Source organism: Halopseudomonas sp. 4NH20-0008 (assembly GCF_057548395.1).
This window is the reverse complement of the sequence record NZ_BAAJMD010000007.1, coordinates 1-57,671: the sequence shown is the minus strand read 5'-3', so window position 1 is coordinate 57,671 and position 57,671 is coordinate 1. Positions and strand designations below refer to the sequence as shown.

Sequence of the window (57,671 nt, the reverse complement as noted above, 5' to 3'; positions counted from 1 at the left end):
GGCACTGGTTCTGGTTGCTCTGGTTCTGCGCTTCACTCCCTGGCGAAGGGGTTTTCCGGTCGATGTGCTGTCGGTTCTTGTGCGCTCGGTAGCCACCGCTACCCTGTCTCGTCCCATCTGGCTTGCAATTGCCTTGCTGGTAATGCCATTGCTGCTCTGCGGTCTGTTGTTGTGGCTCGCAGAAGGGCTGGCCTATGGTCTGGTAACCCTCTCGCTGCATGCGCTGGTATTGTTGCTTTGTGTTGGTCGATCTGATCCCTTGGGCAGCATGGCAAGCAATATCGAAGAAGCCTGGCAGCGTGGGGATCAGGAAGCAGCCGCGTTGCTCGCCGAGCGTGATTTACAGTTGGATGCCACCAGTCCTGAGTCACTGCTGCTGGGCTTGCGTGGTGAGCTGGCCTGGGAGAGCTTTCAGGGTTATTTTGCTCCGGCTTTCTGGTATCTGCTGTTGGGGCCGGTAGGCGCGCTGTTATACCGTTTGATTGCCAATTTCCAGCGCCAGGGTGAGCATCCGTTGCAACCTGTTATGTCTTCGGCGCGGCATGCGCTGGACTGGCTACCGGCACGACTTGTTGGATTGAGCCTGGCGCTGGTAGGGCATTTTGACCGAGTGCTGCTGACCCTGCGTGTCCAGTTATTGAGTTGGGATACGCAGTCCCGGGAGCTGATCGCGCGCTGTGTTGAATCAGCTCAGAGTGCTACGCTGGACGATCAGGGCGAGGCCGTTATGATCATGCGGCCGGTGCGTATTTTGCTGACAAGAAGCCTGATGGTGTGGGCAGTTTGTGTCGCCTTTATCAATCTAATCGGCTAAAGATCGAGCATCCAGAGCCGATAAGCAATTTAAGCTGTCTTATTCCGAGGCAGTTGCTGAAGAGCATAATAAGAATTGGAACACTGGCAGGATGCTGGTACCGCTTTTGCCTGAATGCCGGAGCTGCGCAAACCGGCATGACACCTCCCCCGACCAGGGGCCTGTATTTGAGGAGAGTTCTGAGTGAATAGTCTTATGGCCCCTGCCGTGGCGCTGATGAATCGCCTGAGTTATGGCATGAAGTTCTGCCTGATCAGCCTGTTGTTTTTTGTGCCGCTTGGTATCGTCAGCAGCATGCTGGTGCAGCAGGCCTACGAGCGCGTTCAGATTACCGAGCGGGCACTCGACAGCATGACGCTGTTACGCCAGAGCATGGCCATTCTGCGTGATGCAGAAGCCTTGCGCGATATTGATATGGTCAATGTGCAACTGGGCCAGGGCGAGTATGCAGCGGACCTCGAACAGCGCTCGCAGACGCTGCGTAAACGGGTAATTGATGGCCTTGCGGCACTTGAACTGGACTTGTCAGACCCCGACGCGGCTGATCTGGTTACCAAGCGCAATGAGATAATTCAAGCCTATGAACGCATGGCAGGCGAGTCGCCTCGTAATCGGGGTGCACTGTCATCCCTGGCCCTGGGCGAAGTGACCTCCTTGCTGAGCTTTACCGCCACCTATGCCGGGTTGCCTCAGGATTACGACCGCAATATTCGACAGCTCAGTGATGTGCTGATCAATGTCACGCCAAGCATCACCTCTGCCCTGGGTACGGGTCGTTCGGTCGGCGCTTATTCGATTGGTCTGGGTTATCTCAACTCGGATGCCAGCCGTGACATGGATGCATTATTTGAAAGCATGCAGTTGATGACTGGCAACTACGAACAGGTGTTGTCACTGGTGCTCGCCGATGCCAACCTTGCCGGGTTGCGCAGCAGCTCCGAGGCCAGTGTCGACAGCCTCAATGTAACCGCGCAGATCTTCGAAGACGATATCATTCTGGCCAATACGCTGTCGGGCCAGTGGTCTGATTACTTTATGCGGATTACCAGTGAAATCGACAAGACCTATGCCTTCAACCAGTCGGTACTGGATACGCTGGAGCAGGTTCTGGTGACGCGCATGGGCGAAAACGTCCGGGCCATGACGGTACTCATTGTTTCCCTGTCGCTGGTTGGCCTTTTGATCGTTTACCTGTACGCCGGCTTCTACATGGCTACCCGTCGCACGCTCAAGCGCCTGTCCTTATTGATGAGTCAGGTAGCCGGTGGTGACATGACGGTTCAGGTTGAGGTTGACAGCCGTGATGAACTGGGAGCGCTGGCCAGTGAACTGAATGACACCGTAGCGCGTATTCGCGAGCTGATTCGTCAGGTCAGCCAAACCGCTACTCATGTCCATCAGCAGTCACAGCAGGTCGAACAGATTTCCAGCGAAAGCAGCCATGCGGTGGCTTCGCAACGCTCGCAGATCGAGCAAGTGGCAACGGCCATGAACGAGATGTCCGCTACCTCCCAGGAAGTGGCGCGCAGCGCCTCCATGGCCGTGACCAGCGCCGAGCAGGTGAATACCGAAACCCTGAATGGCCGTCGACTGGTCGAGTCCTCGGTTGACGGTATTGAAAAGCTTTCTGGCGAAATCGAAAACTCGGTCAAGGTCATTAACAAACTCGCTGAAGACAGCAGTTCAATCAGTCGCGTACTGGAAGTGATCAAAGGCGTTGCAGAACAGACCAACCTGTTGGCGCTGAACGCCGCGATCGAGGCTGCGCGAGCGGGTGAGCAGGGGCGTGGCTTTGCCGTAGTGGCTGATGAGGTGAGAACCCTCGCACGGCGTACCCAGCAATCGACTGAAGAGATCGAGCAGATGATTGCCCGCTTGCAGGAAGGTGTCAGCGGTGCGGTCAAGGCTATGGGCGCCAGTCATGGCATGACCGGTGCCACGGTTGATGCCTCGCTCAAGGTACAGGACGCGCTGGGCAATATCCTTCAGGCGGTGACCCAGATTGTGGACCAGAGTCAGCAGATTGCTGCTGCGGCAGAAGAGCAGACCGCGGTCAGTCACGACATCGATCAGAATATCGTGCAGATCAATCAGGCCGGTGAACGCACCGCCGAGGGCGCACGGCAGGCTGAGCAGTCCAGCAATAGGATGGGGCAACTGGTCAAGGACCTGCAGCAGATTATCAGCGCTTTCCGGGTCTGACGCTCATCGACATCCCCCGGCCGAGGCGGAACTCGGCCAGTCCCAGGGGGTTACTGCACTGACTCCGAGTTTGGCTCCCGGGAAGGTTGAGTTCCATCTCGACCAGCGGCGCTGTTGTTGGGCACCTTGGCTGAGGTGAAACTCGGCTGCTCCCAGAGCATGATTGAACGACGGTCGATGTCTTTACTCTGCCGGTTTGGGTTTGGGCGCCCAGAGTACTTCGGGGGTTCCTTCGCGCTGGGCAATACCGCGTGCCATGACAAACAGCAGATCAGACAGGCGATTCAGGTATACCGGTGCTTGTTCGTTGACCGCTTCGTGGTTGGCCAGCGTCAGATAGCGTCGTTCAGCGCGCCGGCAGATGCTGCGGGCCAGGTGCGCTGCCGCCACGCAGCGTGAGCCGCCGGGCAGAATGAAGTTCTTCAGCGGTTCCAGACTGGCATTGAAATGGTCGATGAGGTTCTCCAGTTCGGTGACATCGCTGGCCTCAATGATCTCGTAGCCTGGCACTGCCAGCTCACCACCCAGATCAAACAGCCGATGCTGTACCGGTGCCAGAACCAGAGCCAATTCATCCAGCTGTTGAGCTTTCAGATCAGCAATGAGTACACCTAATTGACTGTTCAATTCATCAACGCTGCCCATGGCCTCGATGCGAGGATGATCCTTACCGATCCGCCGGCCATCGGCCAGGCCGGTTTCACCATCGTCGCCGGTGCGGGTATAGAGTTTGCTCAGACGGTAGCCCATGTTGCGCCTCGTTGGTAAATGACAATTTGCAGTGAGCGCAAGCCTAGCCTGAAAGCGTTCAGGGGCAAAGGCCGGGCTTACTGCTGATAAAGCCCAAGCGTTGCCAGATGTGTCTTCAGTCGAATATGCAAAGACCTGAGTGTCGCTAGGTGCAGGCCGGCCGCCATAGCGCTGTTGCAAGCAAAGCCGGTTATATAGTCGATCTCGGTAGGCCGTCCGGCATGCATGTCCTGGCGCATGGACGAGCTGTTATTGGCGGTCGCCTGGATAACAGCGTTAATGCGCTCGGACAACGCCTCCTGCTCGATCTCCAGGTTCTGCGCCCGCAGCAGTTGCCGCAGCTCGCCGATCAGAAGCGGTAGCTCTGCCTGGGCGTGCAGCGGAACATCGCCGTTGCAGCAATCATGCAAGACGGTATAGGGATTGATGGCACAGTTGATCGCCAGTTTGATCCATAGCACTTGCAGGATATCGGCCTGCCACTGCCAATCAATGCAGTCGCCGGGCAGGGCGTTGAGCCAATGGGGGCAAGGCAGGCCATGCGGGTCCCCGATCTGGGTTACCCCCTTGCCGGCCCAGACCACATGGCAGGGGGTACGGCGCCAGGCACCATCGGTCACGCTGGCATACAGCACCTGCTGGCTTAACAACGCGCTGATCTGCTGCTGGCTACCCAATCCGTTTTGCAGTAACAGGACGCTGGCGTCTGCGCGCAGTCGGAGTTTCAGGCGCTGGACGGCCGACAAGCTGGCATGCGACTTGGTCGCGACTATCAGGTGCTGTATAGGGCTGTCATGGCTGTCTGGGGTTTCGACGCGAACCGGGATATGGCGGTATTTACCCTGGTGCTCAAGGGTCATCTGATCGCCGGCCTGTTGCCAATGCTGTCGGGCGACCGCATCACGCACCAGCAGGGTAACCGGCAGTCCGGCCTGAATCAGCCGGGCTACCCACAGCAGTCCGAGACTGCCGGCACCGAGAATATGCAGCATGTCAGCGCGAGGGCGACCAGCGAACCTCGGTGATCAGGCTGGTGGCGTAGGCTTCAGCCAGGTGGCGTTCAACCTTGTCCAACAGCTCTCCCGCTTGCGGCAGGTTGTGCTTGTTGTCGACCGTGCACAGGGCCATACCGGCCCGCACCGACAGATAGCCTTCACTGGTCTTGAACGCCTTGAGATTCAGGCCGTCATGCAGCCGTTTGAAGCTGGCTGGGTTGCAGTCCTTGGGGTCGTCGGCCAGGGTCACAATGGCAAAGGTATTGTTGCCAACCCGGGCGATCACATCGGTCGGTCTGACCAACTGCTGCAAGCGCCGGGCAATACCCTTGAGCAATTCCTGCTGCACGCTTTCGCCAAGTTTCAAGGTCAGTTCTTCAAGGTTTTGCACGCCCAACACCAGAACGCAGCAGATACCACCGCGTGCCTCGACATTGCGCAACACTTCACCCAGACGTTGCAGGGTATAGCGGCGGTTGCCCAAGGCCGTCAGGCTGTCGACCAGGTTGTGTTCTTCCAGCTGTGCATTGTTGTCCGCCAGCATGCGGTTTTCGTCCAGCAGGCGGTTGATCAGTTGGGAGATGCGGTCGGCGGCGTAGATGCGGGGCAGCAGTTGCTCGTTCATCGAGGATTTGCTGATGAAGTCGTCAACACCACGATCGAATGCTTCGCTCAGTACATTGTCACCTTCGCGTGCGGTCAGCAGCACCACATAGGTGTAATGGCCGCTCTGTTCGTCTGCCTGACGTACACGCGTGGTCAACTCCAGTCCGTCCATTTCAGGCATCAGCCAGTCCGCGACCATCACGCTGGCGGGGCGAGCTTCATGCATGGCCAGTGCATCCATGGCGGTATTGGCAAAGCGGATATCGGCATAACCTGCCCTTGTCAGGTTATGGCCTATGACCGCACTGCTGAACTTGGTGTCATCCACCACCATGATGCTGAGTTGCGGATTGGGCATGGCAAGGCTCCGATCAATTAAACAATTCGCGTTATAATGCCACGAGCTTGAGTCTTTTTTTGCAATTTATGTCATATAAATGATGTTTAGTAGGGGTAATGCATGCCTTCATTTGATGTCGTGTCCGAACTGGACAAGCATGAAGTAACCAACGCCGTCGATAACGCCATGAAAGAGCTTGAACGTCGCTATGACTTGCGTGGCAAGGGTAACTTCGTTTTCAAGGACAAGGATCTGACGGTCAATATTACCGCCGATGCCGACTTTCAGCTGGAGCAGATGCTCGACATCCTCAAGCTCAGTCTGGCCAAGCGCAAGATCGATATTCAGTGCCTGGAGGTCAAACCGGCCTTTGCATCGGGCAAGCAGGTCAAGCAGGATGTGCTGCTGAAAGAAGGCATAGACAAGGAGCTGGCGAAGAAAATCGTCTCCCTGATCAAGGACGCAAAGCTCAAGGTTCAGGCAGCCATTCAAGGGGAGCAGGTACGCGTAACCGGCAAGAAACGCGATGATCTGCAGGAGGCCATGGCCGTATTACGCTCAGCCAGTCTCGACATGCCTCTGCAATTCAATAACTTCCGTGATTGACGCGCGGACAATACGAGGAAAACGGCATGGAAGAAATAACACAACAGCTCGGTGAACTTCAGGCCGAATGGATGCCGATGGTAATGCAGTACGGCAGCCAGGTATTATTGGCTATCGTCACCCTGTTGGTCGGTTGGTGGATTGTTGGCCGGATTACCCGTGGCATTTTGCTGTTGATGGAAAAACGTAACGTCGACAGAACGCTGCATGGCTTTATCGGCGCCATCATCGGCATGGGCCTCAAGGTTCTGCTGTTGGTCAGCGTGGCGGGCATGATCGGGGTGGAAACTACCTCCTTTATAGCCTTGATCGGTGCCGCAGGTCTGGCTGTAGGTCTGGCCCTGCAGGGCAGTCTGGCCAACTTTGCCGGCGGCATGCTGATCCTCATTCTGCGGCCGTTCAAGGCCGGTGAGTACATTGAAGCTCAGGGTGTAGCAGGCACGGTAGACAGCATTTCGATCTTTCATACCGTGTTGAAAACACCGGATAACAAGACGGTGATTGTGCCCAACGGCAGCCTGTCGAACGGCAATATCATCAATTATTCCCGTCAGCCGACCCGGCGCGTGGATGTCAATATCGGTATCGACTACGGTGACAGCGTCAAACAGGCACGTGAGATTCTTCTGGGGATTGCGCAGGCTGATGCCCGTGTACTGAAAGACCCGGAAGCTGTCGTCTGGCTTGCCGGCCTGGGCGAGAGCTCGGTTGACCTGTCCCTGCGCATGTGGGCCAAGACAGAAGACTACTGGGGTGTGTTCTGGGACGTACAGGAGTTGGCCAAGGAGCGCTTTGATGAGGCCGGCATCACGATTCCTTTCCCGCAGCGCACGCTGCACATGGTTGCCCCCGCGGCGACCGAGCAAGCCTGATCGATGTTATCGGGGCTGCATCGGCAGCCCCGACTTCCCCATGGCTCAATCAATACCTGGCCGCTGCTGGCGGTCTGGGTGTGCCAGTTTCAGCAGCATGAACGCCAGCACGATGGCCGGGATTCCGGTCAGTCCGGTGATCAGGAAGAAATTGATCCAGCCAACATGGGCGGCCAACAGGCCAGTAAAGCCGGCGGCAAACTGGCCGGGCAGGGTCATCAAGGAGCTGAACAGGGCATATTGTGTTGCGGTGTAGGCGGTATTGGTGAGGCTGGACAGGTAGGCAATGAAAACCGCAATGGCCAGACCGCCGGTCACGTTATCAGCAATGATGGCCATGATCAGGCCGTATGTCTCGGGTCCGATATAAGCCAGCCAGGCAAAGGTCAAATTGGTTGCTGGTGCCATGAAAACGGTAAACATCAGAACCGCTGCAATACCGAAGCGCGCCACCAGCAGGCCTCCAAGTGCAGCCCCCAGCAATGTCATACCCAGCCCGAAAGCAGCAGCAATATTGGCAATTTCCTGTTTGCTGAAGCCAATATCCAGATAAAAGGGGTTGGCCATGGTGCCCATGAAGATATCAGTCAGGCGGAAGCAGCCGATAAACATCAGGATCAGCAAGGCCACCTTGCCGTAGCGTCCGAAGAACTCGCTGATAGGGTCAACGAAAACCTCTGTCAGCCAGTCGCGGATGGCGGCCTGCCGGCCCGGGGCGAGATGCGATCGGTCGCGCGCTTGACGAAGTGCGACCTTGGGTTCGGCAATGCATAGCGTGGTGATGATGCCGATCAGCATCAGCAGCGCCATGCACAGATAAGCAAGAGTCCAGCCGTTGATAACGGTGATCAGTCCGGAGTCATAAAGCAGGCTGTAGAAGGAATCCAATGCCACCCGGAAAAAGGTGCCAATTCGCGAGCCGCTGCCTTGGGCAAGGCTGTCGCCGGACGGGGAAAAATCCGGAGCAAGGGCTGCCAGGTGCAGTGCGCCGGCACCTGCAGCCAGGATGGCTACGCGGTAGCCGGTGACATAGTTGGCGGCCATGGCGGCCTGGCGATGTTTGGCTTCAGCTTCAACCCGGTAGGCATCGATGGCAATATCCTGGGTTGCCGATGCAAAGGCAGTGACCACGGCGAAAATGACAATCAGCTGCAGGTTGTCACGCGGATCGGTCACGGCCATGCCGAACAGCGAGGCGGCAATACTCAACTGTGCCAGTAACATCCAGCTGCGCCGCCGTCCCAGCAGGCGGCCAAGCACAGGCAAGTCGACACGATCGACGATCGGCGCCCACAGTACCTTGATCGAATGCGCGATGCCGACCCAACTGAGAAAGCCGATTGCCGCCAGGTTGATACCCAGATCACGCAGCCAGGCACTGAAGGTGCCGCCGACCAGGAGAAGCGGCAAGCCGGCGGAGAATCCGAGAAACAACATGCCGATGACCCGAGGGTTTCGGTAGACGCGCAGTCCTTCATGTGCGGGCTGGATCAAGTCCTGTTGTGAACTGCTAGTCATGTGTTTCCTGTTGGTTTATGCGGTCGGGCCAGGCAAAACGTTTCATGTCAACGCGATGGCCCTCGATAATGACACCTTCGGCCTGCAAACGGCGATATTGTTCCCGGCCTGACGGGCTATCCTCGGGCAATGACAGGTAGCCGGTGCTTGCTAGCACACGGTGCCATGGCAGACTGGTATCGGGTGGCAGTTGTCCCAACCAGCGGCCTGCCAATCGCGCGCCGCGACCCATGCCCGCGAGCTTGGCCAATACCCCGTAGCTGGTAACCCGGCCCTCAGGAATGCTTGCCAGCACCTGCCAAAAGCGTTCTTTTGCTGGCGGGCTCGCCGCCGTCATATTGGCTTTGGCTGGTATTGGCTGATCAGTCATGGATAATGCCGTTTTTCACTGTCTCTCCCAATAGGTTTCCCGATGTCTGTATGCCGAGTATTGCTCTGCGTTTCTCTCATGCTGTTGTACTCAGTGTCCAGTCAGGCCGATACCCTCTGGCTGAAAAACGGTGATCGCCTGACCGGTCAGATTGAGCTGTTGGAAGGTGGCAAGCTGCATATCCTGACGGAGTTGGCCGGGCGTGTCACAGTCAGTGTGCAGAATATCAGCACCTTTGAAACCGACAATGCCCAGTTTATAAAGGTCGAAGGTCAAGCCGATCGTGCCCTTTCGGTTGAGGCTTCGGAGGTCGCAGGTGAAGTTTTGCTGCGCAATGGTGCGCCAGAGGCTGTGCCACTGAACATTTCCAGTATCGAGCAGATGCTCAGACCCAGACCCTTGGTCGAAGACTGGGTATGGGAGGGCAAGGCCTCGGCAGCACTGGATATCAAGAACAATGACACCGAACAACGCGATCTGGATCTGGCCTTCACGACCCAGGCACGGCATGGCGACTGGCGACATCAACTCGGTGGCGAGTTCGAGCGTGACTACAGAGACGATATCAAGAGCCGGCACGTTTGGAATGCAGACTATGATCTGAGTTGGTTCTTTGATGAACATTGGTTCTGGCAGACCAGCATGGGTTATAAACGCGATCACCTGAGCGACGTTGCCCGCAGCAAGCAGATAGGTATGGGTCCGGGGTATGAGTGGTGGAATAATGCCCTGGGCCGTTTTGAAACCTCTGCTCGACTGGATTACCTCGAGTTCGAGAATCGCGACGGCTCAACCGATTACTTCAATGCGCTGGGATTGGAGTGGGAATTCCGGCGCTATCTGTTCGGCAAGCGTTTCGAGTTTTTCCACGGCGCTGAATCCCTTATTCCCGACGATCCGGCAGTGGACTATGTGGTGGATGCCGAGCTTGGTTTCCGCTACTTGCTCAACAGCTGGGCGTCACTCAGTCTCCTCAGCGAATGGGATTACCTGAAGAGTACCGAGCAGGAGAGTGTCAGTGACACCCGCTACCGTCTCGGTCTGGGCGTGAACTGGTAGCAGCCAACGTACTCGGCAACTGCTCCGCTGGTCGAGATGGAACTCGACCTTCCCAGGAGCCAGACTCGGAGTCAGTGCGACACACTCCTGGGAACGGCCGAGTTCCTGCTCGGCCAACGTGCTCAACAACCGCTCCGCTGGTCGAGATGGAACTCGCGCGTCCTTAGATGCGGATACCGCCATCCAGCTCCAGAACGCGGCCAGTGTAATAGTCGTTTTCAAACAGATAGGCAGCAGAATGGGCGATTTCGTCCGGCTTGCCCATACGCTTGAGCGGAATACCCGCCGTCATTTTTTCCAGCGCCTCGGGCTTCATGCCAGCGGTCATCTCGGTTTCGATAAAGCCAGGCGCAATGGCGGCAACACGAATACCGTAACGTGCCAGTTCCTTGGCCCAGACGACAGTCAAGGCGGCCACGCCGGACTTGGCTGCCGAGTAATTGGACTGGCCCATGTTACCGGCGCGGGAAATCGACGAGATATTGATGATCAGGCCCTGGTTGCCCAGCTCGATCATTTTTGCGGCCACGTCACGGGTACAGAGGAAAACGCCGGTCAGGTTGACGTCAATCACCGATTGCCACTGTGCCAGGCCCATCTTCTGGATTTGTCCGTCCTTGTTCTTGATCAGCAGGCCATCACGCAGGATGCCGGCGTTGTTGATCAGGCCGTGGATGGCACCGAAGTCAGCCGCAACCTGATTGACCATGGTCTCGACCTGCTCTTCGTTGGCCACGTTGCAGAGATAGGAACGGGCCTGACTGCCGGCGGCTTCACACGCGGCAACCGCTTCGTCGAGTCGATCCTGGTTGAGGTCGACCAGCGCCAGTTTGGCGCCCTTGGCAGCAAGATACTCAGCCATGGCACGGCCTAGACCCTGTCCACCGCCAGTGATGATGATTACGCTGTCTTTCAATTGCATGATTGGCACTCCTCAAAGCCAGGTATGAAAAAGAATGGCGGCAAGCATGCCCGAGTCACGGCAATTTTAGAATACCCGTAACCTGTTTATGGTCACCTTTTGACCTTACGCCGATGTTGTGAGCGGCTAATTGCTTGACTTAACCGTCCGTCGGCAAGGGTTGAAAAGACCCTCAGGCGAACCCACATAGTGACTATTGCTTATTTCATGAGGCCGTCATGCCCTTTATACGTTTGTTGTTGTTGGCTTTTCTTCTGCTTGAACTGGCCAGTCTGATTGTCTTGGGCCAACGCACCGGCGTCGGCATGACCTTGCTATGGGTGCTGTTCAGTGCCGTACTCGGGATTTTGATCATCAAGAGTCAGGGCTGGGCCATGTTGCAGCGACTGCAACAGCGCATGACCGAGGACCGCTCGCCCTTTGGCGTATTGAAGTCCGGTATGTGGGGCGTTCTGGCTGGCTTGCTGCTGGTTTTCCCCGGCCTGATCACCGATCTGTTGGCGCTGCCTTGTCTTTTACTGGCCTGGCGCCACCGCAACGATATCCCCCCTGGCGAACCCGGTGGCCCGACTGTCTGGAGCCGCGATGGCCATCACATCATCGAGGGTGAGTGGCAGCCGGGTGAAGACGGCCCGGCAAAGCCCGAGCGGCGGATTGATCGCGAGTAAAAAACTTCATTGGGGGACTTGAAATGTCTCTGAGCTCACCCCATTAACCCAACACCAGTTTTGACAGGCCCCGACGACGGGGCTGAACGGAACAGTGACGTTGCCCCTGGCGCGTCCTTTGGACCGCGAGGTCCGATTCAACTTGAAATGCTGGCCTGCCAGCCTTTGACATTCACTTTGGGAGACTCATAACGATGAAAATTCGTCCGTTACACGACCGCGTAGTCGTTCGTCGCAGCGAAGAAGAAACTAAAACCGCTGGTGGCATCGTTCTGCCTGGTTCTGCCGCAGAAAAGCCGAATACCGGTGTGGTTATTGCCGTGGGTACCGGTCGTCTTCTCCAAAACGGTGAAGTGCATGCTATGGGTGTAAAAGAAGGTGACAAAGTTATCTTTGGCCCAGCTGGCTACGGCGGTCCCAGTGTTATCAAGATCGATGGTGAAGACCTGCTGATCATGAGCGAATCCGAAATCTACGGTGTACTGGAAGCCTGATAACGGCTGACCCCCCTCTGCACTCAACGAATTCATTGAAGGAAAGCGAAAATGGCTGCTAAAGAAGTTAAATTTGGTATTTCTGGTCGTAACAAGATGCTCGCCGGTGTCAACATCCTGGCTGACGCGGTCAAGGCGACCCTGGGGCCAAAGGGCCGCAACGTACTGATCGAGCGCAGCTACGGCGCGCCGATGATTACAAAGGACGGCGTTTCCGTCGCCAAGGAAATCGAGCTGAAAGACAAGTTTGAAAACATGGGCGCCCAGCTGGTCAAGGACGTCGCTTCCCGCGCCAACGATGACGCCGGCGACGGTACTACTACCGCTACCGTTCTGGCTCAGGCGATCGTTACCGAAGGTCTGAAGTCGGTTGCTGCCGGCATGAACCCGATGGATCTGAAACGCGGCATCGACAAGGCCACTACCGCCATCGTTGCCGAGATCAAGAAACTGGCCAAGCCCTGTGCCGACTCCAAGGCCATTGCCCAGGTCGGTACCATCTCCGCCAACTCCGACGAGTCCATCGGCAAGATCATTGCCGAAGCCATGGATCGCGTAGGCAAGGAAGGCGTTATCACCGTTGAAGAAGGTTCCGGCCTGGACAACGAACTGTCCGTCGTAGAAGGCATGCAGTTCGATCGTGGCTACCTGTCTCCCTACTTCGTCAACAAGCCCGAGACCATGTCTGCCGAGCTGGATAACCCCTATATCCTGCTGGTCGACAAGAAAATTTCCAATATCCGCGAAATGCTGCCGACGCTGGAAGCGGTGGCCAAGTCCGGTCGTCCGCTGATGATCGTGGCTGAAGACGTTGAAGGCGAAGCCCTGGCTACCCTGGTGGTCAACAACATGCGTGGTATCGTCAAGGTCGCTGCGGTCAAGGCCCCGGGCTTTGGTGATCGTCGCAAGGCCATGCTGCAGGACATCGCTATCCTCACCGGCGGTACCGTGATCAGCGAAGAAGTGGGCCTGAGCCTGGAAAGTGCTGGTCTTGAACACTTGGGTCAAGCCAAGAGCGTGCAGATCAACAAGGATAACTCCACCATTATCGATGGTGCCGGTGCCAAGATGGATATCGAAGCCCGCGTTGGCCAGATTCGCAAGCAGGTTGAAGACACCACGTCCGATTACGACCGTGAGAAGCTGCAAGAACGTCTGGCCAAGCTGGCTGGCGGTGTTGCCGTGATCAAGGTCGGTGCCGCGACTGAAGTGGAAATGAAAGAGAAGAAACACCGCGTTGAAGACGCCCTGCATGCGACTCGCGCTGCGGTTGAAGAAGGCGTGGTTCCTGGCGGTGGTGTAGCCCTGGTTCGTGCTCTGCAGGCTATCGACGGTATGGTTGGCGACAATGACGACCAGACTGTCGGCATCAACCTGCTGCGTCGTGCTGTGGAGTCGCCGTTCCGTCAGATCGTTACCAATGCCGGTGACGAGGCTTCCGTGGTGCTGGACAAAGTCAAGGCCGGCACAGGTAACTACGGTTACAACGCCGCTACTGGTGAGTACGGCGATATGATCGAAATGGGTATCCTCGATCCGGCCAAGGTTACTCGCAGCGCGCTGCAGGCGGCTGCCTCGGTAGCCAGTCTGATGATCACCACTGAAGCCATGATTGCCGAGCTGCCGGAAGAGAAGCCAGCCATGCCGGACATGGGCGGTATGGGTGGTATGGGTGGCATGGGCGGCATGATGTAATCGCTTTTTACAGCCTATAGCAGTCAAAAAACCCGGCGCCGATAGGTGCCGGGTTTTTTATTGGGTGTGAGAAATGTAAGCGATTGCCTACAGCAGCTGTAAGACAATTTGCTTTTATGTTGTGCGCAGGACCTATGCTTTGGCTGAGGAAAAAAGGTAACACTTTGTATAGGTTGAATTATTTTACGAATATGTAGCAGGGATAACCCGTATGGGTGGGCTTGTGCAGGAAGTGTATCGGGATATGATGTGTCCAAGCGTTACGGAAAACGCTGCTCAGGAAGGATTCCAGAGCCAGGGAAAGTCAGGAAGGCTGAGTCAGGATGACTGGACACGGATGCCATACATGGACGGAAGAGTGGGCGGGTAATACCGCCCCTTTTTTTGCCTGCAGAATACCTGTCTGACAGGCGGGCCGTCATCAACGACCCGCCCATGCTTCAGAAGCGAAAGCCAATCCCCATACGATACACAATCGGGTCAACTTCGACGCTATCAGCGGTAAGACGGCTTACGCCTGCCACATTGTACTCAGCGTCGGTTTCAAGACCGCTATAGTTGATCTCACCAAAGACATTGAAGTCGTCTGCCAGCTTGTAGCGTAACCCGGCACCGGCGAGCCAGCCTGTGGCATTGTCAATCGACAGGCTTGCTGGTCCGACGTTACTGACAAAACCAGCACTGGGTTTCTCGCCATCAACTCGGGCGTGAATAGCGCCAGCCTGCAGATAGGGTTGCAGGCTGCCTTCAGTATTGAAGGTGTATTGTCCAACGAGTGTCAGAACATCCAGATCAAATGAACCAACGTTGCCTAAACCCAAGCCTTTTTCTTTAACGTCATGCTCAAGCCCGGTCGTGTAGCTTGCAACCACGGATAGGCTTGGGCTGAAATGATAGCCCAAACCGATAAAGTAACTTTGGTCGGCGCTGATAGCGTCGACACTGCTGGGTAGTGTGCCGCCATCCAGGTTGAGGTTGTCGCTGGTTACATCCTGTGGTGCTACTCGGGTCCAGCCGCCCTGAAGCTCGAACTGAGCGAGTGCGGGCGTGGCAATGATCAAAGAAGAGGTTCCAAGAACTGCCAGTGCAAGGGCCTTTTTGTTCATGTGATTTTCCTGAGTGAATGAATGAAGTTAAGCAACTTAACCACTATCAGAAATCTGCACCCGAACCGTCAATCAAACTCCTGTTTCTGATTTTTTCGGTTAAATATCATAATGATGGCAAATTAAGGCAAAGCGAAAAGTTCAAGGCCAAGTTGTAATAATGCGTGTCGTTAGGCAGTGTTTTTCGCTGTCTGACTGATCAGAGTAAATAAAAAAACCGGTCGTATGACCGGTTTTTTAACAGCAGTAACTGGGTTTTAGCGCTCGAGGTACTGCAGCTTGTCCGGCACGCCATCCCACTCTTCGGCATCTTCCAGCGCATCTTTCTTTTCTGCGATGTTTGGCCAGATTTCAGCCAGCTCGGCATTCAGCTCGGTGAACTCCTGCATATCCTCTGGCACTTCATCTTCAGAGAAAATCGCATTGGCAGGGCATTCCGGCTCGCAGAGTGCGCAGTCAATGCATTCGTCCGGGTGAATGACCAGGAAGTTCGGGCCTTCGTAGAAACAGTCGACAGGGCAGACCTCAACGCAATCGGTGTACTTGCACTTGATGCAGTTGTCGGTAACAACAAAAGTCATGGTGGGGTCTCCATCAGGATCAGGCGTTCTGGATAATGGCGCGTAGTCTAGCAGTTTTTAACCTGTGGTACAGACTGTCGATGCTAATTGCAGAGGTTGGCCGCCATTACCAGCGAGTTAATGCAAATAACTATTATTTAACTTTATCAGCCGCTTTCGGCCTTCCATTTATACAGCAACTCCAGTGCCTGGCGTGGGGTCAGGTCATCCGGGCGCAGTGCGTCCAATGCCTCGACAAGCGGGTGGCTGGCCTGGGCAAACAGATCATTCTGCTGTGGCGCGGTTGCTGGGCGTGCGGGTTGATTCAGACTTTGCTGCTCAAGCTTGGCCAAGTGCTCGCGGGCCCGTTCTATCACCTGGCGCGGTACCCCCGCCAGTTGCGCTACCTGCAGGCCGTAACTCTGGCTGGCCGGGCCGGGCAGGACGCTGTGCAGGAAGACGATGCGTTCGTTGTGCTCAGTGGCATTCAGGTGCACGTTGGCCACGCCGGGATCGGATTCGGCCAGCGCCGTCAGCTCGAAGTAGTGCGTGGCAAACAGGGTAAAGGCACGCAGATGCGCCAGATACTCGGCGGCAGACCAGGCCAGGGACAGGCCATCAAAGGTGCTGGTCCCGCGTCCCACCTCATCCATCAGCACCAGACTGGCGTCGGTGGCATTGTGCAGAATGTTGGCGGTTTCGCTCATTTCCACCATAAAGGTCGAGCGGCCGCCGGCCAGGTCGTCACTGGAACCGATACGGGTAAAAATGCGGTCCATGGGCGACAGTCTGACGTTGCGTGCCGGAACGTAGCTGCCGATATGCGCCAGCAAAACGATCAGTGCGGTCTGGCGCATATAGGTGGATTTGCCGCCCATGTTCGGGCCAGTGATGACCAGCATGCGGGTGTCCAGATCGAGATCCAGGCCGTTGGCGACAAAGGGCCCGTCCAGCACCTTCTCGACTACCGGGTGACGACCGTCTTCGATATGCAGTTCGCTGCCCTGAACAAAGTCCGGGCGGCAGTAATCCAGGGCGCTGGCCCGTTCAGCCAGGGTACAGAGCACGTCCAGTTCGGCCAGACTCGCGGCGCTGTCCTGCAGTCTGGCCAGATCGTCGTTCAGGCGTTCAAGCAGCTCGTCATACAGCTGCTTTTCCCTTGCCAGTGCGCGGCTGCGGGCCGACAGGGCCTTGTCTTCAAAGGTTTTCAGTTCCGGGGTGATAAAACGTTCTGCGCCTTTCAGCGTCTGGCGGCGAATATAGTCAACTGGCGCTTGATCGGCCTGCCCGCGGGATAGCTCGATAAAATAGCCATGTACGCGGTTGTAGCCGACCTTCAAGGTCGAGAGACCGGTGCGCTCGCGCTCACGGGTTTCCAGATCGATCAGATACTGCCCGGCGTTCTCGCTGATATTCAGCAGTTCATCCAGCTCGGCGTCATAGCCGGGTTTGATCACACCCCCTTCGCGTATCACCACGGGCGGGTTGTCGATAATGGCACGCTCGAGCAACGTGGCCAGTTGCGGGTAGGTCTGAACAGTCTCGGCCAGGGTCCGGAGGTGCGGACTGCTCAGCGGCTGCAAGGCCTCCTGCAGCTCAGGCAGAACCATCAGGGCATCGCGCAGACGCGCCAGATCCCGAGGCCGGGCCGAACGCAGAGCAACGCGGGCGAGAATCCGCTCGATATCACCAATGCCCTTGAGCAGCGGCTGCAGCGTTTCAAACTGATGGTTGTCGAGCAGGTTGGCAATGCTGTCCTGGCGCGCAGTGAGCACACCCAGGTCGCGCAGCGGTCGGTTCAGCCAGCGTGATAGCAGGCGACTGCCCATGGCGGTGGCGCTGTGATCAAGCACATCCAGCAGGGTGTTGTCACGGCCTCCGGTCAGGTTGCTGTCGATCTCCAGATTGCGCCGACTGGCGCCATCGATGACCACGCTGTCTTCAAAGCGCTCCAGCTGGATGCTGCGGATATGCGGTAGGGCTGTGCGCTGGGTTTCCCGGGCATAGCTGAACAGGGCGCCCGCTGCGCCCAGACCCAGGGTCAGATCCTGGCAGCCAAAGCCGACCAGATCCTTGGTGGCAAATTGTTGGGTCAGGGCCTTGAAGGCGCTGTCACGGTCAAATTCCCAGGGTGCCCGGCGGCGCACGGCACGGCGCCGTTCGATAGGGGTATTGCTTTCCCAGTCATCCGGGATCAACAGTTCGGCCGGTGCCAGGCGCTCGAGTTCGCCGAGCAGGGTTTCCCAGCCGCTCAATTCGATGACCGAGAAGCGCCCGCTGTTGATGTCCAGTGTTGCCAGTCCGAAGGCCCGTTCGTTGCCTACCAGTGCCGCCAGCAGGTTATCGCGGCGCTCATCCAGCAGCGCCTCGTCGCTCACCGTGCCGGGGGTCAGAATACGCACCACCTGGCGCTCGACCGGGCCCTTGCTGGTTGCCGGGTCGCCAATCTGTTCACAGATCGCCACCGACTCGCCGAGCTTGACCAGCTTGGCCAGATACCCTTCAGCGGCGTGAAAGGGAATGCCGGCCATGGGAATCGGCTGCCCACCCGACTGGCCACGGCTGGTCAGGGTAATATCGAGCAGACGGGCGGCCTTTTTCGCATCGTCGTAGAAGAGTTCGTAGAAGTCACCCATGCGGTAAAACAGCAACTGTTCCGGATGATGCTGTTTAAGGCCGAAATACTGCTGCATCATCGGCGTGTGGCTAGATCCAGATGGTTGATTTCGAGCTTCTTTTTTCATCTTAATCCATTGAAAAATTGTATCTTGCCGGGCTTGAGCCGACCTCAGGTTCGCGCATTTCCCGGGTGATCTCTTGGCATCTCACAGACAGGCGCAGGCTTTTCAGCGCAGGGATCTGGAGGGCACGATCGGGCAGCGCGACAGAGTAACAAACCGGCAAGGGCAAAAACAGTTGCGAGGATAAAGCGCGACCGCTGGATCGCGCTGCTGGCGGCTGCTGTCAGACCGTTTCAGCCGCATGAATCCGGTTGCGGCCGCTCTGCTTGGCCTTGTACAGCGCGGAGTCGGCGGCATAGACCAACTCCTCGATACTGCGCTGTTCATTCGGGCCCATGGTGGCGTAGCCGACACTGACGGTGATGCGGTCACGGGTCGTGGAATGGTCGTGGCGGATAGCCAGTGCCTCGACCGCCTTTCGAGCGTTTTCAGCTACCTGGATCGCGCCGTTGCTGTCGGTGTCGGGCAGTATAAGTATGAACTCTTCGCCACCGTAGCGCGCGACCATATCGGTTGAGCGCTGCAGGGCATCCTGTAACGCCCGGGCCACCTGAATCAGGCAATCGTCGCCTGACTGATGGCCATAGTTGTCGTTGAACAGCTTGAAGTGATCGACATCGAGCATGATCACCGACAGGGGCTGCGGTTGCCGCCGTCGGCGCAGCCAGCACTCCTTCAGATAGGTATCGCCGGAGCGCCGGTTGGCGACCCCGGTCAGTCCATCGCGATCGGCCAGCCGTTGCAGTTCCTTGTTCAGCTCCTCCAGTTTGGCGGTGCGCTCTACTACCTTTTCTTCCAGGGTACGGGAGTGCTCCTGTACCTGGGTGTAAAGGCGTGCGTTTTCGATAGCCACAGCGGCCTGGGCGGCCAGAAGCCGAATCAGTTCGAGTCGGTCGTCGGTGAAGACCGCGTCGGTCAGGTTGTTCTCCATATACACCGCCGCTTCAAAACGTTCCCTGGCAATGGGGACGCAGAGAACCGAGCGCGGCTGCATGTGCAGGGTATAGGGGTCCTGGTCATAGGGGTTCTTGGCCATGGCATCGTGCAGTACCACAGCCTCACCGCGCTGAAAGACCTGCGTTATCAGGCTCATCGGCAGGGCCATGGCGTTACCCTGATAATCCCTGAGCATACAATGCTCAGGGAGGTCGATATGATGCGGCGCAGGCTCCGGCAGTATGGCCGCTTCGACCATGAGCACGCCGCCCGAGCGGACAATCAGGCAGCCCCATTGACCTCCAGCGTTTTCCAGCAGAATCGCCAGGGTTTTCTGTAATAGCTGATCCAGCACCATCTCCCCGGATATCTCGCGCGAGGCTTTCATCACCGAGGCGATATCCAGACTGGTCAAGTGGCTGCCTGGCAGATTGAGTCGGGCCTGAGCCCAGGCGCGCAAAACCGGAAACTCATCTTCCAGTTGCGCGACCTTGCGTTGCGCGCCCCAGCGGTTGTACACCCCATGGGCACCGCGCAGGTAACCCTCGGCTGAACGACGCTTGCCAAGAGCCAGCAGATGCCGTGCGGCACGCTCGAAGGCAGTAGCTTCGTCGTGCAGAAATCCATTCAGCCGTGCGGCGTCGATGGCGTTATCGTAATACGCCATTGCGCTGTGATGGTCACCATCCAGGCTTGCCAGCTCGGCACTCATCAGGCACTGCAGGTGACGAAAATTGGCCTCGCAGTTGTCGGCCCAGCGGGTCATGCGTGCCAGATCCCGTTCCAAGCGCTGGCGTGTTGACAGTTGCTCGGTTTCGTCCATGTCCGGGTAGCAGCTTGTCAGTGTGAGGTTGGCGACGATGTAGAAGCGCACCAACTGGGGCAGGGACATCGCCGACTTGATCAGTCTGTCTTGCTGTTTAACAAAGTGTAGCGCCTGGCTGTAATTGCCGTAGAGCAGGTTGATCTCGGCGCTGTAAATGGCGTGGTTGGCGATACCGGTCAGAAAATTGCGCTCACGCATGGCGTTCAGGCAATGCTCGGCATCGAAATCATCACTACTCAGGCTGAAGGCTGTCTGCGTGTCGCCAAGCAAATTGCGTTGCATCTGCAGAAACAGGCTGCCGGAGTCAAGTGAATCCTGGTAGGCACATTCACGCACGATGTCCAGATTGTCGGCATGCTGCTGGCTCGCGCTGTCCAGATCCAGGGTCGGGTCCCAGATCACGCAGTCCTGTGCGCTGTAGGCCAGGTACAGCAGGTCGCCGGACTGGTAACCAGCTTCTATACCCTTGCGAAACCAGGGCGTCAGGGTCGCCCAGTGGTTGCTCCAGTGGTGCACGAACATGGCGTAGACATAAATGACCCGTGCCCGCAGGCTCAGGTCATCGAGCCGCTCATTGATCGCCAGGCCGACCCGGCCATACTCATAGCCCAGGGCCGGTTGATCCAGCTCACCACACAGCAGCATGCCGTAGGCGGCATAGGCAAAGGCTGACTCCGGGCAGTTGCCACGATGCAATGCCAGGTTGACCGACTTCAGCACCAGATAGCTGAACAGATTGCTGCCGGAGAGGAAGGCCGAGGCAAAGATCTCCATCAGCAGACGCATGGCCGTAAGGGTGGCCGGGTCGTCGATGATCGGGGCATTGACCAGTTCGACAATGCTGCGGCCATTGAGATAGTGCTTGACCAGCCGAACTTCCAGGGCCACTTCGTCCTCGGTGGGGTGCTCAGTGAAGTTCACCCCCAGCAGTTCCAGACCTTCGATAGCTGCACGAATGGAGGCTTGCATCCTGCCCAGCGTGGCGTTCTGCCGGCAGCGGATGGCCAGGATGTCAGCCCGCTGCAAGCTGGATGTTGCATGGGTGAGCATCTGTTCCAGCCAGTGGTCTGCTTCCCGGGTGCGGCCGGTGAGGTACAGGTTCAGCTGCATTTCGGCCGCCAGGCTGGCCATCAGTGCGGGCAGCGCTGACCAGGCGTCAGCCGGCAGCATTGCCCGGGCCATCAGCAGGTAGTCGAGGGCCTGCTGGTAGGCAGAGGCTTCACGTGCGCGCCGGCCCGCACGCAGGTTGAGTTCAGCCAGTTGCTGGCGCTCGACGGCTGAACTGATCAGCGAGCAGCCCTGATTGAGATGATTGACGATATCGATCAGGTGCTCGTCGGCCACCCGGTTGCCACTGTGCTGCAGCATCAGGCGACCGATCGACAGGTGTACCCGTGGCAACTCATCGCTGCCAATCAGTTGATAAGCGGCTTGCTGAACGCGGTCATGCTGAAAGCGGTAGTCTGGATTGAAGGCCAGGTTTTTGTCCTGATGACGGGCCAGACGATAGTCGGTGTGCAAGGGCAGCACGGTGTACTGTTTCAACGCAGGCTGCAGCGCCCGAGCTGTTTCGCCAAGCGTTTGCTCGCAAATGGTGGTAAGCGTTTGCAAGGTGAAGCTGTTGCCGATGCAGGCCGCTAGTTGCAGGACGTTCTGGGTTTCTTCGGGCAGTTGCCGCAGGTTGTCCAGCATGAACTCGACTACATCATTGCTGGCCTGCTCCCAACTGGCCCGGTCGAGTTGCCAGTGCCATTGGCCGCTGCCCGGGTCGGACCAGATGGCCCCTTCGGCATGCAGCTGGCGTAGCAATTCGTTGGTGAAGAAGGGGTTGCCCTGGGCCCGTTGATACAGCATCTCGCTGAGTGCGCGGCTGCTATCCGGCTGGCAGCGCAGGGCATCGGCAACCAGCTGTTCTATCGAAAACGGGTCAAGCGGTCGCAATTGAATCTGCCGGGTCCGCTCGTGGTCGTTCAGGTCGTCGAGCAGAAACTTCAGCGGGTGACCGGAGCCGACCTCATTGCTCCGATAAGCGCCGATCAGCAACAGATGGCTCTGTTCTCTTGAGGTGACAATGTGGCGCAACAGGTCGAGGGTTGGCGTATCACTCCACTGCAGGTCGTCAAGGAACAGCACCACCGGATGGCCCTGGCTGGCAAATACCCGCAAAAAGGCGCTGAGTACCAGCTGTAAACGGTTACGGCTTTCGGCGGGGGGCAGCGGATTGACCGGCGGCTGCTCGCCGATGATCAGTGCCAACTCGGGCACCAGTTCGATCATAAGCGCGCCGTTGGGCCCCAGGGCAGCAAGTAGGCGCTCGCTCCAACCCGCCAGTTGGGCCTTTGGCTCCAGCATGATCTGCTGCACCAGTCCCCGTAAGGTCGCGGCCAGCGCGGCGTAGGCTTCACCCTGCTGGAACTGGTCGAATTTGCTCTGCACCAGAAAACCGCGTTCACGGATCTGGTGCCGATCTATCTCGTTGACCAGTGCCGACTTGCCGACACCCGAGTAACCGTGAACCAGACAGAAGCGCGTCTGCCCGGCCACCGCCTGCTCGAACAGAGCCAGCAGCATTTGCAGTTCCTGCTCACGACCATAGAGTGCCTGGGGAATCAGAAACTTCTGCAGATGGTCCTGCTCGCCCAGAGCAAAGGGCGCCAGCGGCTGATCGCGCTCCAGTGCCTTGGCGCAGCGTGACAGGTCATGGTGCAGGCCGTGGCTGCTCTGGTAGCGCTGTTCGGGCGATTTTGCCAGCAGCTTGAGAACGATGGCGGACAGCGCCTCGGGTATGCCCGGATACAGCTCGTGGGGTGCTGGAGGCAGTCGGCTGATATGGCTATGAACCCACTCAAGGGTGTTGTCTGCGCTGAACGGCGGCTGACCGGTCAGCAGTTCAAACAGCAGTGCTCCGAGCGAATAATAATCCGAGCGATAGTCCAGGCTGCGGTTCATGCGCCCGGTCTGCTCTGGCGAAATATACGCCAGCCCGCCTTCTGGCAGGCTTGGCAGCTGCGTGGCCTGGCGTTCCTGCCCCAGCTCCGAGGCAATGCCAAAGCCGGTCAAGGCCAGCGCCCCGGTTCTGGCGTCATAGAGTACGTTTTGCGGGGACAGTGCCTTGTGCACAATGTCCTGGGCGTGAATATCGCCGAGGATCTGAATCAGGGCTCGAGCAATGTCCAGTACCTGCAATGCCGGCATGCGTCGGTTGGTGCTGTCCTGCAGCATGGTGGCCAGCGAGCTGTCGAAGAAATCGCTGACCAACGCCAGGTTACCGCTGCCATGCTGCAGTATCTCGTGGATCCGGCGTATACCTTTGACTGTCTCGAGGCGCGAGGTGATGTTGGCGGCATGGTTCAGGGTGGCAACCTGAAGGCGGTCCGGATACTCGGTATCCAGGGTTTCAATGCTGACTTCGGTGGCATCCGCGATGCGTTTTGCGCGATAGACCACCACACCCGCCTGACGCCACAGGCAAGCGAGAATCTGATATCCGGGCAGCTGTAACTCGCTATGCATCAGGTGCCTCTTCCATGGGGTCGCTCAGCGTGAAAACAGTCGGCTGAACGTCGTGCTGAAGGCCGGTTTGGCGTCATTAAGCAAGGGCTCGCCATGACCGCAGAGGGCATGTTTGAAGGCCAGTGTCTCCAAACGCCTGAAGTCCTCAGCCTCAGGCTCTGCCGCTTGCAGCCAGACCGGACCAATATTGGCCGGCGTAAAAAAGCCCATCTGCTCCATGCGCTGGCGCGAAGCCGTGCAAAAGTGCTCATCGGGTTGCAGCCAGTTCTGCAGGGCATCACAGGCAATCAATATACCGCCTTCGCGGTGCAGATGCAGTATGCCCTCGGGCAGCTTGCCGGTCTTGAACTGAAACAGCGTAGCCTTGCTGATGGGCAGCGGCGCATCCTCGCCAAGCGTGAGCGCCGCTCCCTGTTCTTCCGGCTCCAGGCCGGGCATGACCCAGTACTGAGCCTGGTAACGATCTTGGTAAAAGGCATCGTCACGCCCATGCAGCGCGCCCAGGCGGATCACATCGGTGACCTTGCCCAGCCGATCCAGTTCAGCCAGCCCCTGCTCGCTCAGCCGTACCGAGTTGATCAGTATCAGCCGCTCACCATCGCGGACGATGGTCATGTTGCGGCTGAACTGCCAGTCCAGCTCCATGAGCACGGTTTCCATCGCGCCGGTGACAAAAAAGACATCCGGCAGTACCGCTTGAATTGCGTTGTGGGCCAGGGCAGGCGGGAAGGACGACATGCTTATTCCTCAGTCTTGATCATAGTTGTATCGGCCAACGTAACGATACTCTTTGGCGTATTCGTTCAAGTAGGCATTCAGGTACTGCATTTGCGCCTGATTCAGACGTGCCTGGCGAATATCATCAACGGTTTCGTCAAGGCTGCTGTTATCCAGTCGCTTGAGATGAAAGAGCGTCATGTCCCGTCCGCCGAAAAAGCCTTTGAGAAAGGTATGCAAGGGACGTGCCTCGGACATGTCGAACACCGCGCCGTAGAGCGCAGTGTACAGCGGCTGTTCAGCCAGGGAGTCACGGTTGAAGGTCGGATAGTCGCCGGGTGGCGCAGAGAAGGGCGGATAATCCTCGACCTGATGCAAGCCGTGGCGGGCCAGCGCCTGCAGATAGTCAGGGTCCAGTCCGGCTTCGCGGCCGCCGTGCAGAATGATATTCAGATAGCGGCGGCTGGGCTTGCAGCTGTTGTCGATAAACGCCGGCATACCGACGTAGGTCAGGGCCGGAATGCGAAGACTGCTGGCAATGTCGTGGTGCTCCGTTTCCACTTCAACCTCTATACGGTCATAGCCGTGTTGATACGCCTCTGCTGCATCCAGTAACGCCAGTGCGTCATCCCTGCATTGATGGAGAACACCCAGGACCCGGTCGCTTGGGTTGCCGGTGTATTCAATATTGCCCACGCCGCCCTCATGCCGAAAGAAATGCTGCACATTGAAGCGCAATCGCCAGCCATGCAGCACGGCTCTGCTGGATGCCAGGGGCTCGATACCCTTGGCGCGCAGAGATCGCAGGCTCATATTTGAACCAAAGCCGAAATAGTTGAATAGCGTATCCATTCGCCTCAGATTACCCCTCAGTCAGGCACTTATCCATCACTCGCCGCGCGAAAGCGCGGCGGGCGGATCAGGGAGCGGTTTTCAGGTTATTGGGATTGGGGAAAATCCCGATCGTAGGGCGTCGGGAGGGCAGGTGCAGTCTTGCGTGGTTCCTTCTCAGTCAGCAGCGTCTCTATCGTCGGCACGGCGGTGATGCGATCACCCAGCCCCCAGGTCTCACGGGCGATGCCATACCAGTCCAGCAGCGTGGCGGCAAAGGAGGTGGCATCAAAGGCCTGGCCACTGGCGCTGCGCAGCACCGTCTGTGGTTTGATCCAGGGCGAGGCGAACACCGCGGGCACCCGTGGACCCATGATGTCAAAGGCGAAGCCATCAACCAGATCGTTTGGCCAGGGCTTGGGCGCATAGGGCGGCGGCTGGTGATCAAACAGGCCGCCGCTCTTGTCAAAGGTGACCACCAGCAGCGTCTTTGACCAGACATCGGCATTGCTGCTGAGCGCCTGGTAGATCGCATTGAGCGCACGTTCACCGGGCACCAGCGAATTCAGTCCGTCCGCCGAGGAGCCGGGGTGATAGGAGGTGCACTCGGCGCCAACCCAGGCCGGTTCCAGATAACTGAAGCGCGGCAAGTTATCGTTTTTCACATCAGTAAAGAACTGTTCCAGCGGCGCAATCCAGTTTGAGTTGGGACGGCTGCTGTTGTCCTGCAGGGCCTTGGCCAGAGCTGTATCCACCTCGGGAATCTGACCCTTGAGATACAGCTGATGGGTAAACACCGCGTTGTCCCAGAGAATGCTGTAGTAGATCTTCCAGTCCTGATGGCCATGGCACCAGAGGGTATTCCACAGCGACTGACGGTGCGCCGAGTCCGGCCAGTCCGCATAGGCGCTGCCGCCCTCCCAGGTGCCCAGACGGTTATAGGCCGAGCCGCTGACCGAGAAGCCGCGATTCACATCGGTGCCGCCGGGGATCGAACTGAACCAGTCGTCACTCAGGGCGTAGGCGCTGGCCAGGCCGTTGAGTACGGTCAATTGCTGCGGGGTAAAGCTCGACATCACATCGGCGCTGTTCTGGTTCCAGGCAAAGCCGTCCATGCTCGGCTGCTTGCGCTCGGCGTAGCCGGCATAGCCGTGGAACATCTGCATCAGCCCGTCACTGTTGTCGTGCCAGGGGTCCTGGGCTGGTCCGCCAAGTACGTAATCATTGCTCAGCTTGCCGTCCATGTACTGGCTGACGTGGGCCGCCTCACCGTTGGGCAGCGGATTGCTCATGCTGGTATCCAGACCGCGGAACCCATCGGTATTGGCGCCGATCCAGTTCAGACCATCCTGCTGGCCGCGCGCATACAGCCAGCCCAGTACGTTGTCGAAGGAGCGGCTTTCCAGCATGTAATAGACCACATGCTCGATCTTGTCGCGCATGAACTCGATGCTGCCGGGTATTTTCTCGCGCTCCGGCAGCGCGGGTTGGCTGGGTACCGTACCAAACAGGCTTGATTGGGTGGTGAAGCCATCGGGCAGGGCCGAGGTGTTGATCGGCTGACCGCCCAGCGGGTCGGCATTGTTGGCATCGAATGCCCAGATACGGCAGCCTGCCGAGAGGTTCTGCGGCTTCCAGGTCAGCACATGGCCACCTACCACCGTCATCGCATCGCTCTGGTCAATCCCGGCCCAGTTGCCGCTTTGCACGGTAGGCAAGGCCAGCGGCGGTGACGACTGCGGATCAAAACTCCAGAGCTTGTAGTTGGCGCCCTGACGGTCGAGCACATAATTGCCGATCGGATACAGCTCGCGGTCAGCAGTAATATCGCGGAAGCCACCACTGGTAAAGTCGCCGGCAGACAGGCAATCGTCCTCGGCCTGGGGGGCAAAGCGCCAAAGCTGATAGCTGCGCCGACCAGCCGCGGGCACCAGACTGAGCACATAGCCCTGTAGTCCGATCAGCTCAAGCTGGTCGAAACTGGCGCCCATGTTGGGGCGGTAATCACCAAAGAACTTTTCTTTGTCCCAGCTACCGTAGGCTACGGTTTTCTCGGCCATGGGGTTGCCGCTGTTGCGGTCGAACGACAGCACCCGGTAGTAGATCGGGTCGGCGTCGGAGGCTGGTGGTGTCCATTCCAGCAGATAACCACCCATCTGCATCAGCTTGCGGTTGGCGGGCAGGCTGGCGTGGCTGTCCATTGCGACTTCAACAAAGGCCTGATCTGCCTGCGGCAGAAAAGCGTAACTGGCGTAAGTGGGTGTTGCCGCACTGCGGGCCAGTACAAAGCTGTTTGCCGTCCTCTGTGCCAGGCTGGGCTTGAAGCTGTTGTTGTCCAGATTGAACGCCTGGTTCTGCTCTTTCATGATGGCCAGCAGTGGCGCTACCTTGTCTGGCAGCACGCTCCCCGTGGCAACGTCCCAGCCCCAGTGTTGCTCCAGCTCGGCCAGCACCTTCTGCGGATCATCCCCGGGGTGTTCCGACATGCGCGCCTGCCAGCCAGCGGCAATCAGGTCCTGGCACATGACATTGATTGGCGGCGGATAATCGCCATTGGGTTTGTCGGCATCACTTAATGGCAAGCCGGTGTCGTAGAGATACTCACTGGGATGATTGGCGCACAGTACCCAGGTGGTCGGCGCCGTTTGTCCTGGCTGCGCATCGAGTATGTTCAGTTGCACGATATCCAGCACCCGGGGCGTCTGCGGCAGATCAAAGGCCTGCTTCAGCCAGTCATGCACCGGGCCGCCATAGGCGACCATCGGCTGGGTCTGCTGGTTGCCGGTCACCGCCAAGGGCTTGAGATAGTTGCGCAGCTGCGCCTTGGCATAGGGGATAAAGGCCTCGTTGTAATCCGTCAGCTCATTACCTGCGCCACCCGGTGCGGCAATCGGAGCCACATCCACGATGCGCTCAACCGGTGTGTTGTTCACACCATCAAAGCCATTCTGCGCCAACAGGCACTCCCAGCGCCGGTTGGTCGGCGAGTACAAGTAGTCCTTGTAGGTAAAGGTCTCAAGCGGCGGAAAGTGCAGTAACTGAATCGACTTCACATTGGCCATGGCCAGCCCGAAGGGCAACAGAAACTCCCAGCCTTCGCGGGCTGCAGCGGGAATGTTGGCGTAGTAACTGGCAAAGGCCTGCTGGCCTGCAGCAATGTACCCGGGGATCAGCGTCGCATAAGCGGACACATCATCAGTTGGACTGGTGATCTTCAGCCGATACTCGCCATTGCCGTTGCGGTAGGCCTGCGCCCAGGAGCCAAAGTACATATCCCGTTGCAGTGTCTGGCTGAATACAAAGGTAAGGGTGTCGACCAGATCCGGGCTGTCCTCGCCGAAGTTGAACAGCCCGGCAATGTCCTCGTAGTAACCCAGTCCGATATCGATGCTGTTGTGTTTAGATGCACTGTGATGTGTTGGCAAAATCCTGTCCTTGTGATGGTTGCTGTACATGGTTGCGGTATAAATCAGCTCGCGCTATCAACCCGGAATGGGCTGGCGACGACCCGTACTGAAATTCAAGTTACCAGCGTAGACCAAGTCTGCGCATGCGCTTGTCATGGCCTCCCAGTGTGGTCTATCTTCAAAACACATGGCAAGACGCCAGCCCCCTCATGGATGAGCTGAAATCCCGCCTGAACAGATCTAAAGCCCCGTTGGCATGCTCGCGATAGCAGGGTAGGGCGGTAGCGTGGGTGGCCAGCATCGTTGGCCGTCTGCTGTTGTGTTGTACCTTTACTGCATGATGGGTTGGCCACAATAAGGAATTCGCTATATTACGGATTGATTGCGCTGGATCAGGCTAGGGCTATGGAGTTTAAATATTTTGTTAGTGGCTGGGCGGGATAGAGAACGTGATCATAGAGTAAGCAGTTTTATGTGATCGTAAATCCGTCGCTTCAACAGATATCCGGCCGATATGCTTCGAGCTCCGTTTAAGTGCTTGGGTTTTAAATTTAAGGTGATTAATGAAAGTAACTATATTTGTACTTATATTTTATTTTATGGCTCATGCTGCCATCGCGGGCGGAACGCCGCCTGAAGTTGCACAGCTCACTGCGGACATCATTTCCAATCAAGAAGCAAAAAGTTTAGCCGATAACTTTGTTTTAGCCTTAAAAGATAAAAACTATGATTTGGCTTATATGTTATTCAATCCACGATCACCGACGCAAACAAGAGAGAATTTTATACAAAGCAATTATGAGGCGGAAGAGCTTTTTGGGTCTTGGGTAAGTTACATTTTTGTTAATCCGGCTGTTCATGCTTTAAATAATTATGAGACTGGTGAAAAGCACTACATGCCAGCCTATTTGTATGAGGTGGAGTTAGAGAGTTATAGTACAAAACTGTTGCTGATGATCTTCATGGATATCACGCCTGGTGAGCCTAGGATAGTAGGGTATGCTCATATGCCAAAAAATATTATGGAGCTGAAGGGAATTTATGAAATGGAGTAACTGTCTAGTTATAGTGGTCGTAGTGGCGTCATCTTCGTTACGGTTCGCCTCTGCTTTAAAGCACAGTATTGCGGGAATTAATTTCCAAGATTTTAATATGAAGTGTTATTTTTTGATTCCAGCTTTTATTTTTTTAACTGGCTGTGTGCAACTGGTTCCAAAATACGACCAAGTCATGTTGGAAAGTGGCGAACTGGCTCAGATTGTTGGGACCAACTGGCGAGATAACCATGAATATATGGCGTGGATTCTACGAGTATATGATTCAAAAGGTAATATCGTAGCTGACAGAAGGTCTGGTTCTGCTATAGAGCACTTGAAAATTAGAGAGGGCCGATACGTCATTGTGGTTGAATGCCATCGTGGTAATAGGTACGCATACCCAGCAATAAGTTATCAAATAGAAAGATCAAAATCATACTCTATTTCATGTGTTGCAAGTAAAAGAAATGTAACCTTTGTCGGTGAGGAGGATGTGGAGGTTGTGGCTATTATTAAAGAGTTTTAGCAGTAGGTGTATCTTAATAACAGAGCTTTCTAGCGTGCGCTATTTCTGGCTTCTTTGCTTAATAACCGGGATCAAATAAATATTAATATCAGACCAACCCCTTCGCGTTCAAGCACGCTCCTACAGGGTGATGTGCAGGTTTTGTGTAGGAGCGCGCTTGAGCGCGAAAAAAAAGGCTGATTGCAAGCAAGACCTAAAAACCTTTAGGCATTCAAGTAAGCGGCTTCAGGGTGACGTAAAAATAGGGTCAGATGAACTTTTTTGAGATGCAGGTATTTAAACCAGTAAAGGCATCTAATTTGGCAGATAAAGGGCATGGATTATTCTTCTTCCGATTGCGATTTCTAAGTTTATCGCGGTTTGTGCAAAATTCTTTCTGGTATTCGATTACAGACGAACATGAAGCTAAGATACAAAATTCATTTCCGTAAAAATAAGTCAAGATACATGTCGATTGTGTGGCTTTTTCTTGCCGCGGTATCAGTGCCATTAATATTTTTTTATGCGACTGATGGTCAGGTTACTGGAAGGAGAGGAAGGGTCTATTACATTTATGAATCACCGTTTGGTTTTTATCTAACGATCCTCTTGTATGCGCTTTTTCCGATCTTGTGTGTTGTGCACGCTTATTTTTACGGATCGATGTTTGTTGGGAGGTCATCAAAAAAAATACGAATACATAAAGTATTTTTATCAAGGGCTATCGTTAGATATAACTTAAAGAATTATCCTGGCGCAATTTTGTTTTTCGAAAAGGCAGAAAAGATTAAGCCGCTTGATTTTAGCAATAAGAGGCTTTATCAAAATGCGTTGAAGCAAGTTGGCAATGGAAAGAATTGAAGAAAAAGTGAGCAGATTTATTTGTCAGTACAGGCCCTCGATTATTGGGCCCCAAGCCGCTGATCTTCAAAGTTACACCTCACCCAGGCGCTGCGCCAATCCGACGTCAGCGCCCGGTGATGGCCTTGCGGCCAGGGAGTAACGCTTAGGTCTGAGGCTTGATCAGGAACTTCTCTCCGGTGGCTTGTTTGCCGTATACCGCGATCGCATCCATCTTTAGCGCACCGGCCAGAGAGACCTCATGGGTGTAGTGACTGGCGAAGGTGGTCTTGATTTCGGCGGCTACACGTTTACGCATGGCGACAACGGTATTTTGGCCAAGCTTGCCCAACGCATTGAACAACAGGAAACCGTTCACACCCCAGGCAAAACCGAAGGTGCGGTTAAGGGTGATCGGGCCGCGATCCAGGCCGCCATAGATATACACCTGTTTGAAGATGGTCGATCCATACACGCTGTATTCAGTGATGTCGCGAGAAACGGCGGCTTCCATGCAGGTGAGAATATCGCTGGCCAATTTGCCGCCACCGATAGGGTCGAAGGCAATGGTTGCGCCGGTTTCGATCAGTGCCTGGGTCAGGTCGGCCATAAAGCTGTCGCTGCTGGAGTTGACCACGTACTTGGCACCTTGGTCGCGCAGCAGCGCTTCCTGTTCAGGCTTGCGGACGATATTGACCAGGTCGATGCCGTCGGCGATACAGATGCGGTTGAGCATTTGTCCGAGGTTGGAGGCGGCGGCCGCATGGACGATTGCCTTGTGACCTTCGGCGCGCATGGTCTCTACCATGGCCAGGGCGGTCAGCGGGTTAACGAAGCTGGAAGCGGCTTCGACTGCCGTGGTACCCGACTCCAGCTCCAGACAGCTTTGTACGTTGGCGCGCAGGTATTTGCGGTAGCTACCGCCGCCAATGAACGCAACGGTTTTGCCCATCAGACTTTGTGCAGCGGCGGATGAGCCGGCTGCGATGACGGTGCCGGCGCCTTCGTTGCCCACGGGTATCGCCTTACCGACGCGCTTTTTAACGGCGCCCATGAACTTGGCGGGAACGTCGGCACTTATGACCGGGCGCTCGGCGCTGCCGGATTGGCTGGCAGTTGTCATATCCGCCACACTGAACATCACGCCCAGGTCGGACGGGTTGATGGGGGCCGCTTCGATGCGGATGATCACGTCATTCTCGCCGGGCTGGGGTATCTCGATTTCGCGCAGGGCAAGTTCCAGCTTGTTGTCTTCACTGATGGTTGAAACAAGTTCGATGTTGGTGTCTGACACGTTGTTCTCCTGCAATCGTTAAATCGAATCAATGGAGTTGGGCCATTGATGGGTTTAGTGAATAGGGTCGGTGATGCGCTCGGGCCACGCGACTAATCATAGGCTAGTCGGTGCCAATTAGGTCGTAAACATGGCGATATCATCCGATCACCAGCGTTTATGACGCAAAAAACCGCTTCAGCAAAGAGGCAGGCCCTGCCTTTAACTTCTTACTCAAACGGTCAAGTTAGCTAAGGACATGATCTGATAGCAGACCTGGGCCAAAGCCCCGGAGTACTTTGAAACAGGATATGATTCAGTCAGCAGCAAGACCGATCTGTAGCTAAGCTGTGCTAGCTTACCTGTGAAAAGCTAACCGTTTCTGATAACTGTCATTGGAACTCCGTGGAGCGCCCATGAACAAGGCTGGGCTGGTCATAACCTGTACAACGCTTTTTGCCATGCTGGGGCCTGGCCTGCCCGCCATGGCGCAAGACGCCGTTCGCCTGTATGCCGATCATTATCCGCCATTCAATATTCAGACCGAGACGACGGTGGAGGGCACCAACGGGCTTCTGCTCCAGGCCGCGTTCGATGAGCTGGGTATCAGTACAGAGCATGTGATCATACCCTGGACCCGTGCCGAGCGAAGTGCGCGTACACAACCCAATACCTGCTTTTATTCTGCCGCCAGAAGTACCCGGCGCGAACCACACTACCAGTGGGTCGGACCCTTATCGGCCGAGTATGTGACGCTCTTTTCCCTGGCCGAACGCCCGGTTCACCTGAACAGTCTCGAAGAGGCGCAGAACTGGCGAGTCGGCGGACAGCTGGGTGATACCTACGTGCAATGGGTCATCGATCAGGGCGTAGAGGTTGAAGCCCTCGGTGGAGAGGGCAGCAGCTTCGACAAGTTGCTGCACGACCGTATAGATCTCTGGGTCGTCGGTAGCATTGCCGGACCTTATATCGCTCAACTGAGCGGCACCAGGCTGCTGCCTGCCTTCCAGAGCGAAAAGCGTTATGAACTCTGGATGGCCTGCCATAAAGATTTTCCCAGTGAAACCATTAACCAGCTCAATGCCCTGATTGCCCGATATCAAGAGGATGGAACCCGCGACCGTATCATGGCGGGCTATGGACTGGAGCCCTAGTGTTACATAACGTGGGAGTAACAGTTGGGCTGACTATCAAGGACACTTGCCAGAGGACCTTCGGCGGCGGGACATCGTTAGATTTGCCATTGCGCGATCATGGGGAATGATTTGATCCGGATGCAAAAAAGGCCAGAGAAATCAGCTCTCTGGCCTTTTTTGTTGCCTGTAAATCAGCCTGCGTTCTACTTGATAAACAGCATTTCGCGGTATTTTGGCAGAGGCCACAGGGTGTCTGCCACTTCGGTTTCCAGGGCATCGGCATGCGATCGAACTTTATCCATCAGCTTGCGGATGTCGTGGGCACAGAAGTTCATATGGGCTTCGATTGAGTCAAAGTCATGCTTGCCGATAGCGGTAGAAAGCTCAGCAACGGCGGCAATCATGGCATTGGTTTCAGCGGCAATGGAGCTGGCAATCGAGCTATCCAGCTGGATGCCCAGGCCCGTCATGCCGGAACTGGTCATGGCCAACTCACCAAGATACTGGCTGGCTGAGGGATAGATCATGGTTTTGGCCATCTCGATCACCAGTTTGGCTTCGACCTCGATGGACAGAATGTATTGCTCGGCGTAGACCTCGAAGCGGCTTTCAAGTTCGACCGGTGACAGCACGCCGGTCCTTGAAAACAGCTCACGGATAGACTCGTCGCGCAGGTAGGGGAGTGCATCGGCGGAGGTAGGCAGGTTTTTCAGGCCGCGCTCTTCAACGGCCATTTTATGCCACTCAGCGGAGTAACCATCACCGCCGAAGACCACGTTGCCATGCTCTTCCATCAAGGTTTTCAAGACTGTCAGCACGGCTGCTGTCTTGGCTGAACCCTTGGCCAGTTCGGTCTCGAGCTTTTCTGCAATCCAGTCCAGGGAGTCCGCCAACATGGTGTTCATCGCCACCAATGGACCGGATACTGATTGCGCCGAGCCAACGGCACGGAATTCGAAACGATTGCCGGTAAAGGCGAAGGGTGAGGTGCGGTTGCGGTCACCCGGATCGCGCTCGAACTTTAGAATCTGTGACAGCCCCAGGTCCATCTCCCCGCCCTGAGTGGACGAAGCGATTTTGCCATCCTTGATATCCTGGAAGACTTTTTCCAGTTGATCACCCAGGTACACCGAGAGGATCGCCGGCGGTGCCTCGTTGGCGCCCAGACGATGGTCATTGGAGGCCGAAGCAATAACGGCGCGCAGCAATGGCCCGTATTTATGGACGCCGCGAATCACTGCGCCACAGAACAGCAAAAAGTACAGGTTGTCGTGTGGTGTGCTGCCTGGGTCCAGCAGGTTGCCCTGGGTCGCATTACCGACAGACCAGTTAACGTGCTTGCCAGACCCATTGACACCGGCAAAGGGCTTTTCATGCAACAGGCACATAAAGCCGTGTTTCTTCGCCGTACTTTTCATCAGGGTCATCATCAGCTGCTGATGGTCGGCAGCGACGTTGGCGGACTCAAAGTAGGGAGCAATTTCAAATTGGCCAGGAGCGACTTCGTTGTGATGGGTCTTGGCGGGGATGCCCAGGCGATACAGCTGGTCTTCAAAATCCTGCATGAAGACCTGGACGCGCTCGGGTATCGCACCGAAGTAATGGTCATCAAACTGCTGACCCTTGGCGGGGGATGCGCCAAACAGAGTCCGGCCAGCCAGCAGCAGATCCGGGCGGGCATTGGCAAAATTGAGATCGACCAGGAAGTACTCCTGCTCCGCACCGCAGCTTGAGTTCAGGGTGCCGATGTCGGTTTCGCCCATCAGCGTCAGCACCTTGCGCGCTGCCGTATCCATCGCAGCGTTGGAGCGCAACAAGGGGATTTTCTTGTCTAGCGCTTCACCTGTCCAGGACATGAAAACGCTGGGGATCATCAAGGTTGAACCGTTGTCGGTATGCATGATGAACGCTGGGCTGGTGGGATCCCAGGCGGTGTAGCCACGGGCAGCATTGGTCATGCGCAGACTGCCGTTGGGGAAGGACGAGCCATCGGGCTCGCCCTTGATCAACAAACTTCCGGCAAACTCGGTAATGGCATTACCGTCCGAGTTGGTCAGAATAAAACCGTCGTGTTTTTCGGCGGTGATATTGGTCATCGGATAGAAGATATGTGAGAAGAACTTGACGCCTTTGGACAGCGCCCAGCTTTTCATTGCTGCGGCCACCACGTCCGCCACCGCAGGAGCCAGTGGCGCACTGGTTTGGACGGTTTTCTTGACTGCCTTGAATGCCGCCTTGCTGAGCATCTGCTCCATGCGGGCCAGATTGAATACATCTGTTGCCCAGATATCATCCAGAGGTTCTGGTTTGTTTACGGCGATTTTTGCACGGCTGGTGATGTGTGAAATGGCAGCCAGGCGGGATTCGTTTATGCTCATTTTTTATCCTTTAATGCGGTAGTTGTTGAGCTGTTTTCCATTCCCGGCGGGTGTCGGGAAGCTCAGTTCCATGAGAGAAAGTTGATGAGCAATGCAATGAAACCGGCCGGGGACCATGCAGTATTGCTGCCCAATTCCTGTCACACGCAAAAAGCAGACCAATACCCTGGAAAATATTCGTCCCCCGCAAAGCCCTGGTTTTAACGAATGGTCACCAGGGCAAACTGCAGAATTGAGCCGCTTTAGTAGGCAAATTGGGCTAAGAAGGTGCACGAAGCACCAGGATACAACACTGGAAAATGGTCGCGCTGACTGTCCTTGCCATTGCCGCTAGCGCACAAATCCAGTCAGGCATGTCACCGGCCTACTGAAGGGGATGAATCTGTTGACGCAGGCTGGCATAGTCAGGGCAGCGTAACGCCCTTATTACCGAGGAACAGGCATGTCGCAATACGACCCTTTGATTGATTCTGCTGCTGCGCGTCTGGGCGCTGTACTGCGGCGCAGCGGCTGGACAGCCACCACAGCGGAGTCCTGTACGGGAGGTGGTATAGCCGAAGCAATTACCCGTGTCAGCGGCAGTTCAGCCTGGTTCGAAACCGGATTTGTGACCTACGCCAATGCCAGCAAGCAACGTTGGCTGGGTGTCAGCGCAGACGATCTGCAACAACACGGCGCGGTCAGTGAGCTAGTGGTCCGCGCCATGGCGGCGGGGGCTCGGGAAGCCGCCGGAGCGCAGATAGCCGTGGCCGTCAGCGGTATTGCCGGGCCTGACGGAGGCAGCACCGAGAAGCCGGTAGGTACGGTGTGGTTTGCCTGGTCCGGGCCTGATGGACAACTGGTCAGTGAATGTCGCCGGCTGCGCGGGGACCGCCGATCTGTGCGGGCACAAACGGTATTGCGGGCATTGGAGGGCCTGTTCAAGTACACATCGGAGTGGGGTGAGTGAGTCATTGCCAGGGGGGTAGGCGCGGGCGAACTTCTGTGGAATAATACTGACCATATATACAGTAGTTTGTTGAAAAGTGCGCCGCGGCGCCCACCATACCAAGAGGATGCACACAATGGACGACAACAAGAAAAAGGCGCTTGCCGCGGCTTTGGGTCAGATTGAACGTCAGTTTGGCAAGGGCGCCGTGATGCGCATGGGCGACCATGAGCGTATGGCGATTCCAGCCATTTCCACCGGCTCCCTGGGTCTGGACATCGCCCTGGGTCTGGGCGGTCTGCCCAAGGGCCGGGTCGTCGAAATCTACGGCCCTGAGTCTTCCGGTAAAACCACCCTGACCCTGTCGGTCATTGCCCAGGCCCAGAAGCAGGGCGCCACCTGCGCCTTCGTTGATGCCGAGCACGCACTGGACCCGGAATATGCTGCCAAGCTTGGCGTCAATGTCGATGATCTGCTGGTCTCCCAGCCGGACACCGGTGAGCAGGCGCTGGAAATCACCGACATGCTGGTGCGCTCCAACGCAGTAGACGTGATCATCATCGACTCGGTAGCGGCGCTGGTACCCAAGGCCGAAATCGAAGGCGAGATGGGTGACCACCACGTTGGCGTTCAGGCCCGCCTGATGTCCCAGGCCCTGCGTAAGATTACCGGTAACATCAAGAACGCCAACTGTCTGGTGATCTTCATCAACCAGATCCGCATGAAGATCGGTGTGATGTTCGGCAACCCGGAAACCACCACGGGTGGTAACGCGCTGAAGTTCTATGCCTCGGTGCGTCTGGATATTCGCCGTACCGGTGCGGTCAAGGATGGCGACGAAGTGGTCGGTAGTGAGACCCGCGTCAAGGTAGTCAAGAACAAGGTCGCGCCACCCTTCAAACAGGCCGAATTCCAGATCCTGTATGGCAGCGGTATCTATCACAATGCCGAGATTATCGATCTGGGTGTGCAGATTGGTCTGGTCGAGAAGTCCGGTGCCTGGTACGCCTACAAGGGCAACAAGATCGGGCAGGGCAAGGCCAACGCCGCCAAGTACATGGAAGAAAATCCCGCGATTGCCGACGAGATCGAAAAGGCCATTCGCGATCAGCTGCTGCCCAAGCCGACCAAGAATCCTGCGGTCAGCGCCGAGGTTGGCGCCGACCTGGACGCCTGAGCGGCGCGTCTGAAGCATGTTTACCCGCACCCAGCTTGATGGCGCCAATGCCATCAGGTGCTGCGCGCTGGACCTGATAGCCCGGCGCGAGCACAGTCGTCGCGAGATGCAGCGCAAGCTGCATCAGCGGGGTGCGGACAGGGCGGAGACAGAAGCGGTACTGGATCGGCTCGAGGAACAGGGCCTGCTCAGTGATGAACGTTTCTGCGAAGCCTATATCCATGCCCGGCATCAACGCGGTATCGGCCCGCTACGTCTTCGCGAGGAATTGCGTCAGCGCGGCGTTCACGACAATCTGATTGAACGCACGTTGCTCAGCAGTCACTGTGATTGGGCGGCATTGGCCAACGAGGTGTTCAGCAAGCGCTTTCCCGAAGGCCTGGCCAGTGATCTGGCAGAGCGCGGCAAGCAGCAGCGCTTCATGCAGTACCGGGGATTTGCCGGACTGCCTGACGACTGATTCAGAGTCAGTCATCAGACATTCATACTAGGGTCTTTTATACGGCCAGCCTGGTGGCGAGACCATCTGGCTTCAGAAGGCGATCTGTTCCTGTTGCTCAGGAATAGTGGCCAGCCAGCCGAGTTGATCCTTGATCGCCGTTGCCAGCGCCTGACTTTTCTCCAGCTCGCCATGTACCAGATAGATTTCCGGGCTGTGCTTGAAGTGCTTGAGCCAGTTGATCAGCTGTGACTGCCCTGCGTGGGCAGAAAAGCCGCCGAGCGTATGTAGCTGTGCTTTCACTGCTAGACTCTGATGAATCACGCGTATGTTCTTCTCGCCGTCTACCAGGCGTCTACCGAGGGTGCCCTTGGCCTGAAAACCGGGGAAGATGACATGGCAGTTCTCCCGCCACAGGTTGTGCTTGAAGTGGTGCACGATACGCCCGCCATTGCACATGCCGGCTCCGGCAATAATGATTGCGCCCTGGGTGATGCGGTTGATCGCCATCGACTCTTCAGGTGTTTGGGTGCATTTGAGAATAGGGAGCCAGTTCTTCAGTGTGCCCTTACCGTTACCTTCAATCTCATCCTGATGTTCATGATTGAAATTCTGCCGGTGACGGTCGTAGATGGCCGTTGCGGCAATCGCCATGGGGCTGTCGAGGAAGACCGCCTGTTGCTTGAGCGCGCCCTCTTGGTAAAACTTGCCGAGGTAGTAAAGCAGATCCTGGGTACGGCCCACGGCAAAGGACGGAATCAGCACATTACCGCCGCCTTTCCAGGCGTCATGCAAAATCTGTTTCAGCTCGTCCAGCGTGTCATCCAGCGCGCGGTGATCACGGTCACCGTAGGTCGATTCCAGCAGAACCAGGTCTGCTTCAGCCAGGGTAGCCGGGTCACGCAGCAGGGGCGAGCAGTCATTGCCCAGGTCGCCGGAAAACACCAGCTTGCGTGTCAAGTTGTGCGCTTCATGGATGGTGATCTCAACAATCGCCGAACCGAGAATATGCCCGGCCTCATGGAAGCACAGCTCAAAACCCTCGCTGAACCCCAGCGTGGTGTTGTACTCAACTGGGCTGAGCATTTCCAGCGTGCGCTCAACATCCTTGAGGGTATAAAGCGGCGTGACCAGCGGTTTACCGGAACGCTGGCGCCAACGGTTTTCCCACTCGGCATCACGTTCCTGCAGGCCGGCGGCGTCCTTGAGCATCAGATCCAGTAACTCGGCGCAGGCGGCGGTCATATGGATCGGCCCGCGATAGCCCTCGGAGACCAGCTTTGGCAACAGACCGGAATGATCCAGATGGGCATGTGAGATGACCACAGCATCAAGGCTACTTGGGTCAAAGGGAAAGTGGTTGCGGTTGTTTTCTTCATCGCGGCGGAAGCCTTGGGTCATGCCGCACTCAAGCAGCACCTTGCGACCATTGGCCTCCAGCAGATAGCAGGAACCGGTGACCTGCTGGGTTGCACCTAAAAATGTCAGAAGGGCCATTTAATCTCCTTGGGCACGGCGGATAGATCGACTCAAAGGTGAGTCCAGTCTGACATTCTAGGTTATCTACAAAGACTGACAGTGATCTGAGACAAAGCTTTGGGTCAAAACCGGCGTATCGCTTTGATTGATGACGAAGTGGTAGGTCAGGGTCGCGCCCATATCCATCAAGCGGCGAAAACGTTGATCAGCACAGACACTGGCCTGTAATTGACTGCGCACCAGAATCGGATCGCGCTGCAACTGGGAGGCATAGTCAGAGGTGACAGACAAATGATTGATCAGCTCACTGCCATTGGCGCTGAATCCCTCATCGGTAATGTCATCATTCATGGCCCTGGGTGTGCCTTCGCTACTTTTTTCGGCCACCTCTTTCAAGGTTTCCTGCAGGCGTGTCTCGCGCAGGGAAATGGCCTGGGAGGGCAGCGCAATAGAGATTGCAAACAACATGATTAGCCAGCGCATAACAGCAACTCCGGGGTAGTTTGGGTGTACAGGGCTTTCGACCCCGGACAATCAGACTGGTTCGGCACGAGGTGAATAATTGATGACAAAGTATGGCAGAATGCCGCCAGCCGTTGTGATCCGGATCAATAGCAGGTGCCCCTTTGTCCATCCCCAGCGAACATGCGGTCAATCAGCTCAGACGCCAACTCAAGGCCGCATCGACCCGACCCTTCAAGGCGCGTGGTTCCTTTATGCAACGCTGCCCCGCGTGCCTGCTGGCGCCCCATGCCTGTCTGTGTGGCTGGCAACCCGCCCTGCAAACCCGGGTCGGATTCTGTCTGATCATGCACAGCCTGGAACCACTCAAACCGACCAATACCGGGCGTCTGATTGCCGAGACCGTGGCCGATACCTTTGCCTTTGTCTGGTCACGTACCGAGACCGATCCGGCCCTGTTGAACCTGCTGGCTGATCCGGCCTGGCAGCCCATGGTGGTGTTCCCCGCTGAGTACGCGTCTACCGAGCAACAGGTACTGACCGCGGTCCCGATTACACCCGGTCGCCGGCCGTTGTTGATTGTGCTGGATGCGACCTGGACCCAGGCGCGCAAGATGTTTCGCAAGAGTCCCTGGCTGGCCGGTTTGCCGGTCCTCAGCCTGCACCCGGAGCAACTGTCGCGGTATCGTTTGCGCCGCTCGGCGCGGGAAGAGCATCTGTGCACCGTGGAGGTGGCCGCGGCCTGTATCGGGCTGGCCGGCGAGCAGCAGGCCGCCGGTTTGCTGGGGGATTACTTTGATATCTTTACCGATGCCTATCTGGCATCAAAGCTGCGCATTCCGGTTGATCTGAGCCTGCCTGCGCGGCAGCGGCTGGCCTCGCACTTTGGCCGCGATCTCAGTGATGTCCGGCCGGTTCCTGTTGCACCGCCACCAGCGCCTGACGGCGCTGCAGATAAATAGGCACCAGCTGCGCAATCAACATGCCGCCAAGCATCAGGCAGCAGCCGATAAAGCCGCGCAGACTCAGGCTTTCATTCAGCAGCAACCAGCCCGCCAGCGCCGCAAACACTGCCTCCAGACTCAGAATCACCGCCGCGTGCGAGGCAATCGCATGCTTCTGCGCCACCACCTGCAGGGTGAAGGCAATGCCCACGGCCAACAGGCCGCCATACAGAATCGCAGGCCCGGCCAGCAGTATGGCTTCGTACTGGATCTCCTCGAACACCAATGCCAAGGCCAGACTGATCACGGCGCAGACGACAAACTGCATAAAGGCCACACGCACCGGGTCATAGCGGCTGGCCAGGGCGCTGACCAGCAGCACATGCACGGCCCAGCAACAGGCGCCGATCAGTTGCAGCCAGTCACCGGGTGCCACGGTGAAGTCGGTATTGACGCTCAGCAGCAGCATGCCGATCAGGGCCAGAACGGCGCCAAGCCAGGTGCCCATGCCGGTACGCATACCAATGAACAGGCCAAAGATCGGTACCAGGATCACATAGAGACCGGTGATAAAGCCGGAGTTGGTCACCGTGGTAAACATCAGGCCGATCTGTTGCAGGTTGATGCCCAGGGTCAGGACCAGGCCCAGTAACAGGCTACCGAGCAGCATGGGCTTGCTGAAACGCCGTTGCGCTGATTTGCCCGGTGCGCTGGCGAGTAGCACCAGTGGCAGTACCACCAGTGCACCCAGAGCAAAGCGCAAGCCGGTATAGAGGAAAGGGCCGACATATTCCATACCCTTGCTCTGGGCAACAAAGGTGGTCCCCCAGATCAGGGCGGTCAGCAGCATCAACAGATCGGCGCGGTAAGCACGGGTGTTCATCGGGCAGGCTCGGAGCAAAATGGGCAGACAAGTATGGATGTTGATCAGACAAGACGACAGATACAGTTGCCCAGTGCTTTTCAGCAGCAGCTTTGAATTGACTGACTGGGCAGCGGGTGGCAGGCTTCACCTGCTGTGACGGGTCGCATAACAATAACATCTCACCTTGGGAATACCGGGCATGGGTCAAACCTATGACATTTTGATTGCCGACGATCATCCGCTATTTCGCAGTGCCCTGCGCCAGGCGCTGGTCAGTGCCGCGGATGCAGAACTCAATCTGACCGAAGTCGGCAGCATTGCCGAGCTGCAAACCTGCCTTGAGCAGCGTGCTGACTGGGATCTGGTGCTGCTCGACCTGAATATGCCAGGCGCTTACGGTTTCTCCGGTCTGGTGCTGTTGCGCGGTCAGTATCCGCAGTTACCGGTCGTGGTGGTGTCCGCACAGGAAGAACAATCCGTGGTAGCGCGTGCGCGGGACTTCGGTGCCAGCGGCTTCATTCCCAAGTCCTCCAGCCTTGAGGGCATCCAGCAGGCGGTGCAGACGGTATTGGAAGGCGGCGCCAGTTGGCCGAGCACAGCCGCCGACAGCGGCCCCCTGTCGGACCAGGAAAAGCACATCAGTGCTCAGCTGGCCAGTCTTACCCCGCAGCAGTTCCGCGTGCTGACCATGGTCTGCGACGGCCTGCTGAACAAACAGATTGCCTATGAACTGTCGGTCTCCGAGGCCACGGTCAAGGCGCACGTTACAGCCATTTTCCGCAAGCTCGGCGTGCGTACCCGCACCCAGGCGGCGCTGGTGCTGCAACATATGGAGTTGACCCAAGCGGGTCATTGAGGTCTCTGAACACATGAGCGATTCCTTCAAGGGTGCAACCGGCGTACGCCGGATCATCAATGCAGCAGGCTATTCCCTGAATGGACTGAAAACCGCCTACCGTGGCGAAGCGGCCTTCCGCCAGCTGGTCTGGTTGGCTCTGGTGCTGATCCCGGTGGCCATTCTGTTGCCGGTCGGCTATCTGGCCAAGGCCCTACTGATTGGCGTGGTACTGCTGTCGCTGATCATCGAGTTGTTGAACTCGGCCATCGAGGCCGCGGTGGATCGCATCTCCTTGGAACGCCACCCTTTGTCAGGCGCGGCCAAGGATATGGGCAGCGCCGCACAGATGATTGGTCTGTTGTGCATTGCCGTGGTCTGGAGCCTGGTGCTGCTGGGCGCCTTTACGACTTAAGTCGCAGAGCCGCCTTCTGGGCAAACGCATAAGGCAGTGCCAGACTATCGAATCACCCCATGGACTGATTGCCCCATGATCCTATCCGGCGTGCTGGTTGCCTCGACCTTTCTGCTGTACATGGCCCTGCTGTTTGCCATTGCCTTCTGGGGTGATCGCCAGCCCGGCGAGTTTGGCCCGCGCCTGCGCGTCTGGGTGTATAGCTTGTCGCTGGCGGTCTGGTGTACCAGCTGGACCTTTTTCGGCGCCGTCGGCATGGCTGCTGACCAGATCTGGGGCTTTCTGCCCATTTATATTGGCCCGGTGCTGCTGTTCCTGTTCGGCTGGCGCCTGTATGCGCGCATGATCGCCATCAGCAAACAGGAAAACATCACCTCGATTGCCGACTTTATTGCCTCACGCTATGGCAAGTCCCAGGGCCTGGCGGTGGCCGTCAGCCTGCTCTGTCTGGTCAGCGTGTTGCCCTATATCGCCCTGCAGCTCAAGGGCATCGTGCTGGGTTATACCTTGCTGAGTACGCCACTGGTCTCCGAGGGCGTGGCCATCGCCGAGAGTTCAGCACCGGATGACACCGCGCTGGTGGTGACCCTGGTACTGGCGCTGTTCACCATCCTCTTTGGTACCCGCAGTCTGGATGCCACCGAACACCACCGCGGCATGATGCTGGCGATTGCCTTCGAGTCGCTGGTCAAGCTGCTGGCCTTTCTGGCGGTCGGCGCCTTTGTTACCTTCGGTCTGTTTGGTGGAGTGGGCGATCTGATCGAACGGGCCACCAACAGCCCGGCGATGTACGACTACTGGCAGCGCGATACGCTGTTTACCAACCTGCTGTTCCAGTCCTTTATCGCCATTCTGGCCTTTCTCTGTTTGCCCCGGCAGTTCCAGGTCGCCGTGGTGGAGAACATCGAGCCCGGCGATCTGCGGCTGGCGCGTTGGGTCTTTCCGGCCTATCTGATCCTGGCCGGCCTGTTTGTTATCCCTATCAGTCTGGCTGGGCAGGTATCCCTTGGGCCGACGGTCTCGGCCGACTCCTATGTGATCAGCCTGCCGCTGCTGGAAGGCCGCCCGGTCCTGGCGCTGCTGGCCTTTATCGGTGGCGCCTCGGCGGCCACCGGCATGGTGATTGTCGCCGCCATCGCCCTGAGTACCATGGTCTCCAACGACGTGGTACTGCCGCTGCTACTGCGCAAGAAGGGCCGCCCCGAGCGCACCTATGCCGAGTTCCGTGGCCTGCTGCTGAATGTGCGGCGCACCAGTATTCTGGTGATTCTGCTGTTGGCCTATGTGGTTTACCGGGTGATTGGATCAGCCGGCAGTCTGGCCAGCATCGGTCAGATCGCCTTTGCCGCCATCGCCCAGCTGGCACCGGCCATGTTTGGCGCACTGTTCTGGAAGCAGGCCAATCGCAGCGGCGTGTTTGCCGGTCTGGCGGTGGGCGCCGGGTTGTGGTTCTACTTGCTGATCCTGCCGCTGCTGGGTTGGCAGTTCATGCACCTGCCGCTGCTTGGCGCGCTCTATGGTGGCTCGTTCGGCTTGCCGATCGACAGCTTGACACTGGCCAGTCTGCTGGCGCTGCTCGGCAACAGCCTGGTGTTCATGCTGGTGTCGTTGCTGAGCCGTACACGGGTACTCGAGCATTGGCAGGCCAGCCGTTTTGTCAGTCAGGATACCAACCAGTGGGACGACGGCCCCAGTCGTGCCCTGCTGCGTGTCACGGTTGAGGATCTGCTGGCACTGGCGGGCCGCTTTGTGGGGGAGGAGCGCGCGCAGCAGAGCTTTGAACGACTGGCGCTGTCACAGGGCGGCAGTCTGGCCAGCTCGCAGATCGCCAGTAGCGCCTGGATCACCCATACCGAACGCTTGCTCGCCGGGGTGCTCGGTGCCTCCTCGGCGCGGGTGGTGGTCAAGGCCGCGATTGAAGGCCGCGACATGCAGTTTGACGACGTGGTGCGCATTGTCGATGAGGCCTCCGAGGTATTGCAGTTCAACCGTGGCCTGCTGCAGGGCGCCATCGAGAACATCACCCAGGGCATCAGCGTGGTCGACAAGGAACTCCGGCTGGTGGCCTGGAACCGCCGCTATCTGGACATGTTCGAGTACCCCGAGAGCCTGATCAGCATTGGCCGGCCGATTGCCGAACTGATTCTGTTCAACGCCCAGCGTGGCCTCTGTGGCCCCGGTGATCCGCAGGGTCATGTCGACAAGCGCATCACCTGGATGCGCCAGGGCACCGCGCACCGCTCCGAGCGCATGTTTCCTAACGGCCAGGTGATCGAGATCATCGGCAACCCGATGCCCGGCGGCGGCTTTGTCATGAGTTTCACTGACATTACCGCCTTCCGGCATGCCGAACAGGCGCTCAAGGAATCCAACGAAGGGCTGGAGCAGCGGGTCGAGGAGCGCACGCGCGAGTTGTCGGCGCTGAACCAGGCGCTGATCCAGGCCAAGGCCGAAACCGAGCGTGCGAGCAAATCACAAACGCGTTTTCTGACCGCCGTCAGCCATGACCTGATGCAACCAATGAATGCCGCGCGTCTGTTCTCGGCGGCGCTCTCGCACCAGACCAATCTGCCCGCCGAGGTGCAGGAACTGCTTGGCCATCTGGATACCTCACTGCGCTCGGCCGAGGATCTGATTTCCGATCTTCTGGATATCTCGCGCCTGGAGGCCGGCCGCATCAGCCCGGAGTGGAGCGACTTTGCCCTGAACGAACTGGTCGACCCGCTGCGTATCGAACTCGGTGCCATGGCCGTGGAGCAGGGCGTCGATCTGCACGTGCACGGTAGCCGTCTGCGGGTGCGCAGTGATCTGCGCTTGCTGCGCCGGGTGCTGCAGAACTTCATGACCAATGCCTTCCGCTATGCCGGCGACGCCCGCGTAGTGCTCGGTGTGCGCCGCTGTGGCAACAAGGTTCGTATCGAAGTCTGGGATCGTGGTCCGGGTATTGCCGCCGACAAGTTGCAGGTGATCTTCGAGGAGTTCCAGCGTCTGGACAGCCACAACACCCAGGCGGAAAAGGGCCTGGGTCTGGGTCTGGCGATTGCCGATGGCCTGTGTCGGGTCCTCGGCCACGAACTGGCCGTGCGCTCCTGGCCGGGGCGCGGCAGTGTGTTCAGCGTCACCGTACCGCTGGCCCAGCTCAGGGATAATCGCCCCGAGATGCAGCCGGTGCTGATCAGCCCGGTGGTCAGCGGCGCGCAGGTGCTGTGTATTGATAACGAAGCGACCATCCTTACCGGCATGCAGAGCCTGCTCAGTCGCTGGCAGTGCAATGTCGCCGTAGCCCGTGATCGCAACGAGGTCACCCAGGTACTGGCCCAGGGCTTCCAGCCGCAACTGGTGCTGGTCGATTACCATCTGGATGACGGCGATACCGGGGTCGAGCTGATGCACTGGCTGCGCAGCCAGTTGGGTGATGCGTTGCCGGGTGTGGTGATCAGTGCCGATGGGCGCAGCGAACTGGTTACCGCTATCCGTTTGGCTGGCCTGGACTTTCTGCCCAAGCCGGTCAAGCCGGCGGCGCTCCGGGCGCTGATCAGCCGGTATATCCAGCTGCATTGAGTCACTGTTACTGGTCAACTGTACCTTGTTGCCTTGCTGCACCGCTGTTAGCGTGAGGTGCTTCTGAACCGGAGCACCTTGTCATGTCCACCGCCAGCCGCGCCGCTCTCATGGGTGCCAGGGATACCCTGCCCATGCTGCTGGGCGCCTTACCCTTCGGCATCATCTTCGGCACCCTGGCGGTCTCCTCTGGATTGTCTGCCGGCGCTACCCTGGCGATGTCGGCGCTGGTGTTTGCCGGCTCGGCGCAGTTTATTGCCGTCGGGCTGATCGCCTCGGGCAGCGGCCTGCTGGTGATCCTGCTGACCACCCTGATCGTCAACCTGCGACACATGCTTTACAGCGCCAGTCTGCTGCCGCATGTGCGGCATCTGCCGCAGCGCTGGCGCATTCCGCTGGCCTTCTGGCTGACCGATGAAAGCTATGCCGTGGTCCAGCGCCATTACCTGGATGCCAGCGTGGCGGCCACGCACAAGCACTGGTACTTCCTCGGCTCCTGCGTGGCCATGTACAGCAACTGGTTTGCCTGCACCCTGCTCGGTGTTCTGCTCGGTCAGGCGCTGCCGGGCATGCGTGATTGGGGGCTGGACTTTGCCATGGTCGCGACCTTTATCGGCATCGTCGTGCCGCTACTGAAAACCCGACCCATGCTGTTGTCGGCGCTGGTCGCCGGGGTGGTGGCCGTGGCCGCACGCGGTTTGCCTTATCAGCTCGGGCTGATGCTCGCCGCGCTGGCCGGTGTACTGGCCGGGGTGATGGCCGAGTACCTGAGTCCGGCCAAATCCAGCCAACCGGGAACGACCGATGAACGCCTTTGAATGGGGGTTGGTGCTGGGTATGGCGCTGATTACCTTTGGTATCCGCTACAGCCTGTTTGCCGCTGGCCAGCGCGTGCGCTTCAGCCCGCTGGTGAGTCGGGCGCTGAACTATGTACCGGTGGCCGTGCTGACCGCAATCATCGCCCCGGCCATGCTCAGCCCGGAGGGACAGGCACTGGCGCTGCACTGGAGCAACGCCTATCTGGTGGGTGGTCTGGTGGCCATAGCTTTGGCCGCCTGGCGGCGCAATCTGCTGCTGACCATCATGGGCGGGATGCTGGCTTTCTTTCTTTGGCGCTGGCTAATAGGGAGCCTCTGAAAGGTACCTATTACCACAGCGCCGCACGACCACTGTGTACGGCCTTGATCATCAGACCCAGGGCTGCCAGTGAAATCAGCGTGGTAAAGCCCAGTACCGTGGTGCTGAAGCCGATCAGGTCACTGACAAAACCCACACCCAGTACCACCGAGGCCATGGTCAGGTAGGCCATCAGGTAGAAGGCCGAGATAATCCCGCCGCGCTCGGCCGGCGGGGCCACCTGATTGATCGAGGCAATCGCCACCACCCCGGTGGCACCGGCACCGGTGGCCGTCGCCAGGGTTGCCAGAGCAAACAGCGCAGGCGAGCCCAGCAGCACGGAACCGGCCATGATCATCAGTCCGGTGATCAGAATGCTTGGGCCGGCAATCAACAGCCGATTGACCGGTTGGCGCTGGCAGGCGAACTGGCTGATACCCGCCATCAACTGCCAGCCCGCAGCAAACAGACCGGCCACTGCCCGGTCGCTGATACCGGTCAGATTCATCGCCAGGGAAGGCCCCAGCGAGGCATACAGACTGCCGGTGGACCAGGCCAGGCACACCGCCGCAGCGGCAAAGGCAAAGGCCCCCATGATCTCGCGGGGCACCTTGATGGTGGTTGGCCGCCAGGCGCGCAAACGAAAATCCGCCTGACCCCGGCCAATATGCGCCGGCCAGGGGGCCAGCAACAGCAGCATGATGCTGGCTACACTCAGGGCGACAATCACAAGAAACGGCCAGACAAAGACGCCGACGCCAAAATACAGGGCCAGCGAACTGACCGTGGGCCCGGCAAAGGCGCCCAGGGTAAAGAACAGCGCGGAGAGGGTCGCGGCGCGGGTCCAGTTCTCGTTTGGCTCCAGCTCCACCAGCGCCGCCGAGGCCGCACCAGTGACAATACCGGTGCCGATCCCGGTCAGGATTCGTGCTACACCCAGCCCATAAATATCCTCGGCGAGCATAAAGGCGATGGCGCCAACCAGGATAAACAGCAGACCGGGAATCATCATCTGCCGCCGGCCAAGCTTGTCCGACAGCGAACCCAGGGTCAGCAGGGTGGCGACCACGCCCAGTACATAGACCGAGAACACAGCGGTAAGCGCCGTGGACGAAAAGCCCCAGCGCAGCTGCCAGAAGGAATACAGCGGGGTCGGCAGATTACTGGCAAAGATGGTGGTAAAGATCGCCAGCAGGGCGGCAACCATGGCCAGCCCGCGCCGGTCTTCCTGCTTGTGAGCCTGAGCCGTGACGGTCATGCAAGTGTCCTGTGCGTTAACTGCGCTCAGTATCGCAGAGCGCAGCCCATTGTGCCTGCTTGACCGCCTATCAGCGTTGCTTATGGACGGGGGACGAGGTCACCACTGGCATCCAGGCCGCTGGCCAGTTCCGCCAGTGACAGCGGGTAGTTGCTGTCAAAGGTGCGCTCACGCAAATCCCGCAGGCGGCTCAGGTCACGCGGGCCGGATGGCCACTGCTCAACCTCGGCAATCGGCTTGAAGCGCCCCTCCAGCGAAGATCGGTAGGCCAGAGCAAAACGGAAGGGGTGGTAGCCGGTCATGCCCAGTCGCAGGTCAGTCACGACCCACTGGTCATCAATCAGGTCATAGCGCAGTACATCACCGGTAAACCAGCGCAAGCGCTCATGCTGGGGCGACTCGGCCAGCGCCTTGCTGGCCAGTGTGGCGTTGCGTGGCAGCCGTTCCAGTACCGGCGGCGCCTGATCAAACCAGCTCACCAGTCCCTCGTAATAGTCATCGCCATCCACCGCCACCACCCGCCACAAAAGGGTATTGAAGGGCGTGGGCGTGGTAAAGACCTGCTCGGCCTCGATACCGTCGCGCTGCAAGGCCTGCTCCAGCTGCTGCTCGGCCATGAACTTGCCGCCCAGGGTGCTGACCAGATACAGGCTGCTGAACAGCAGCGCGCCCTTCTGCCAGGCATGCCCGCGGCCCTTGAGACCAAACAGCAGGCCAACAATCACCGCCAGCAACAGCGGCACGCTGTACAGCGGGTCAATTATAAAGATGCTGGAAATCGCCACCGGTGGGGTGGTCAGCGGCCAGAACAACTGGGTGCCGTAACTGGTCATGGCATCCAGCAGCACATGGGTCACCAGAATCAACCAGATACACAGCCACAAGCGCGCCGAGGAATAATCCGGATGCGGCCGAAAGCGCCTGATCAGCCAGGCCAGCACCAGACTCAGGGCTGTTAGTACAAAGAGGGAGTGGCTGAAGCCACGGTGATAGGTCATGTTGGCGACCGCATCGCCAAAGTTGATCATCACATCCAGGTCCGGCAGGGTGCCGAGCATGGCGCCATACAACAACGCCTTGCGGCCCTGCCAGCGCCCGAGCAGGGCACCCTGAATGGATGCCCCCAATACTGCCTGTGTAATCGAATCCATCAGTGCATCTCACATCAATCAGGCGACCAGATTAATCCAGTCGCCTGTGGTGTGCATGGGGAAATCGATTCGATTCGTAACGCGGGATTTAAAGATTATGCTGCTTATCAATTTCAATGGACTGATCGAGCAGTTCCAACAGCGCCTTGCGGGTCTTCAGCTTGGTATTGCGGTGCGCGGTCATGTTCAGCTTGGTCAACTGCTGGGCCATAGCCATGGTCGCCGCTTCCAGTTGCTCGGCCGGCACAATCTTGTCCAGGAAGCCCGCTTCAACCGCATCCGCCGGATCAAACATCTCGGCATTGATCACCGAGCGGTTGAACGCACTGTTGGTCAGTCGCGCACGGGCCAGCTCGATACCCACGTGGTGCATGGTCATGCCAATCGCCACTTCATTCAAACCCAGCTTGAACGGCCCCTCGACCCCAATACGGTAGTCGGCAGACAGCAGAATAAAGGCACCCTTGGCCACCGCATGACCGGTACAGGCCACCACCACCGGGAAGGGATGCGACAGCATACGCCGCGCCAGGGTCGAACCCGCCGCGACCAGCGCCTTGGCCGCATCGGCACCCGAGGTCATCACCTTCAGATCATACCCACCCGACAGAATCCCCGGCTGACCACTGATCACTACCACCGCCCGATCCTGCTCGGCCTTGTCCAGCGCCGCATTAAAGGCCTCGATCACCGCGGGGGAAATGGCGTTGACCTTGCCATTGCTCAGACCCAGCCGGGCAATGCCATCGGCAAAATCGTAGGAAACCAGTTCGCTCATGAAAAAAAACCTCGCAGGGGTAGGGCGCCGAAAGGCGCGTATCAGGGCTACAGTGTACCAAGATAAAACCGACCGGCCAGTCCCACCACCCAGCCGCCCAAGCGACTGGCCCCACTGGAAAAAGCGTTTGCCAAAGCAGGCCGCTTTCGGTACATTAGCGCGCCTTGGAACCAGCCCCGGCTGGCTCCAGGAATCCGGAGAGGTGTCCGAGTGGCTGAAGGAGCACGCCTGGAAAGTGTGTATACGTTAATAGCGTATCGAGGGTTCGAATCCCTCTCTCTCCGCCAGACAAAGAAAAAGGCCCTAGCGCAAGCTAGGGCCTTTTTCTTTGTCCGGAGAAAGCTGGGTGAGAACCCTCGCGGTTCGACGAGCCTGCCACCGGCAGGCGAAGAACGTTGCAGCAACGCTGCAACGGCCCCGTAGGGGTGAGGCGCAAAGCGCCGAATAATCCCTCTCTCGCGTGGTCCCAGAATGCACGGTCCTGATTTACCTAGTCTGGTCTTGAGCGCTAGTTACACGTAGAGGTGATCTTTTTATCAAAACTGGTGAGGTCACATGGCTCCCAGTCATAGCTGACACTGTCAGATTACCAACTGAGTTCTCTTCTATAAATGTAAACCGGCCAGCTCAACTGACCATTCCAGCAGTCCATCGGGTTTCCAGGTGTCACATCAGACAACCGAGAGGCGAATTGTTATCTTTTCTACCAACGAGAGTTGGCGTAACGTGACTGTTGGATAGCCTTGAGATTGATCTGGAAGATCAGATCGAGAGGAGAAAAAGGGTAAGGTCGAAGGCAAGATCAAGTCTTTTTGACAATATGGGAATGCCGGAGGCGATTGTACTGGCAGCATTGATTATCGTGATTGGCGGGTGGAGCGGCAAAATTGCCTATGACCACTACAAGGCAATGCAGATGGAAAGGACCCTAATAGAGATATCAAGGGGACTTGAACGCTCAATGGAGCAGTCATCAGCACAAAGCCAAAGGATGTTGGAAGAAGCCAGGAGGTGAGAGGCGGCGAGTGCAACAGCCAGAGAAGCAGAAATGGAGCATCAACGCCAGCAAAGGCTTGCAGAGCAGAGAAGGCAGGCCGAGGCAGTGGAGCAAGCAAGATTAGAACAGCGGCTTTCGTCTGACGAATGCAGGTTCTGGATGACACAGAACAACGGCAGCAGCTCAGAAAGAAGCCGGGAAATGGTCAAAAGATACTGTGAGTAGGGAAGGGTAAGGCATTCATAGGGAGGAAGTCGAATGCGCAGAATAACAGCATTATTTATTTTGCTTTTCAGCCTGAACACCTTGGCTGAAGAGAAAACCGCACTGGCAGAAGCTGCAATAGCGATACAACCAGCAGCGGAAGCCTACACCGATTATGTCCAAAAAAGCTTTATGCAAATCCTTGGCGAAAGTGACTCGCCAATGGGCGAAGCTGCGCGAAATCACCTCAGATTACAAGAGCGGGCAGAGCTAGAAGCTAACCGTGGGCCGATGCGCTCGGTTAGGGAGTGCATGAAGCCGGGGAATGTGATTGATCAGGATGTGCAGGATTGTGCGAGTGGGCTGAGAGAGAAAAATTGGTGATAGAAGATAGGATGTATTGAAATAATAGAAGAACTAAAGTTGTGAAGGTTGGTGTCCAAAAGAACTAAGAACTATGTATGATTCAATGTATTTTTTTTCTATTTCTTGATACATGCTATTAATGTCGCTTTGGGGTATTGAATCGTTTTTTTCTACAAAAATTGTTCTCTCTACAATGTAATCTGTGGAATAGATTGTAGTTGTGTTTGGTTCATCTCTATTTGTTTGTCCAAGTATGACGAGGAACAGGCCGGCAAGATGTTGGCCAAGGCGGCATTGGACAAGATGTATATATGCGGCCTGTTGGTTGAGAGGCACATCAGGGTTTTTGAATTCTACTTTAAGATCAAGTTTTGTACCGTTGATAAGCTTATGGAATATTGATATTTCATGTTGATAGGTAGATAGCTGGTTAATGCTTATGGAGCCTGGGTCATAAATTTTTAATTGGTCGAGTATGTTTATTAGTTGGTTGGCTGTTTCTAGCTCTTGCTGGAAAGAATGATCTGCTTGGGCTTGGTTAAATGCGAGGGTAAACTGTTCGTTTTCGCTGGTTGTGATGTCTATAAAAACATCAGAGATTTTGTGAGTTAGGAAATGGCTAAAAAATAGAGCATCTCTTAAATGCCGGTATGCTGGTCTGTAATTCTCCTCAAAAAATATTTTAGCGTTGCCTTTTCCAGTGAATGGGTTCGTGTTTATCTCAAAGAATCCGCCATCTATCCTGATAACCTTTAAGTCGTCAGGTAGAGCAAGGAAATAAGGGAGGGTGTAAATTTTAATATTAAATTTAGGCGTGCGATCAAATGGAGAAGTTCTTAATTGAAGCGAACCGGTTGTTGTAGGTTGAACGTCTAAAAATCTCAATGAGCCGTTGTGGGTTTGAATATAAGGGGCTTCGTTAGGTATTCCGAACCGTGTTTTAGTAGCTATAAGATCTAGAACAGGGATTTCTATATCTCTACCTAGCATAGCGTCTAAAATTGGTGGGAATTCATCATTGTTTTTTGTTGTTATCTGGACGGTCACACTGCCATTCTCAAAGCCTGTGTACTCTAAGTGTTTCTTCTTGGCGGTTATGTAGTCAGAAAGGGTGCCACCTATCGTTTTTATTATAGATTCTTTTAATGATTTTCCATCAGGATTGTTTAATTGATGCTCGTGTCCATAGCTTACAGTCATCTTGGTTTTATTAAGCATTTTTCCTTTTTTTCTGACACTGATTTCATGTATTCTTTTTAATGTATCAGTTATCAGCTGATTATCAACATGGCGTAAAAAAGCACGCTGAGGCTGATTTTTTTTGTCGAACTCGATGAATACAAAAAAAGTTGGTAAGGGTTCAGTTGCCAAGCGTCGAAGGTTGGATAGAAGAACTGGTAATTTTCGGCTATTTTGGTCGGATGATTTAACTTGAATTTTGCACTGTAATGCAGGGGTATGAATCTCTGTTTCTTTAGTGCTATTTGGAAAGGGAAACTCTACGAGATAGTCCCATCCGGCATGATCCATATCAGCAGACCTATTAAATATGAGGCCAGCTTGAGCGCACCAATCTTGAAAATTGGCTTCACCCATTCTTCCCAAGTCTCTCACGCAAGACTCCTTGTGCAGTGGTAAGAGGTTACAAAGAGATAATTTACAACAATCGGCAAAGCAGTGTGTCGATAAAAGTCGAATAGATAGGCTAGAAAAGGGCTTTTGAAAATTATATTTTGATCAATAAAGTCTTTAATATCATGGTGTTGGGAAGAATATAGTAATTATGGGCAATGCAAAAAAGGGTTCGAACCCCTCTCTCTCCGCCAGACAAAGAAAAAGCTGGGTGAGAACCCTCGCGGTTCGACGAGCCTGCCACCGGCAGGCGAAGAACGTTATCGCAAAGCTGCAAAGTCCAGTGTGCCGGCCCAGCCCGAAGAGGTGAGGCGCAAAGCGCCGAATAATCCCTCTCTCGCGTGGTCCCAGAATGCACGCTCCCAATATCTGTCAGACTACGCAAATGCCAGGCCTGGCCCTCGTACTTGCCCATATACACAAAAGGTGATCCCCATGAACACCAAAACCACCACGCTGATCCTCGCCATCAGCCTGCTAATCACCCCAGCCAGCTCACTCACAGCCGCCACCCCCGAATTCGGCACCGCCCTAACCGAAACCGTCGCCTCCATAGAAGCCACCACCGGCGGCCGCGTAGGCGTCAGCATCATTGATCTGCATAGCGGCCTGTCCTGGTCGTACCGCAGCAACGAACGCTTCCCCATGGCCAGCACCTTCAAGGCTTTTTCCTGCGCTCACCTGCTCTCTCTGGCCGACAAGGGTGAGATTGATCTAGATAGTCGCGTGCAATTCGAAGAAGGCGACCTTCAGGACTATTCACCCGTTACCCAATACCACCTCGATGGGAACGGCATGACGCTGTTTGAGCTTTGCACAGCCTCAACCTCGTTAAGCGACAACACCGCCGCCAACCTGATTCTCCAGAATACCGGCGGGCCGCCTGCCTTCACCAAGTTCATGCGTTCAATAGGTGACAACACAACCCGCCTGGACCGCTATGAACCTCACCTGAACTACGTCGCCCCCGGCGAGGAACAGGACACCACCAGCCCAGAGGCGGCAGCCAAAAGCCTGGAAACCTTGCTGTTAGGCAATAGCCTGTCCAATGATGCACGCGAGCAACTCAAAACCTGGTTGATCAACAACGAAGTCGGCGGCCCACTCCTGCGCGCCAGTCTTCCGGATGGCTGGAAAATTGCTGATCGTACTGGCGCAGGGGGTTACGGCACACGTGGCATTATTGCCGTGATCTGGCCGAAAGGTTCCACTGCGATAACCTCCGATCCCGTGGTGGTCGCTGTATATTTGACTGAAACCAGCCTGACGCTGGAAGAGCGCAATGCCGTCATCGCTGACATTGGCCGTGCTCTGGTCGAGGATCTTGGCGTTGTGAGATAAGTAAGGCTTTATGCTGTGACTGTGGTCTGGCCAAGCGCCATCAAAAAACCTTGGACAGTTGGTTAACCCTGATCTAGTCTCGAAGTAGGCAAAGGAATGCAGTCAGCCCCCCAGCAAGACAAGGACAGTCTGCCATCCCCCTTTTAAACAGACAGATACCCCGAGAGCGGCCAACTCTCAGGAACGGGCGGTATTGCGTCCGCGAATTGGGTTGATGCTCGCTGCGCTAGGGTAGTCAGAGAGTGAAAGAGATAAAAGAGCGATATAAAGAAGTCACGCGATTACATCGGCTTATGCTGGCAAAGGTGCTAGGTTCATGATTTTTATAGAAATTAGTGCAGCTTGCGCTTGTAGTCAAAGCGTGATCATAAAGAATTCACTGATATGTGATCATAAAGCCGTTGGTCCAACACACTGTTATACAGCCACTAGAGCCTGACAAAAATGAAAATGATCCTAGACTGCTCTAGCCAAGACACAGCAATGTCTTCCGTCTGCAAAATATTTAATACAAAAGATCACCAACTGAAATCTCTATTAAAGTCTCTGCGCCCTTATCAAGACACCAGCCAACGCCCAGATGACTACATATACAACAATGTCTGCAACGCCTTGGGAATTCCTAACTCAGAAATAGAGGTTATTTGGTTTCACGGCACAAGAACATCAAATATAGAATCCTTCTATGCAGAAGGAATACTTCCCAAAAGCATCATAAAAAGCAGGATTGAATCAGCTTTAAATTCTTTAGCCTCTGGCTTAGAGCGAGAAGGAGAAAACCCATTCACCTTTTCGCTCGTCGGAAAGCAGTCTAAAGCCGATGAAGGGCCTTTCGCATTTCTATTTAGAGAAGTAGCAGTCCATGCGCCTGGCCCTAACCATAGTTACGTGGAAATTCCAGAAATGGTTGAAGACATAGCGGGCACTTTGTTAGGAGAAAACTACCACCACCTCGTTGAGCGATATAAATCAATCACCAAATCATACGTAGTTTCCTTTATAGCCGAAGCAGCAGGCTACGAGTTGCAACGTGCACTTTTGTATCTTCATTCAATTGAAGACGGCGAATCGGCGATAGAAGCCGCTTCAATAGCAAATACCTGCTTCAACTCAAATGGAAAAACCATAGAGCCACACAGAATTTTAGGAGCTGAACTGATAGCCAGTGTATAACAATTGGTTCAAATCACTCACTTCGTTCGCTGGGACGGGCTAAAGCCCGCCCCTTAACCAAACGTTAAGAATTTTATGGAGATGGCATGAGGCGTTTTTACCATTGGTGCAGCCATGCATGGCCACTATGGGCTAGTTTAATGGTTATAGCGGCTCACCTCGCTGTGGTTAATGCGTTTCCTCAGCAATCAAAAGATATCAATGGGGGATTTTCCATTGTCATGCAGATTCTTGGTGGTTTGCTTGTCCTCTATTCAATTGATAGTACGCTCGGCCTAATGCGCGAAGAAAGTATTTTCCGGGTCATTACGAAGTGGCTTCAAGACTGCCCATTATGGAGCAAGCCGAAAGCCGTGAATGTGTCGATGAGTTCAGAGGCCAGCGCGATGGCTTCATTTAACGCCAGGGTCAAAACGGTAGCATCATCACTATCTGATCGTGTAACTGAGCTGGAAAGGCAAGTCGAGGAAGTGTACCGAGAAATGGATCGAAAAAATCAAGTTTTGAAAAAGCTAATATCTGAAGAGATAGAGCAAATTTCAACAAGGATTGGAGGGGCTGAATCCGCCATCCGAGGCGTAGAAAAGAAGCTCGACACCACAATGCTTAGCAGTATCAAACAGCAAATTTTTGGGGTGGTGATTGCTATTTATGGCGCGGGTTTAGGGTATTTTTCTTAACAATCGGCTGTACAGCAACAGGTTTTCCACCGCTTCGCGGTTCCAAACCGACGCGTGAGCCGGGTGTTAAAAAGTTGAAACAAACAAAAAGTGAGAGTTTTTAATGTTAACCTTCAAAACGCAGTTTCCTATTGATAATCATAAAGATATAGA

47 protein-coding genes and 1 tRNA gene (1 of these 48 running past the window's edge) are annotated in these 57,671 nt (G+C 56.5%); 26 read left to right on the top strand and 22 right to left on the bottom strand.

Annotation, left to right across the window (positions count from 1 at the left end; translation table 11 throughout):
- Together ampE and AC27HQ_RS08675 are read left to right on the top strand one after the other, a co-directional pair.
- Window positions 1–814: the 3' portion of a regulatory signaling modulator protein AmpE gene (gene ampE / locus AC27HQ_RS08680; RefSeq protein ID WP_487155757.1), read on the top strand. 11 nt of this gene lie to the left of the window's left edge; only the last 814 of its 825 coding nucleotides appear in the window; its start codon lies off the left edge, out of view; its stop codon occupies window positions 812–814.
- 183 nt (window positions 815–997) lie between these two features.
- Window positions 998–3,016, top strand: a complete 2,019-nt coding sequence (locus tag AC27HQ_RS08675) for a methyl-accepting chemotaxis protein (protein WP_487155756.1) — start codon at window positions 998–1,000, stop codon at window positions 3,014–3,016.
- 183 nt (window positions 3,017–3,199) lie between these two features.
- Here AC27HQ_RS08675 and AC27HQ_RS08670 read toward each other — a convergent pair whose 3' ends face one another.
- The 3 genes from AC27HQ_RS08670 to AC27HQ_RS08660 all read right to left on the bottom strand — a co-directional run bounded on the left by AC27HQ_RS08670 (window position 3,200) and on the right by AC27HQ_RS08660 (window position 5,725).
- A complete protein-coding gene (locus AC27HQ_RS08670; RefSeq protein ID WP_487155755.1) occupies window positions 3,200–3,766 on the bottom strand; it encodes a cob(I)yrinic acid a,c-diamide adenosyltransferase in 567 nt (188 codons plus the stop codon).
- Window positions 3,767–3,843: 77 nt separating this feature from the next.
- The gene (locus AC27HQ_RS08665; RefSeq protein WP_487155754.1) at window positions 3,844–4,758 is read right to left on the bottom strand and encodes a 2-dehydropantoate 2-reductase; all 915 of its coding nucleotides are present in this window, start codon (window positions 4,756–4,758) and stop codon (window positions 3,844–3,846) included.
- Window position 4,759: 1 nt separating this feature from the next.
- Window positions 4,760–5,725, bottom strand: coding sequence for a GGDEF domain-containing response regulator (locus AC27HQ_RS08660; protein ID WP_487155753.1), 966 nt, complete (start codon window positions 5,723–5,725; stop codon window positions 4,760–4,762).
- A 102-nt stretch (window positions 5,726–5,827) separates the two neighbouring features.
- On the opposite strand from AC27HQ_RS08660, the gene AC27HQ_RS08655 reads away from it, so the two are divergent.
- Both AC27HQ_RS08655 and AC27HQ_RS08650 read left to right on the top strand, forming a co-directional pair.
- Window positions 5,828–6,313 carry a YajQ family cyclic di-GMP-binding protein gene (locus AC27HQ_RS08655; RefSeq protein ID WP_487155752.1) on the top strand — a complete coding sequence of 162 codons (486 nt, stop codon included), beginning with the start codon at window positions 5,828–5,830 and terminating at the stop codon, window positions 6,311–6,313.
- Between the two features lie 26 nt (window positions 6,314–6,339).
- The gene (locus AC27HQ_RS08650; RefSeq protein WP_487155751.1) at window positions 6,340–7,185 is read left to right on the top strand and encodes a mechanosensitive ion channel family protein; all 846 of its coding nucleotides are present in this window, start codon (window positions 6,340–6,342) and stop codon (window positions 7,183–7,185) included.
- 45 nt (window positions 7,186–7,230) lie between these two features.
- On the opposite strand, the gene AC27HQ_RS08645 is transcribed toward AC27HQ_RS08650, so the two are convergent.
- Both AC27HQ_RS08645 and AC27HQ_RS08640 read right to left on the bottom strand, forming a co-directional pair.
- Window positions 7,231–8,703: an AmpG family muropeptide MFS transporter gene (locus AC27HQ_RS08645; RefSeq protein ID WP_487155750.1), complete on the bottom strand. Its 1,473-nt coding sequence runs from the start codon at window positions 8,701–8,703 to the stop codon at window positions 7,231–7,233.
- Window positions 8,696–9,073: an MGMT family protein gene (locus tag AC27HQ_RS08640; RefSeq protein ID WP_487155749.1), complete on the bottom strand. Its 378-nt coding sequence runs from the start codon at window positions 9,071–9,073 to the stop codon at window positions 8,696–8,698. Before AC27HQ_RS08640 ends, AC27HQ_RS08645 begins: the two co-directional genes overlap by 8 nt.
- 78 nt (window positions 9,074–9,151) lie before the next feature.
- Here AC27HQ_RS08640 and AC27HQ_RS08635 point away from each other — a divergent pair, with 78 nt between their 5' ends.
- Complete coding sequence (locus AC27HQ_RS08635; protein WP_487155748.1) at window positions 9,152–10,132, top strand: DUF481 domain-containing protein; 981 nt, start codon at window positions 9,152–9,154, stop codon at window positions 10,130–10,132.
- Window positions 10,133–10,295: 163 nt separating this feature from the next.
- Here AC27HQ_RS08635 and AC27HQ_RS08630 read toward each other — a convergent pair whose 3' ends face one another.
- Complete coding sequence (locus tag AC27HQ_RS08630) at window positions 10,296–11,054, bottom strand: SDR family oxidoreductase (protein ID WP_487155747.1); 759 nt, start codon at window positions 11,052–11,054, stop codon at window positions 10,296–10,298.
- Between the two features lie 218 nt (window positions 11,055–11,272).
- Here AC27HQ_RS08630 and AC27HQ_RS08625 point away from each other — a divergent pair, with 218 nt between their 5' ends.
- The 3 genes from AC27HQ_RS08625 (at window position 11,273) to groL (ending at window position 13,911) form a co-directional block, all read left to right on the top strand.
- Window positions 11,273–11,722 (top strand): FxsA family protein, encoded by a 450-nt coding sequence (locus AC27HQ_RS08625; protein ID WP_487155746.1) that lies wholly within the window; start codon window positions 11,273–11,275, stop codon window positions 11,720–11,722.
- Window positions 11,723–11,916: 194 nt separating this feature from the next.
- Window positions 11,917–12,216 carry a co-chaperone GroES gene (locus AC27HQ_RS08620; protein WP_487155745.1) on the top strand — a complete coding sequence of 100 codons (300 nt, stop codon included), beginning with the start codon at window positions 11,917–11,919 and terminating at the stop codon, window positions 12,214–12,216.
- A gap of 51 nt (window positions 12,217–12,267) precedes the next feature.
- Window positions 12,268–13,911, top strand: coding sequence for a chaperonin GroEL (gene groL / locus AC27HQ_RS08615; RefSeq protein WP_487155744.1), 1,644 nt, complete (start codon window positions 12,268–12,270; stop codon window positions 13,909–13,911).
- 440 nt (window positions 13,912–14,351) lie between these two features.
- Here groL and AC27HQ_RS08610 read toward each other — a convergent pair whose 3' ends face one another.
- The 7 genes from AC27HQ_RS08610 to AC27HQ_RS08580 all read right to left on the bottom strand — a co-directional run bounded on the left by AC27HQ_RS08610 (window position 14,352) and on the right by AC27HQ_RS08580 (window position 28,566).
- Window positions 14,352–15,017, bottom strand: a complete 666-nt coding sequence (locus tag AC27HQ_RS08610) for an OmpW/AlkL family protein (protein ID WP_487155743.1) — start codon at window positions 15,015–15,017, stop codon at window positions 14,352–14,354.
- A 257-nt stretch (window positions 15,018–15,274) separates the two neighbouring features.
- The gene (gene fdxA / locus AC27HQ_RS08605) at window positions 15,275–15,598 is read right to left on the bottom strand and encodes a ferredoxin FdxA (protein WP_487155742.1); all 324 of its coding nucleotides are present in this window, start codon (window positions 15,596–15,598) and stop codon (window positions 15,275–15,277) included.
- A 146-nt stretch (window positions 15,599–15,744) separates the two neighbouring features.
- Window positions 15,745–18,321, bottom strand: a complete 2,577-nt coding sequence (mutS, locus tag AC27HQ_RS08600) for a DNA mismatch repair protein MutS (RefSeq protein WP_487155741.1) — start codon at window positions 18,319–18,321, stop codon at window positions 15,745–15,747.
- A gap of 220 nt (window positions 18,322–18,541) precedes the next feature.
- Window positions 18,542–23,593 (bottom strand): diguanylate cyclase domain-containing protein, encoded by a 5,052-nt coding sequence (locus AC27HQ_RS08595; RefSeq protein ID WP_487155740.1) that lies wholly within the window; start codon window positions 23,591–23,593, stop codon window positions 18,542–18,544.
- A gap of 24 nt (window positions 23,594–23,617) precedes the next feature.
- A complete protein-coding gene (locus tag AC27HQ_RS08590) occupies window positions 23,618–24,331 on the bottom strand; it encodes a hypothetical protein (RefSeq protein ID WP_487155739.1) in 714 nt (237 codons plus the stop codon).
- A 9-nt stretch (window positions 24,332–24,340) separates the two neighbouring features.
- Window positions 24,341–25,162: a gamma-glutamylcyclotransferase family protein gene (locus tag AC27HQ_RS08585; protein WP_487155738.1), complete on the bottom strand. Its 822-nt coding sequence runs from the start codon at window positions 25,160–25,162 to the stop codon at window positions 24,341–24,343.
- An 86-nt stretch (window positions 25,163–25,248) separates the two neighbouring features.
- The gene (locus tag AC27HQ_RS08580; RefSeq protein ID WP_487155737.1) at window positions 25,249–28,566 is read right to left on the bottom strand and encodes an alkaline phosphatase family protein; all 3,318 of its coding nucleotides are present in this window, start codon (window positions 28,564–28,566) and stop codon (window positions 25,249–25,251) included.
- Between the two features lie 545 nt (window positions 28,567–29,111).
- On the opposite strand from AC27HQ_RS08580, the gene AC27HQ_RS08575 reads away from it, so the two are divergent.
- Both AC27HQ_RS08575 and AC27HQ_RS08570 read left to right on the top strand, forming a co-directional pair.
- Window positions 29,112–29,603: a hypothetical protein gene (locus AC27HQ_RS08575; protein WP_487155736.1), complete on the top strand. Its 492-nt coding sequence runs from the start codon at window positions 29,112–29,114 to the stop codon at window positions 29,601–29,603.
- Window positions 29,590–30,111 carry a hypothetical protein gene (locus AC27HQ_RS08570; RefSeq protein WP_487155735.1) on the top strand — a complete coding sequence of 174 codons (522 nt, stop codon included), beginning with the start codon at window positions 29,590–29,592 and terminating at the stop codon, window positions 30,109–30,111. Before AC27HQ_RS08575 ends, AC27HQ_RS08570 begins: the two co-directional genes overlap by 14 nt.
- Window positions 30,112–31,096: 985 nt before the next feature.
- Here the strand turns inward: AC27HQ_RS08570 and AC27HQ_RS08565 are convergent.
- Entirely contained in the window at window positions 31,097–32,224 is a 1,128-nt protein-coding gene (locus AC27HQ_RS08565) for a zinc-binding dehydrogenase (RefSeq protein ID WP_487155734.1), read from the bottom strand.
- A 395-nt stretch (window positions 32,225–32,619) separates the two neighbouring features.
- Here AC27HQ_RS08565 and AC27HQ_RS08560 point away from each other — a divergent pair, with 395 nt between their 5' ends.
- Window positions 32,620–33,357, top strand: coding sequence for a substrate-binding periplasmic protein (locus tag AC27HQ_RS08560; protein ID WP_487155733.1), 738 nt, complete (start codon window positions 32,620–32,622; stop codon window positions 33,355–33,357).
- A gap of 185 nt (window positions 33,358–33,542) precedes the next feature.
- Here AC27HQ_RS08560 and AC27HQ_RS08555 read toward each other — a convergent pair whose 3' ends face one another.
- Window positions 33,543–35,717 (bottom strand): glutamine synthetase III family protein, encoded by a 2,175-nt coding sequence (locus tag AC27HQ_RS08555; RefSeq protein WP_487155732.1) that lies wholly within the window; start codon window positions 35,715–35,717, stop codon window positions 33,543–33,545.
- Between the two features lie 442 nt (window positions 35,718–36,159).
- Between AC27HQ_RS08555 and AC27HQ_RS08550 the strand changes: the two genes are divergently transcribed.
- The 3 genes from AC27HQ_RS08550 to AC27HQ_RS08540 all read left to right on the top strand — a co-directional run bounded on the left by AC27HQ_RS08550 (window position 36,160) and on the right by AC27HQ_RS08540 (window position 38,282).
- Window positions 36,160–36,666 carry a CinA family protein gene (locus AC27HQ_RS08550; protein ID WP_487155731.1) on the top strand — a complete coding sequence of 169 codons (507 nt, stop codon included), beginning with the start codon at window positions 36,160–36,162 and terminating at the stop codon, window positions 36,664–36,666.
- A 115-nt stretch (window positions 36,667–36,781) separates the two neighbouring features.
- On the top strand, window positions 36,782–37,822 hold the full coding sequence (recA, locus tag AC27HQ_RS08545; protein ID WP_487155730.1) for a recombinase RecA: 1,041 nt from the start codon (window positions 36,782–36,784) through the stop codon (window positions 37,820–37,822).
- A 16-nt stretch (window positions 37,823–37,838) separates the two neighbouring features.
- Entirely contained in the window at window positions 37,839–38,282 is a 444-nt protein-coding gene (locus tag AC27HQ_RS08540) for a regulatory protein RecX (protein WP_487155729.1), read from the top strand.
- A gap of 72 nt (window positions 38,283–38,354) precedes the next feature.
- Here the strand turns inward: AC27HQ_RS08540 and AC27HQ_RS08535 are convergent, their stop codons facing one another.
- Entirely contained in the window at window positions 38,355–39,758 is a 1,404-nt protein-coding gene (locus AC27HQ_RS08535) for an MBL fold metallo-hydrolase RNA specificity domain-containing protein (RefSeq protein ID WP_487155728.1), read from the bottom strand.
- A 66-nt stretch (window positions 39,759–39,824) separates the two neighbouring features.
- Window positions 39,825–40,223, bottom strand: coding sequence for a PA3611 family quorum-sensing-regulated virulence factor (locus AC27HQ_RS08530; RefSeq protein WP_487155727.1), 399 nt, complete (start codon window positions 40,221–40,223; stop codon window positions 39,825–39,827).
- Window positions 40,224–40,366: 143 nt separating this feature from the next.
- Between AC27HQ_RS08530 and AC27HQ_RS08525 the strand changes: the two genes are divergently transcribed.
- On the top strand, window positions 40,367–41,164 hold the full coding sequence (locus AC27HQ_RS08525) for a tRNA-uridine aminocarboxypropyltransferase (RefSeq protein WP_487155726.1): 798 nt from the start codon (window positions 40,367–40,369) through the stop codon (window positions 41,162–41,164).
- On the opposite strand, the gene AC27HQ_RS08520 is transcribed toward AC27HQ_RS08525, so the two are convergent.
- Window positions 41,100–42,029: a DMT family transporter gene (locus AC27HQ_RS08520; protein WP_487155725.1), complete on the bottom strand. Its 930-nt coding sequence runs from the start codon at window positions 42,027–42,029 to the stop codon at window positions 41,100–41,102. The genes AC27HQ_RS08525 and AC27HQ_RS08520 overlap by 65 nt on opposite strands.
- A 181-nt stretch (window positions 42,030–42,210) precedes the next feature.
- Between AC27HQ_RS08520 and AC27HQ_RS08515 the strand changes: the two genes are divergently transcribed.
- The 5 genes from AC27HQ_RS08515 to AC27HQ_RS08495 all read left to right on the top strand — a co-directional run bounded on the left by AC27HQ_RS08515 (window position 42,211) and on the right by AC27HQ_RS08495 (window position 47,959).
- Window positions 42,211–42,867 carry a response regulator transcription factor gene (locus tag AC27HQ_RS08515; protein WP_487155724.1) on the top strand — a complete coding sequence of 219 codons (657 nt, stop codon included), beginning with the start codon at window positions 42,211–42,213 and terminating at the stop codon, window positions 42,865–42,867.
- A gap of 13 nt (window positions 42,868–42,880) precedes the next feature.
- On the top strand, window positions 42,881–43,261 hold the full coding sequence (locus AC27HQ_RS08510) for a diacylglycerol kinase (protein WP_487155723.1): 381 nt from the start codon (window positions 42,881–42,883) through the stop codon (window positions 43,259–43,261).
- Between the two features lie 75 nt (window positions 43,262–43,336).
- Window positions 43,337–46,822: a hybrid sensor histidine kinase/response regulator gene (locus tag AC27HQ_RS08505; RefSeq protein ID WP_487155722.1), complete on the top strand. Its 3,486-nt coding sequence runs from the start codon at window positions 43,337–43,339 to the stop codon at window positions 46,820–46,822.
- An 83-nt stretch (window positions 46,823–46,905) separates the two neighbouring features.
- Entirely contained in the window at window positions 46,906–47,640 is a 735-nt protein-coding gene (locus tag AC27HQ_RS08500; protein WP_487155721.1) for an AzlC family ABC transporter permease, read from the top strand.
- Complete coding sequence (locus AC27HQ_RS08495) at window positions 47,627–47,959, top strand: AzlD domain-containing protein (RefSeq protein WP_487155720.1); 333 nt, start codon at window positions 47,627–47,629, stop codon at window positions 47,957–47,959. Before AC27HQ_RS08500 ends, AC27HQ_RS08495 begins: the two co-directional genes overlap by 14 nt.
- A 10-nt stretch (window positions 47,960–47,969) precedes the next feature.
- On the opposite strand, the gene AC27HQ_RS08490 is transcribed toward AC27HQ_RS08495, so the two are convergent.
- The 3 genes from AC27HQ_RS08490 to AC27HQ_RS08480 all read right to left on the bottom strand — a co-directional run bounded on the left by AC27HQ_RS08490 (window position 47,970) and on the right by AC27HQ_RS08480 (window position 51,125).
- Complete coding sequence (locus AC27HQ_RS08490; protein WP_487155719.1) at window positions 47,970–49,196, bottom strand: MFS transporter; 1,227 nt, start codon at window positions 49,194–49,196, stop codon at window positions 47,970–47,972.
- Window positions 49,197–49,276: 80 nt separating this feature from the next.
- Entirely contained in the window at window positions 49,277–50,347 is a 1,071-nt protein-coding gene (locus tag AC27HQ_RS08485) for a metal-dependent hydrolase (RefSeq protein ID WP_487155718.1), read from the bottom strand.
- 88 nt (window positions 50,348–50,435) lie between these two features.
- Window positions 50,436–51,125, bottom strand: a complete 690-nt coding sequence (locus AC27HQ_RS08480) for a crotonase/enoyl-CoA hydratase family protein (RefSeq protein WP_487155717.1) — start codon at window positions 51,123–51,125, stop codon at window positions 50,436–50,438.
- Between the two features lie 196 nt (window positions 51,126–51,321).
- On the opposite strand from AC27HQ_RS08480, the gene AC27HQ_RS08475 reads away from it, so the two are divergent.
- The 3 genes from AC27HQ_RS08475 (at window position 51,322) to AC27HQ_RS08465 (ending at window position 52,710) form a co-directional block, all read left to right on the top strand.
- Window positions 51,322–51,412, top strand: a tRNA-Ser gene (locus AC27HQ_RS08475).
- A gap of 446 nt (window positions 51,413–51,858) precedes the next feature.
- The gene (locus tag AC27HQ_RS08470) at window positions 51,859–52,140 is read left to right on the top strand and encodes a hypothetical protein (RefSeq protein WP_487155716.1); all 282 of its coding nucleotides are present in this window, start codon (window positions 51,859–51,861) and stop codon (window positions 52,138–52,140) included.
- Between the two features lie 240 nt (window positions 52,141–52,380).
- A complete protein-coding gene (locus tag AC27HQ_RS08465; RefSeq protein ID WP_487155715.1) occupies window positions 52,381–52,710 on the top strand; it encodes a hypothetical protein in 330 nt (109 codons plus the stop codon).
- A 33-nt stretch (window positions 52,711–52,743) separates the two neighbouring features.
- Here AC27HQ_RS08465 and AC27HQ_RS08460 read toward each other — a convergent pair whose 3' ends face one another.
- Entirely contained in the window at window positions 52,744–54,306 is a 1,563-nt protein-coding gene (locus tag AC27HQ_RS08460) for a hypothetical protein (RefSeq protein WP_487155714.1), read from the bottom strand.
- A 453-nt stretch (window positions 54,307–54,759) separates the two neighbouring features.
- On the opposite strand from AC27HQ_RS08460, the gene bla reads away from it, so the two are divergent.
- From bla to AC27HQ_RS08445, 3 genes are all read left to right on the top strand, one after another.
- Window positions 54,760–55,665 (top strand): class A beta-lactamase, encoded by a 906-nt coding sequence (gene bla / locus AC27HQ_RS08455; RefSeq protein ID WP_487155713.1) that lies wholly within the window; start codon window positions 54,760–54,762, stop codon window positions 55,663–55,665.
- Window positions 55,666–56,109: 444 nt separating this feature from the next.
- On the top strand, window positions 56,110–56,838 hold the full coding sequence (locus AC27HQ_RS08450; protein ID WP_487155712.1) for a hypothetical protein: 729 nt from the start codon (window positions 56,110–56,112) through the stop codon (window positions 56,836–56,838).
- Between the two features lie 86 nt (window positions 56,839–56,924).
- Window positions 56,925–57,518 carry a hypothetical protein gene (locus AC27HQ_RS08445; RefSeq protein ID WP_487155711.1) on the top strand — a complete coding sequence of 198 codons (594 nt, stop codon included), beginning with the start codon at window positions 56,925–56,927 and terminating at the stop codon, window positions 57,516–57,518.
- Window positions 57,519–57,671: the final 153 nt, after the last annotated feature.

Bases quoted from the DNA above. Each gene is read 5' to 3' on its own strand.
- AC27HQ_RS08670 (WP_487155755.1), bottom strand. From the start codon at position 3,766: ATGGGCTACCGTCTGAGCAAACTCTATACCCGCACCGGCGACGATGGT.
- AC27HQ_RS08665 (WP_487155754.1), bottom strand. From the start codon at position 4,758: ATGCTGCATATTCTCGGTGCCGGCAGTCTCGGACTGCTGTGGGTAGCC.
- AC27HQ_RS08660 (WP_487155753.1), bottom strand. From the start codon at position 5,725: ATGCCCAATCCGCAACTCAGCATCATGGTGGTGGATGACACCAAGTTC.
- AC27HQ_RS08655 (WP_487155752.1), top strand. From the start codon at position 5,828: ATGCCTTCATTTGATGTCGTGTCCGAACTGGACAAGCATGAAGTAACC.
- AC27HQ_RS08650 (WP_487155751.1), top strand. From the start codon at position 6,340: ATGGAAGAAATAACACAACAGCTCGGTGAACTTCAGGCCGAATGGATG.
- AC27HQ_RS08645 (WP_487155750.1), bottom strand. From the start codon at position 8,703: ATGACTAGCAGTTCACAACAGGACTTGATCCAGCCCGCACATGAAGGA.
- AC27HQ_RS08640 (WP_487155749.1), bottom strand. From the start codon at position 9,073: ATGACTGATCAGCCAATACCAGCCAAAGCCAATATGACGGCGGCGAGC.
- AC27HQ_RS08635 (WP_487155748.1), top strand. From the start codon at position 9,152: ATGCTGTTGTACTCAGTGTCCAGTCAGGCCGATACCCTCTGGCTGAAA.
- AC27HQ_RS08630 (WP_487155747.1), bottom strand. From the start codon at position 11,054: ATGCAATTGAAAGACAGCGTAATCATCATCACTGGCGGTGGACAGGGT.
- AC27HQ_RS08625 (WP_487155746.1), top strand. From the start codon at position 11,273: ATGCCCTTTATACGTTTGTTGTTGTTGGCTTTTCTTCTGCTTGAACTG.
- AC27HQ_RS08620 (WP_487155745.1), top strand. From the start codon at position 11,917: ATGAAAATTCGTCCGTTACACGACCGCGTAGTCGTTCGTCGCAGCGAA.
- groL (WP_487155744.1), top strand. From the start codon at position 12,268: ATGGCTGCTAAAGAAGTTAAATTTGGTATTTCTGGTCGTAACAAGATG.
- AC27HQ_RS08610 (WP_487155743.1), bottom strand. From the start codon at position 15,017: ATGAACAAAAAGGCCCTTGCACTGGCAGTTCTTGGAACCTCTTCTTTG.
- fdxA (WP_487155742.1), bottom strand. From the start codon at position 15,598: ATGACTTTTGTTGTTACCGACAACTGCATCAAGTGCAAGTACACCGAT.
- mutS (WP_487155741.1), bottom strand. From the start codon at position 18,321: ATGAAAAAAGAAGCTCGAAATCAACCATCTGGATCTAGCCACACGCCG.
- AC27HQ_RS08595 (WP_487155740.1), bottom strand. From the start codon at position 23,593: ATGCATAGCGAGTTACAGCTGCCCGGATATCAGATTCTCGCTTGCCTG.
- AC27HQ_RS08590 (WP_487155739.1), bottom strand. From the start codon at position 24,331: ATGTCGTCCTTCCCGCCTGCCCTGGCCCACAACGCAATTCAAGCGGTA.
- AC27HQ_RS08585 (WP_487155738.1), bottom strand. From the start codon at position 25,162: ATGGATACGCTATTCAACTATTTCGGCTTTGGTTCAAATATGAGCCTG.
- AC27HQ_RS08575 (WP_487155736.1), top strand. From the start codon at position 29,112: ATGAAAGTAACTATATTTGTACTTATATTTTATTTTATGGCTCATGCT.
- AC27HQ_RS08570 (WP_487155735.1), top strand. From the start codon at position 29,590: ATGAAATGGAGTAACTGTCTAGTTATAGTGGTCGTAGTGGCGTCATCT.
- AC27HQ_RS08560 (WP_487155733.1), top strand. From the start codon at position 32,620: ATGAACAAGGCTGGGCTGGTCATAACCTGTACAACGCTTTTTGCCATG.
- AC27HQ_RS08555 (WP_487155732.1), bottom strand. From the start codon at position 35,717: ATGAGCATAAACGAATCCCGCCTGGCTGCCATTTCACACATCACCAGC.
- AC27HQ_RS08550 (WP_487155731.1), top strand. From the start codon at position 36,160: ATGTCGCAATACGACCCTTTGATTGATTCTGCTGCTGCGCGTCTGGGC.
- recA (WP_487155730.1), top strand. From the start codon at position 36,782: ATGGACGACAACAAGAAAAAGGCGCTTGCCGCGGCTTTGGGTCAGATT.
- AC27HQ_RS08540 (WP_487155729.1), top strand. From the start codon at position 37,839: ATGTTTACCCGCACCCAGCTTGATGGCGCCAATGCCATCAGGTGCTGC.
- AC27HQ_RS08535 (WP_487155728.1), bottom strand. From the start codon at position 39,758: ATGGCCCTTCTGACATTTTTAGGTGCAACCCAGCAGGTCACCGGTTCC.
- AC27HQ_RS08530 (WP_487155727.1), bottom strand. From the start codon at position 40,223: ATGCGCTGGCTAATCATGTTGTTTGCAATCTCTATTGCGCTGCCCTCC.
- AC27HQ_RS08520 (WP_487155725.1), bottom strand. From the start codon at position 42,029: ATGAACACCCGTGCTTACCGCGCCGATCTGTTGATGCTGCTGACCGCC.
- AC27HQ_RS08515 (WP_487155724.1), top strand. From the start codon at position 42,211: ATGGGTCAAACCTATGACATTTTGATTGCCGACGATCATCCGCTATTT.
- AC27HQ_RS08510 (WP_487155723.1), top strand. From the start codon at position 42,881: ATGAGCGATTCCTTCAAGGGTGCAACCGGCGTACGCCGGATCATCAAT.
- AC27HQ_RS08505 (WP_487155722.1), top strand. From the start codon at position 43,337: ATGATCCTATCCGGCGTGCTGGTTGCCTCGACCTTTCTGCTGTACATG.
- AC27HQ_RS08500 (WP_487155721.1), top strand. From the start codon at position 46,906: ATGTCCACCGCCAGCCGCGCCGCTCTCATGGGTGCCAGGGATACCCTG.
- AC27HQ_RS08495 (WP_487155720.1), top strand. From the start codon at position 47,627: ATGAACGCCTTTGAATGGGGGTTGGTGCTGGGTATGGCGCTGATTACC.
- AC27HQ_RS08490 (WP_487155719.1), bottom strand. From the start codon at position 49,196: ATGACCGTCACGGCTCAGGCTCACAAGCAGGAAGACCGGCGCGGGCTG.
- AC27HQ_RS08485 (WP_487155718.1), bottom strand. From the start codon at position 50,347: ATGGATTCGATTACACAGGCAGTATTGGGGGCATCCATTCAGGGTGCC.
- AC27HQ_RS08480 (WP_487155717.1), bottom strand. From the start codon at position 51,125: ATGAGCGAACTGGTTTCCTACGATTTTGCCGATGGCATTGCCCGGCTG.
- AC27HQ_RS08465 (WP_487155715.1), top strand. From the start codon at position 52,381: ATGCGCAGAATAACAGCATTATTTATTTTGCTTTTCAGCCTGAACACC.
- bla (WP_487155713.1), top strand. From the start codon at position 54,760: ATGAACACCAAAACCACCACGCTGATCCTCGCCATCAGCCTGCTAATC.
- AC27HQ_RS08450 (WP_487155712.1), top strand. From the start codon at position 56,110: ATGAAAATGATCCTAGACTGCTCTAGCCAAGACACAGCAATGTCTTCC.
- AC27HQ_RS08445 (WP_487155711.1), top strand. From the start codon at position 56,925: ATGAGGCGTTTTTACCATTGGTGCAGCCATGCATGGCCACTATGGGCT.